Annotated in this window: 60 protein-coding genes, 1 tRNA gene and 1 pseudogene (1 of these 62 cut by a window edge); 13 read left to right on the top strand and 49 right to left on the bottom strand. The window is 41.1% G+C overall.

Annotated features, from left to right (window positions below; translation table 11 throughout):
* The 8 genes from vncR to HMPREF9184_RS03060 all read right to left on the bottom strand — a co-directional run.
* A protein-coding gene (vncR, locus tag HMPREF9184_RS03095) for a response regulator transcription factor VncR (protein ID WP_000697948.1) crosses the window boundary here: on the bottom strand, positions 1-643 show its 5' portion. The gene continues 14 nt to the left of window position 1, outside the view; the window shows 643 of its 657 coding nt (coding positions 1-643); the start codon lies at positions 641-643; its stop codon lies off the left edge, out of view.
* A gap of 141 nt (positions 644-784) precedes the next feature.
* Positions 785-2,164, bottom strand: coding sequence for an ABC transporter permease subunit Vex3 (vex3, locus tag HMPREF9184_RS03090; RefSeq protein WP_000903000.1), 1,380 nt, complete (start codon positions 2,162-2,164; stop codon positions 785-787).
* Between the two features lie 50 nt (positions 2,165-2,214).
* Positions 2,215-2,862, bottom strand: coding sequence for an ABC transporter ATP-binding subunit Vex2 (gene vex2, locus HMPREF9184_RS03085; RefSeq protein ID WP_000173740.1), 648 nt, complete (start codon positions 2,860-2,862; stop codon positions 2,215-2,217).
* 12 nt (positions 2,863-2,874) lie between these two features.
* A complete protein-coding gene (locus HMPREF9184_RS03080; RefSeq protein WP_001068278.1) occupies positions 2,875-4,152 on the bottom strand; it encodes an ABC transporter permease in 1,278 nt (425 codons plus the stop codon).
* Between the two features lie 269 nt (positions 4,153-4,421).
* Positions 4,422-4,507: transfer RNA gene (locus tag HMPREF9184_RS03075), tRNA-Leu, on the bottom strand.
* A gap of 80 nt (positions 4,508-4,587) precedes the next feature.
* Entirely contained in the window at positions 4,588-5,163 is a 576-nt protein-coding gene (locus HMPREF9184_RS03070) for a cysteine hydrolase family protein (protein ID WP_001029640.1), read from the bottom strand.
* The gene (gene codY / locus HMPREF9184_RS03065; protein ID WP_009755163.1) at positions 5,163-5,951 is read right to left on the bottom strand and encodes a GTP-sensing pleiotropic transcriptional regulator CodY; all 789 of its coding nucleotides are present in this window, start codon (positions 5,949-5,951) and stop codon (positions 5,163-5,165) included. The genes HMPREF9184_RS03070 and codY overlap by 1 nt, the downstream gene beginning before the upstream one ends.
* Before the next feature lie 281 nt (positions 5,952-6,232).
* Positions 6,233-7,807, bottom strand: a complete 1,575-nt coding sequence (locus HMPREF9184_RS03060; RefSeq protein ID WP_000671067.1) for a DEAD/DEAH box helicase — start codon at positions 7,805-7,807, stop codon at positions 6,233-6,235.
* A 350-nt stretch (positions 7,808-8,157) separates the two neighbouring features.
* Between HMPREF9184_RS03060 and HMPREF9184_RS03055 the strand changes: the two genes are divergently transcribed.
* The 5 genes from HMPREF9184_RS03055 to HMPREF9184_RS03035 all read left to right on the top strand — a co-directional run bounded on the left by HMPREF9184_RS03055 (position 8,158) and on the right by HMPREF9184_RS03035 (position 14,263).
* Positions 8,158-9,474 (top strand): FAD-containing oxidoreductase, encoded by a 1,317-nt coding sequence (locus tag HMPREF9184_RS03055; protein ID WP_000958919.1) that lies wholly within the window; start codon positions 8,158-8,160, stop codon positions 9,472-9,474.
* Between the two features lie 164 nt (positions 9,475-9,638).
* A complete protein-coding gene (locus tag HMPREF9184_RS03050) occupies positions 9,639-10,844 on the top strand; it encodes a hypothetical protein (protein WP_000517979.1) in 1,206 nt (401 codons plus the stop codon).
* Between the two features lie 83 nt (positions 10,845-10,927).
* Complete coding sequence (murT, locus tag HMPREF9184_RS03045; RefSeq protein WP_000770015.1) at positions 10,928-12,271, top strand: lipid II isoglutaminyl synthase subunit MurT; 1,344 nt, start codon at positions 10,928-10,930, stop codon at positions 12,269-12,271.
* Positions 12,271-13,053 (top strand): lipid II isoglutaminyl synthase subunit GatD, encoded by a 783-nt coding sequence (gene gatD, locus HMPREF9184_RS03040; RefSeq protein WP_000263184.1) that lies wholly within the window; start codon positions 12,271-12,273, stop codon positions 13,051-13,053. The genes murT and gatD overlap by 1 nt, the downstream gene beginning before the upstream one ends.
* Before the next feature lie 127 nt (positions 13,054-13,180).
* Entirely contained in the window at positions 13,181-14,263 is a 1,083-nt protein-coding gene (locus HMPREF9184_RS03035) for a M24 family metallopeptidase (RefSeq protein ID WP_000040942.1), read from the top strand.
* Positions 14,264-14,470: 207 nt separating this feature from the next.
* Here HMPREF9184_RS03035 and HMPREF9184_RS03025 read toward each other — a convergent pair whose 3' ends face one another.
* The 33 genes and pseudogenes from HMPREF9184_RS03025 to recJ form a co-directional block, all read right to left on the bottom strand.
* On the bottom strand, positions 14,471-14,932 hold the full coding sequence (locus HMPREF9184_RS03025; RefSeq protein WP_000814962.1) for an ECF transporter S component: 462 nt from the start codon (positions 14,930-14,932) through the stop codon (positions 14,471-14,473).
* Complete coding sequence (locus HMPREF9184_RS03020; RefSeq protein ID WP_000794793.1) at positions 14,910-15,683, bottom strand: bifunctional hydroxymethylpyrimidine kinase/phosphomethylpyrimidine kinase; 774 nt, start codon at positions 15,681-15,683, stop codon at positions 14,910-14,912. The genes HMPREF9184_RS03025 and HMPREF9184_RS03020 overlap by 23 nt, the downstream gene beginning before the upstream one ends.
* Positions 15,673-16,422, bottom strand: a complete 750-nt coding sequence (gene truA, locus HMPREF9184_RS03015; RefSeq protein WP_000199154.1) for a tRNA pseudouridine(38-40) synthase TruA — start codon at positions 16,420-16,422, stop codon at positions 15,673-15,675. The genes HMPREF9184_RS03020 and truA overlap by 11 nt, the downstream gene beginning before the upstream one ends.
* 99 nt (positions 16,423-16,521) lie before the next feature.
* Positions 16,522-17,673, bottom strand: coding sequence for an MFS transporter (locus HMPREF9184_RS03010; protein WP_000816264.1), 1,152 nt, complete (start codon positions 17,671-17,673; stop codon positions 16,522-16,524).
* A 112-nt stretch (positions 17,674-17,785) separates the two neighbouring features.
* On the bottom strand, positions 17,786-18,409 hold the full coding sequence (locus HMPREF9184_RS03005) for a Pr6Pr family membrane protein (RefSeq protein ID WP_000775202.1): 624 nt from the start codon (positions 18,407-18,409) through the stop codon (positions 17,786-17,788).
* Between the two features lie 2 nt (positions 18,410-18,411).
* Entirely contained in the window at positions 18,412-18,750 is a 339-nt protein-coding gene (locus HMPREF9184_RS03000; protein ID WP_001061602.1) for a zinc ribbon domain-containing protein YjdM, read from the bottom strand.
* A gap of 210 nt (positions 18,751-18,960) precedes the next feature.
* A complete protein-coding gene (locus tag HMPREF9184_RS02995) occupies positions 18,961-19,479 on the bottom strand; it encodes a Dps family protein (RefSeq protein ID WP_000229894.1) in 519 nt (172 codons plus the stop codon).
* Positions 19,480-19,628: 149 nt separating this feature from the next.
* Positions 19,629-21,410: an ABC transporter ATP-binding protein gene (locus HMPREF9184_RS02990; protein WP_000857073.1), complete on the bottom strand. Its 1,782-nt coding sequence runs from the start codon at positions 21,408-21,410 to the stop codon at positions 19,629-19,631.
* Between the two features lie 8 nt (positions 21,411-21,418).
* Positions 21,419-23,155: an ABC transporter ATP-binding protein gene (locus HMPREF9184_RS02985; RefSeq protein WP_000965824.1), complete on the bottom strand. Its 1,737-nt coding sequence runs from the start codon at positions 23,153-23,155 to the stop codon at positions 21,419-21,421.
* Between the two features lie 180 nt (positions 23,156-23,335).
* Positions 23,336-24,094, bottom strand: a complete 759-nt coding sequence (gene tpiA / locus HMPREF9184_RS02980) for a triose-phosphate isomerase (protein WP_000087891.1) — start codon at positions 24,092-24,094, stop codon at positions 23,336-23,338.
* A 96-nt stretch (positions 24,095-24,190) separates the two neighbouring features.
* Positions 24,191-24,868, bottom strand: coding sequence for a DnaD domain-containing protein (locus HMPREF9184_RS02975; RefSeq protein WP_000220741.1), 678 nt, complete (start codon positions 24,866-24,868; stop codon positions 24,191-24,193).
* A gap of 8 nt (positions 24,869-24,876) precedes the next feature.
* Complete coding sequence (gene metA / locus HMPREF9184_RS02970) at positions 24,877-25,821, bottom strand: homoserine O-acetyltransferase MetA (RefSeq protein ID WP_001122735.1); 945 nt, start codon at positions 25,819-25,821, stop codon at positions 24,877-24,879.
* 186 nt (positions 25,822-26,007) lie between these two features.
* Positions 26,008-26,520: an adenine phosphoribosyltransferase gene (locus tag HMPREF9184_RS02965; RefSeq protein WP_001049316.1), complete on the bottom strand. Its 513-nt coding sequence runs from the start codon at positions 26,518-26,520 to the stop codon at positions 26,008-26,010.
* A 119-nt stretch (positions 26,521-26,639) separates the two neighbouring features.
* Positions 26,640-27,077, bottom strand: coding sequence for a GNAT family N-acetyltransferase (locus tag HMPREF9184_RS02960; protein ID WP_000943032.1), 438 nt, complete (start codon positions 27,075-27,077; stop codon positions 26,640-26,642).
* A 73-nt stretch (positions 27,078-27,150) separates the two neighbouring features.
* Positions 27,151-27,840: a 50S ribosomal protein L1 gene (rplA, locus tag HMPREF9184_RS02955; protein ID WP_001085675.1), complete on the bottom strand. Its 690-nt coding sequence runs from the start codon at positions 27,838-27,840 to the stop codon at positions 27,151-27,153.
* A gap of 97 nt (positions 27,841-27,937) precedes the next feature.
* A complete protein-coding gene (gene rplK / locus HMPREF9184_RS02950) occupies positions 27,938-28,363 on the bottom strand; it encodes a 50S ribosomal protein L11 (RefSeq protein ID WP_001085808.1) in 426 nt (141 codons plus the stop codon).
* A 122-nt stretch (positions 28,364-28,485) separates the two neighbouring features.
* Positions 28,486-29,202: an LD-carboxypeptidase LdcB/DacB gene (gene ldcB, locus HMPREF9184_RS02945; protein ID WP_000747734.1), complete on the bottom strand. Its 717-nt coding sequence runs from the start codon at positions 29,200-29,202 to the stop codon at positions 28,486-28,488.
* A 14-nt stretch (positions 29,203-29,216) separates the two neighbouring features.
* Positions 29,217-29,678, bottom strand: a pseudogene (locus tag HMPREF9184_RS02940) (HIT family protein).
* A 1-nt stretch (position 29,679) separates the two neighbouring features.
* Positions 29,680-30,717, bottom strand: coding sequence for a M42 family metallopeptidase (locus HMPREF9184_RS02935; RefSeq protein WP_001076923.1), 1,038 nt, complete (start codon positions 30,715-30,717; stop codon positions 29,680-29,682).
* A gap of 101 nt (positions 30,718-30,818) precedes the next feature.
* Complete coding sequence (gene brnQ / locus HMPREF9184_RS02930) at positions 30,819-32,144, bottom strand: branched-chain amino acid transport system II carrier protein (RefSeq protein WP_001074592.1); 1,326 nt, start codon at positions 32,142-32,144, stop codon at positions 30,819-30,821.
* 184 nt (positions 32,145-32,328) lie between these two features.
* Positions 32,329-32,547 carry a rhodanese-like domain-containing protein gene (locus HMPREF9184_RS09435; protein WP_000659265.1) on the bottom strand — a complete coding sequence of 73 codons (219 nt, stop codon included), beginning with the start codon at positions 32,545-32,547 and terminating at the stop codon, positions 32,329-32,331.
* Positions 32,548-32,568: 21 nt separating this feature from the next.
* Positions 32,569-33,060 (bottom strand): prolyl-tRNA synthetase associated domain-containing protein, encoded by a 492-nt coding sequence (locus tag HMPREF9184_RS02920; protein ID WP_000340327.1) that lies wholly within the window; start codon positions 33,058-33,060, stop codon positions 32,569-32,571.
* Between the two features lie 12 nt (positions 33,061-33,072).
* The gene (locus HMPREF9184_RS02915; protein ID WP_000078106.1) at positions 33,073-33,657 is read right to left on the bottom strand and encodes a uracil-DNA glycosylase family protein; all 585 of its coding nucleotides are present in this window, start codon (positions 33,655-33,657) and stop codon (positions 33,073-33,075) included.
* Positions 33,658-33,710: 53 nt separating this feature from the next.
* Positions 33,711-35,111 carry a dipeptidase PepV gene (pepV, locus tag HMPREF9184_RS02910; RefSeq protein ID WP_000125073.1) on the bottom strand — a complete coding sequence of 467 codons (1,401 nt, stop codon included), beginning with the start codon at positions 35,109-35,111 and terminating at the stop codon, positions 33,711-33,713.
* Positions 35,112-35,123: 12 nt separating this feature from the next.
* Positions 35,124-35,729 carry a nitroreductase family protein gene (locus tag HMPREF9184_RS02905; protein WP_000670155.1) on the bottom strand — a complete coding sequence of 202 codons (606 nt, stop codon included), beginning with the start codon at positions 35,727-35,729 and terminating at the stop codon, positions 35,124-35,126.
* Between the two features lie 185 nt (positions 35,730-35,914).
* Positions 35,915-36,439 carry a hypothetical protein gene (locus HMPREF9184_RS02900; RefSeq protein ID WP_000720911.1) on the bottom strand — a complete coding sequence of 175 codons (525 nt, stop codon included), beginning with the start codon at positions 36,437-36,439 and terminating at the stop codon, positions 35,915-35,917.
* 152 nt (positions 36,440-36,591) lie between these two features.
* Positions 36,592-37,437 carry a metallophosphoesterase family protein gene (locus HMPREF9184_RS02895; RefSeq protein ID WP_001015758.1) on the bottom strand — a complete coding sequence of 282 codons (846 nt, stop codon included), beginning with the start codon at positions 37,435-37,437 and terminating at the stop codon, positions 36,592-36,594.
* The gene (locus HMPREF9184_RS02890) at positions 37,434-38,039 is read right to left on the bottom strand and encodes a hypothetical protein (protein WP_000618102.1); all 606 of its coding nucleotides are present in this window, start codon (positions 38,037-38,039) and stop codon (positions 37,434-37,436) included. Before HMPREF9184_RS02890 ends, HMPREF9184_RS02895 begins: the two co-directional genes overlap by 4 nt.
* Positions 38,040-38,063: 24 nt before the next feature.
* Positions 38,064-39,887, bottom strand: a complete 1,824-nt coding sequence (uvrC, locus tag HMPREF9184_RS02885) for an excinuclease ABC subunit UvrC (protein ID WP_001061123.1) — start codon at positions 39,885-39,887, stop codon at positions 38,064-38,066.
* Positions 39,888-39,988: 101 nt separating this feature from the next.
* Entirely contained in the window at positions 39,989-40,690 is a 702-nt protein-coding gene (locus tag HMPREF9184_RS02880) for a M57 family metalloprotease (protein ID WP_000498560.1), read from the bottom strand.
* Between the two features lie 104 nt (positions 40,691-40,794).
* Positions 40,795-41,574 carry an alpha/beta hydrolase gene (locus tag HMPREF9184_RS02875; protein ID WP_000290044.1) on the bottom strand — a complete coding sequence of 260 codons (780 nt, stop codon included), beginning with the start codon at positions 41,572-41,574 and terminating at the stop codon, positions 40,795-40,797.
* Positions 41,575-41,642: 68 nt separating this feature from the next.
* Positions 41,643-43,304 (bottom strand): ribonuclease J, encoded by a 1,662-nt coding sequence (locus HMPREF9184_RS02870; protein ID WP_000065619.1) that lies wholly within the window; start codon positions 43,302-43,304, stop codon positions 41,643-41,645.
* A 173-nt stretch (positions 43,305-43,477) separates the two neighbouring features.
* Complete coding sequence (gene recJ, locus HMPREF9184_RS02865) at positions 43,478-45,700, bottom strand: single-stranded-DNA-specific exonuclease RecJ (RefSeq protein WP_033585941.1); 2,223 nt, start codon at positions 45,698-45,700, stop codon at positions 43,478-43,480.
* Positions 45,701-45,876: 176 nt separating this feature from the next.
* On the opposite strand from recJ, the gene HMPREF9184_RS02860 reads away from it, so the two are divergent.
* From HMPREF9184_RS02860 to HMPREF9184_RS02845, 4 genes are read left to right on the top strand one after another with little or no spacing between them, the layout of a single operon-like run.
* Entirely contained in the window at positions 45,877-46,635 is a 759-nt protein-coding gene (locus tag HMPREF9184_RS02860) for an amino acid ABC transporter ATP-binding protein (RefSeq protein WP_001229580.1), read from the top strand.
* 11 nt (positions 46,636-46,646) lie between these two features.
* Positions 46,647-47,441 (top strand): transporter substrate-binding domain-containing protein, encoded by a 795-nt coding sequence (locus HMPREF9184_RS02855; protein WP_000727691.1) that lies wholly within the window; start codon positions 46,647-46,649, stop codon positions 47,439-47,441.
* Positions 47,442-47,453: 12 nt separating this feature from the next.
* Positions 47,454-48,131, top strand: a complete 678-nt coding sequence (locus HMPREF9184_RS02850) for an amino acid ABC transporter permease (RefSeq protein ID WP_000131115.1) — start codon at positions 47,454-47,456, stop codon at positions 48,129-48,131.
* 9 nt (positions 48,132-48,140) lie between these two features.
* Positions 48,141-48,800 (top strand): amino acid ABC transporter permease, encoded by a 660-nt coding sequence (locus HMPREF9184_RS02845; RefSeq protein WP_000443843.1) that lies wholly within the window; start codon positions 48,141-48,143, stop codon positions 48,798-48,800.
* A 117-nt stretch (positions 48,801-48,917) separates the two neighbouring features.
* Here the strand turns inward: HMPREF9184_RS02845 and HMPREF9184_RS02840 are convergent, their stop codons facing one another.
* The 8 genes from HMPREF9184_RS02840 to HMPREF9184_RS02805 form a co-directional block, all read right to left on the bottom strand.
* Complete coding sequence (locus HMPREF9184_RS02840) at positions 48,918-49,667, bottom strand: class I SAM-dependent methyltransferase (protein WP_000844522.1); 750 nt, start codon at positions 49,665-49,667, stop codon at positions 48,918-48,920.
* Positions 49,668-49,782: 115 nt separating this feature from the next.
* The gene (locus tag HMPREF9184_RS02835) at positions 49,783-50,565 is read right to left on the bottom strand and encodes an aminoglycoside N(3)-acetyltransferase (RefSeq protein ID WP_000849747.1); all 783 of its coding nucleotides are present in this window, start codon (positions 50,563-50,565) and stop codon (positions 49,783-49,785) included.
* Positions 50,566-50,604: 39 nt separating this feature from the next.
* Entirely contained in the window at positions 50,605-51,219 is a 615-nt protein-coding gene (locus tag HMPREF9184_RS02830) for an alpha/beta hydrolase (RefSeq protein WP_000425246.1), read from the bottom strand.
* Positions 51,220-51,227: 8 nt separating this feature from the next.
* On the bottom strand, positions 51,228-51,665 hold the full coding sequence (locus HMPREF9184_RS02825; RefSeq protein WP_000335063.1) for a hypothetical protein: 438 nt from the start codon (positions 51,663-51,665) through the stop codon (positions 51,228-51,230).
* A gap of 57 nt (positions 51,666-51,722) precedes the next feature.
* On the bottom strand, positions 51,723-52,205 hold the full coding sequence (locus tag HMPREF9184_RS02820) for a GNAT family N-acetyltransferase (protein WP_000902755.1): 483 nt from the start codon (positions 52,203-52,205) through the stop codon (positions 51,723-51,725).
* A 93-nt stretch (positions 52,206-52,298) separates the two neighbouring features.
* On the bottom strand, positions 52,299-52,925 hold the full coding sequence (locus HMPREF9184_RS02815) for an ABC-2 transporter permease (RefSeq protein ID WP_001239617.1): 627 nt from the start codon (positions 52,923-52,925) through the stop codon (positions 52,299-52,301).
* A gap of 22 nt (positions 52,926-52,947) precedes the next feature.
* Positions 52,948-53,682, bottom strand: coding sequence for an ABC transporter ATP-binding protein (locus tag HMPREF9184_RS02810; RefSeq protein WP_198002585.1), 735 nt, complete (start codon positions 53,680-53,682; stop codon positions 52,948-52,950).
* A 1-nt stretch (position 53,683) separates the two neighbouring features.
* A complete protein-coding gene (locus HMPREF9184_RS02805) occupies positions 53,684-53,896 on the bottom strand; it encodes an AbrB/MazE/SpoVT family DNA-binding domain-containing protein (RefSeq protein ID WP_000646903.1) in 213 nt (70 codons plus the stop codon).
* Positions 53,897-54,111: 215 nt separating this feature from the next.
* On the opposite strand from HMPREF9184_RS02805, the gene HMPREF9184_RS02800 reads away from it, so the two are divergent.
* From HMPREF9184_RS02800 to HMPREF9184_RS02785, 4 genes are all read left to right on the top strand, one after another.
* Entirely contained in the window at positions 54,112-55,095 is a 984-nt protein-coding gene (locus HMPREF9184_RS02800) for an ROK family protein (RefSeq protein WP_001062601.1), read from the top strand.
* Positions 55,096-55,108: 13 nt separating this feature from the next.
* A complete protein-coding gene (locus tag HMPREF9184_RS02795; RefSeq protein WP_000624503.1) occupies positions 55,109-56,257 on the top strand; it encodes an MFS transporter in 1,149 nt (382 codons plus the stop codon).
* A gap of 196 nt (positions 56,258-56,453) precedes the next feature.
* Positions 56,454-56,849, top strand: a complete 396-nt coding sequence (locus tag HMPREF9184_RS02790; protein WP_000155778.1) for a VOC family protein — start codon at positions 56,454-56,456, stop codon at positions 56,847-56,849.
* A gap of 20 nt (positions 56,850-56,869) precedes the next feature.
* Positions 56,870-57,652 carry a DUF4037 domain-containing protein gene (locus tag HMPREF9184_RS02785; protein WP_000613908.1) on the top strand — a complete coding sequence of 261 codons (783 nt, stop codon included), beginning with the start codon at positions 56,870-56,872 and terminating at the stop codon, positions 57,650-57,652.
* Positions 57,653-57,671 lie beyond the last annotated feature (19 nt).

Here is a 57,671-nt window from a genome sequence, read left to right as displayed (position 1 = left end):
ATTTATAACCAACATTGCGCACAGTGAGGATACAGTCCAAGTCTAGCTTTTTCCGCAGTTCCTTGATATAAACATCTATGACACGGTCAAAGGGAACCTCATCTGTCACCTTCCAGACAGCATCGATTATCTGAGACCGGGTCAAGGCCCGTCCTTCATTTTTTACCAGATAGTCCAGAATTTCCAACTCTTTAGCATTAATAGCCACTTCTTGACCTGCTAGGCTTGCACTGTAGCTCTCAAAGTCAACCTTGGTATCCTTATAGGAGAAGATTCGTCCCGTATCGTAGTAGCGCTTGAAAATTGCATCTACCCTCACTTTTAAGAGGGAGAGGGAAAAGGGTTTTTCCAGATAGCCATCTGCCAGAGAGGCAAAGGCACTCATCTTGTATTCTTCATCCTGAAAGGCAGTCAACATCAAGACAGGAACCTGACTGGTTTTACGAATCTCAGCTAGGACTTCTAGGCCATTAAGCTTGGGCATCTGGATATCCAGTAAAACTAGTGCTACTTCATAGCTGGAAAATTGTTCCAAGGCTTCCTCACCGTCCGCAGCCTGAATGGTTTCATAGCCGCAATCCGTCAAATAGTCACTGATCCCCTCACGGATCATCTCTTCATCTTCGACTATTAAAATTTTCATAGAAAAATCTTTCACATTCCTTTAAATTTCTTGTAATTCATCTCAGTTTCTTCCTGATAGGAAGAAGCCTTATCAAGATGAAATAGATAAAAATGCTACCTATATTATACCCCATTTAGGGGAGAATAGGTAGCAAGTTTTTTATTCGCTATCGAGCAAGAGCTCTTTTGGTTGTTTTCTAAGAAGATTGCTTGAAGCAAGCGCCATAACGAGAACGACTAGAACTAAAGCAAGAACAAAGACGATGATAAAGTCTGATGTCTGAATAGAAATGTCTAGGCTCGACAAGGTCTTGCTAAAGCCATCTACTTCTGCACCACCACCAAGGTTAGAGGCTTGAGCTGCCTTGCTGGCTTGCTTGGCAACACCTGAAGTGACATTGGCAAGAACAGTATTTCCGATTGCACGAGCTGTATAGTTGGCTAGGAAGTAAGCAGAAACGAGAGCAGGGATGGCAATCAAGATGGACTCTGTAATAAATTGACCCAAGATACTTGCCTGCTTGAGACCGATAGAGAGGAGAATTCCCACTTCCTTGCGACGGGCGTTGATCCAAAGGCTGAGCAAGAGGGCAAGGAGAAGAACTGAGAAGCTCAAGCTACCCCAGAAGAGAAGGTTGGCCATCTTGTACATACCAGAGATGGATTGCTCAAGAGCTGGGTAGTTAGAGGAGCTCTTAACGAGTGTGTAGCTCTTCCAGTTGATACCGCTGATACCGTTCAACTCTTTCATGACATCATCCAAGTTCTTGTCTGCTGTTACAAAGAAGGTTGCGTCCCCATAAATGGCTGTGTCTTCTGTGTATCCATAAAGTTTTGCAGCAGTGTGAATGTCTGTAATAGCTGTGTTTTCGTAAAGCTCTTGTGAGTAAGTTACTGCTGACTTATTGTGACCATCAAAGAGCCCCTTGATTGTCACTTCGACTGTTTCCTTGGCTCCTTTTTCGTTGTCTGCATCATAGACATTAGAGTCCAATTTGACCTTATCTCCAACTTTCCAGCCGTGTTTAGCTGCCAAGTCCTTGTGCAAGAGGATCTTGTCCTTATCGTCGTTGGTTAGGTGCTCACCTTCAACCAGCTTATATGAGCCAGAGACAAACTTATCTTCTTTTGAGGAGTCATTGACACCTGTAATCATCAAACTGCTGCCAAACCGTTTGGCACGGTCTGCAGTGAGATTTTTCTTGGTTTCTGGCGTTTCGATGAGGTCGTATCCAGTCAAATCTCCGATGGCGTTGATGCGTTTAACATAAGACTCGATGGCCTTATTTTCGGTGATTTTTTTGATATCCTCACCCTTGATATTCCCTGAACCACGTGGCGTTCCTTGGTTGACGCGACGATTGATTTGCATGGAGAAGCTATTGGTGATATTTTTAAAGGTCTCCTGAGAAGCCTTGGCAGTAGCTCCCTTGATCGACAAGCCGACCAAACTCAAGCTCGCCATGAGGAGAATAATCAGGAAGATAACAATCGATTTGAAAAACTTCCTTGTAACATAGGCAAATGCGTTGTGTAACATAGGTTCCCTTTCTAGATTTGATTTCATAATTCTATCAAAACAAGCTCATCTTATTTTGTAGTGTTGCGAGTTTCAGTCAGTTTCTTGTCCTTCAACTCAAGTGTAATATCTGACGCTTGTGCCACTTCTTTACTGTGGGTGACGACAATCACACATTTACCTGTTTTCTCGGCAAGTGATTTGAGTAGCTCGATAATATCTCCGGCAGTTTTAGGGTCCAGATTTCCTGTTGGCTCATCAGCTAGAATGACTGGAGCTTCTGAAACCAAACTGCGAGCAATAGCAACACGTTGCTGTTGACCACCTGATAACTGGAGAACATTCCGCTTGATCTGACTTTCATCCAAACCAAGCTCAAGAAGGGTATCCTTAGTCGCCTTTTTGTTGACCAAGCGGATATTTTCCAGTGGAGAAAGGTAATCAATCAAATTATAATTTTGAAAGACCAGAGAAATATGGTGCATGCGATGGTAAGAATATCCCTTGTTACGAATGTCCTCTCCTTGGAAAAGGATAGAACCTTCGACAGGACTATCTAGACCCGCAAGCAGGGACAAGAGAGTGGATTTTCCTGCTCCTGACTCACCAATGATACTATAAAATTTTCCGGGTTCAAAATTATACTTGATCTGATATAAAACTGCTTCAGCAGTGTTCTTATAACGGTAGGTAACATCTTGCAATTGTAATAAAGTCATGATTTCTCCTTCTTAACTAATAGATGATAAAATTTCCTTAGGTGATTTTCTAAATAGGAATAGGAAACAAAGGGCTACTGACAAGCAACTAATCAATAGCAGAAAGACATAGGATTCTGCAAAAGATAAGATGCTGGTTGATAGACTGCTTGCTTTGGCCAGCGTGTCCTGTAAGCTTGCCTGATCTCCACTGGCTAGTACAGTTTGGAGTAGATAGGATGTAATGGCCTTTCCAGCGATAAAGGATGGAAGCAAAGCTCCAAGAGATATCAAAACTACCTCTAAACAGAACTGTAGGAAGATCGAACTCTTGCCTTTTCCAAGTGCCAGAAGAATCCCCACTTCGTAGACCCTTTCTCTCAACCATAGAGACAAGACCAAAATTAAGGCTCCGGCTCCAGATATCAACATCCCATAAAGGAAGATGGTTAGGAAGGTTTGGAAGGTGGCAACTGAGTCTTTGATCTGTTCAAAGGCCTTGTTTTCCTTCTCAACTTGGTAGCCTTGACTTTCCAAGGCCAAGTTTTCCACCTGCTTCATGAGTCTGTCCATTTCCTTAGGATTTTCTACATAGAAGCGCGCTGCACTGACTTGAGATTCACTATTTCCCAAAAGGGTTTGGCTACTTTCATAGTCTGTAAAGACTTGGTTTTCACTGAAGTCAGAAGACAAGCCTGTGAACTTCTCTTGTTTTTTACCAGAAAAGATGCCGACAATTTCAAACTCTACTGTCTGTCCTTTGCCAGATTCTGACTGTCCAGCATCTAAGCGAATCTTGTCATGAAGCGAAAGACCGTTCTTCTTAGCCAACTCTTCGTGGATCAGGATTTTCTTAGCATCCCCTTTTTGAAGGTGTCGCCCTTCTTTTAAGTTGAAAGCCGAACTGGTAAAGGTGACATCCTTGGATGAATCCTCCAGAGCCGTTAAGTTAACTAAATTCTTGTCCGCAGCTGACATATCATCACGTTCCACGCTCTGCTCACCACTGACCGCTTCCTTGTCTTTTAGTTTTGCGACCGTCTCGAGTTCAGGAGAGACATTCTCCAGTCCCTGAATCTTACTAACGGATGCTAGGTCCGATAACTTAAATGTCTGACCGTTCTCTATCTTTTTGATAGAAAAAGAGGTATTGAGAGATTTGTAAAGATTCGTTTCTACTGTTTTGTTGGACTTCATCAGAGTCAAACAGGCTGAAATTCCGGCCAATAGGACCAATAAAATCAGAAATAAAATAAAACTTCTCAGTCGTTTTCTGCTGACATAAGCCCAAGCTCTTTGGATTGGATTCATTTGTCACCTCCATATTTGTAAGACTATTATAAAATCCAAATATGAAATGTTTATGAAATCGAAAAATTTTTTGATTTATGTTTTGAAAAAATGAAGAAAGCTAGCAAGCGCTAACTTTCCTCATATTAGAACACGTTTTGCCAATCAAAAATCAACTCCATTCCATAAATGATAGTTCTTGATGCCACTACCTTCCGATATCCAAAATGCCTCCTCTAGTTTTCTTTAGAAAAACAAAAAAGAGCTAGCCAAAGCTAACTCTTACCCTATGCGGAGAGAGGGACTTGAACCCTCACGACCTAAAGCGGTCACAGGATCCTTAGTCCTGCGCGTCTGCCAATTCCGCCATCCCCGCGTCGATTACCTTACTAGTATATCAACTTTCAAAATCTTTGTCAACACTTTTTTCAGATTTTTTTCATTTTTCCAAGGGAATCATTCTTTAATTTCAGACAGATTTTCATCCAATAATTTGGCTCCCAGAGTGTTCTTAAAATGTCCAAGAGCAAACTGATGATTTTCTGGCCAGATAGAGGCAACCGCAGGCTTGACAATCTCGATTTGATAACCTAGATTATAAGCATCAATAGCCGTATGCAGGACGCAAATATCCGTCAAAACACCAGTTAAAATAACGGTATCAACCCGACGTTCTCGCAAGCGAATATCGAGGTCCGTTCCTGAAAATGCTGAATAGTGACGCTTGTCCATCCAAAAGACACGACTATCCGCCCCATACTCAGCATAAAAGTCAGCTAGGGGACCATAGAGGTTCCGGCCACTAGTCCCAATGATATTGTGAGGTGGAAAAAGTTTACTCTCAGGATGAAAATCATCTCCTTCCTCATGAGCATCAATGGTGAAGAAAACATAGTCTCCACGATCAAAAGCCAGTCTGGTCACCTGAGCAATCGCCTCAGAAATAGCTTGAGCAGGTGCTCCAGCAGTTAGCTTTCCGTGGTCTGCTACGAAATCCTCTGTATAGTCAATCGAGATTAAAGCCTTTGCCATTAGTAGTCCCTCTTTTTCACTTCCTCAAAGATATCACCAATTAGAACTTTGAGATAGGTTCCCTTCATTCCTAGTGAACGGCTTTCAATAATTCCTGCCGACTCCAGCTTACGGAGAGCATTGACGATTACTGAGCGCGTGATACCGATACGATCTGCAATGACAGATGCAGTCAATTGTCCTTCATTTCCATCCAACTCAGCTAAAATAGCTGATACGGCACGAAGTTCTGAATAGGAGAGGGTATTGACCGCCATGGTAACAGCAGTACGGCGGCGAATATTTTTCTCATCTTCTTCACGTTGGAAGTTCAAGAGTTGAATCCCCACAACAGTGCTTGCAATCTCAACAAGAATCAAATCCTCATCTTCAAATTTCTTATCATTACGCCAAATGATCAAGGAACCTAGGCGAATCCCTGATACATGAATGGGAGCAATGGTTGTCAAACCATCTGGAAAATCCGCACGGCTCTCTACAGGAAAAATGGTCAAATCATGTTCAATAGGAAGATTGGCTTCCGTATCGTAGATCATGTTTGCCCCTTGTACATAGTCATCTGGGAACGTCTTGGTTTGGAAAAACTGCTCTACGCGATCTGTATTGGTTTTATAGCGCATAAAATAGCCCAAAAGTCGTCCCTTGCTATTGACAATACAGGCATTACAATCAATAATGTCTGCTAGTTGACGTGTAATGGCATTGTACGGAAGTTCATCCTGCATTTGCTCTTCTGAGCGTTTTAAAATTGATGTAATTTTTCTTGTCTTTTCTAATAAATGTGCCATTTTTTACCTCGCATTTAATCGCTATCATTATAACATAAAGAACCTGGAATTTCAATAATTATCTGAAAATTGCTTATTGAATTGCAATTTTTAAAAGCAAAAATATTTTAGAAAAAAAGCGATTTTTTATTGACATCCTATTTTATTTTTGGTATTATAATATTATAAGAAGATGAATTAAGGATCCCTTCCCATCTCACCTTTCCTTTACTATTATCCATCTTCTTTTCCCCTTGGTCTCCTTATATATAAAAGCGATTCACAATGTGAATCGCTTTTTCCTATTTATCACCTTTGTTACGAATAACAAAGCCTGTTTTCTTTTCGCTTGAAGTGTTGCGTGGTTTTTTATTATCCTTACGATAACGTTTTTCCTTATCAAAACGATCGTTTCCACGACTACCTTTTTTGAACTCATCACGACGACCATTGCCACGGCGATCACGATCTCGACGCTCGTCTCCACGACGGCCTACTCGACCTCCCTTAGCTTTGCCAGCGAAGCCATTACCTGATGGTTTAAATGGCAGTGGTTTTTCACGTGCAATCTCAACTTCCGGAAGGCTGTCAGGATCTTGGACAGTCAGACTCAAGATATACATAGCCAATTCTTCTGGACTAAATTCGGCAGCTAACTTACGAGCATCTTTAGCAAATTTCTCAAAGTTTCCACGAATGGTCTCGTCTGCGAAATCACGTTCAATTTTCTTGAGCGCCACTTGCTTTTTAGCTTGGAAGGCTTCCTCTGCACTTGCAGGTTTAAGACCTTTCATGCGTTTCTTGGTCAAGTTTTCGATGATTTGGAGATAGCCCATTTCGTTTGGAGCTACGAAAGTAATGGACTGACCTGACTTACCAGCACGACCTGTACGACCGATACGGTGAACATAGCTTTCAGGATCTTGTGGAATATCGTAGTTGTAGACATGGGTCACACCTGAAATATCCAACCCACGCGCTGCTACGTCCGTCGCAACCAAAACATCGAGATTGCCATTTTTAAAATCACGTAGGACACGAAGACGTTTGTTTTGGTCCAAATCACCATGAATTCCTTCTGCACGGAAGCCACGGATTTTAAGTCCACGAGTCAATTCATCCACACGACGTTTGGTACGACCAAATACGATAGCAAGTTCAGGCTGTTCCACATCCATGAGACGGGTCATCGTATCAAATTTTTCTTGTTCCTTAACTCGGATATAGTATTGGTCCACCAATTCTGTTGTCAATTCCTTAGCAGCAATTTTCACATGCTCAGGCTCTTTCATAAATTGAACACCTATACGTTTGATAGCATCTGGCATGGTTGCTGAAAAGAGTAAAGTTTGACGACTTTCAGGGACACGCGAGATAATAGCTTCGATGTCTTCAAGAAAACCCATGTTGAGCATTTCATCCGCTTCATCAAGGATAAGGGTTTCAATATCGTGCAATTTCAAAGCCTTGCGTTTGATCAAATCCAAGAGACGGCCTGGTGTTCCTACAACGATATGGGCACCCGATTTAAGGGCCTTGATTTGTTTTTCAATGCTTGAACCACCGTAAACTGAGCGAACTTTCACTCCCTTGCTACGACCAAAGCGGAAGAGTTCTTCTTGACTTTGAACAGCCAGTTCACGAGTTGGAGCGATGACCAAGGCTTGAATAGTTGCTTCTTCTGTACGGATTTTTTCAAGGGTTGGCAAGCCAAAGGCCGCGGTTTTCCCTGTACCAGTCTGGGCTTGACCGATAACGTCTTTTCCTTCAAGAGCCAATGGAATGGTCTGCTCTTGGATGGGACTTGCTTCTACAAATCCAGCTTTTTCAATCTCTGCTAGCAAATCAGCAGACAAGTTAAATTCATTAAATTTCACGTTTTTCTTCTTTCTAAAGATGGTGCGAAGCCATCCTATAGCGCTTAGTATATACTTTTCTTTTCATGATGTATCTTCATTTTAGTATGAGATACCGTGTTGCTTCTTTTCCACGAAAGAAAAGTACGAGTTTCTTTGCAACCTATCTAGTATAACACAAGAAAGGGGCAAAAGATAGTAGAATTCATTTATAAAATCATGTAAACGGTTTTCTAACAGTAAAGCAAGCTGAAACTTATTTATTAGAGGGTTTGAAGAGACCATTTCAAACTCACTTTGTTTCCCGTAGCAGAATTGTGCAAAAGTTTTTTTCTTATGCTAGAATGAAAAACGAATAGGAGGAATTCTAAATGTTAACTTATGATTTAATCGTTATTGGGTTTGGTAAGGCAGGGAAAACACTAGCTGGTAAATTGGCTTCAGCTGGCAAAAAAGTTGCCCTTGTTGAACGTAGTAAAGCTATGTACGGTGGAACTTGTATCAACATTGGTTGTATCCCAACTAAGACTTTGCTAGTTGCTGCTGAGAAAGACTTGTCTTTTGAAGAAATCATTGCTACCAAAAACATGATTACTGGTCGCCTCAACGGTAAAAACTACGCTACTGTTGCTGGTACAGGCGTGGATATCTTTGATGCGGAAGCTCACTTCCTTTCAAATAAAGTCATCGAAATCCAAGCGGGTGACGAAAAGCAAGAACTGACTGCTGAAACAATCGTCATCAACACTGGGGCAGTTTCTAACGTCTTACCTATCCCTGGACTTGCTACAAGCAAGAATGTCTTTGACTCAACAGGTATCCAAAACTTGGATAAATTGCCTGAAAAACTGGGAGTCCTTGGTGGCGGAAACATCGGTCTTGAATTTGCAGGACTCTACAACAAACTTGGTAGCAAGGTCACAGTGCTAGATGCCTTGGATACTTTCCTACCTCGTGCAGAACCTTCCATCGCAGCTCTTGCTAAACAATACATGGAAGAAGATGGTATTGAATTGCTTCAAAACATCCGTACTACTGAAATCAAAAACGACGGTGATCAAGTGCTTGTCGTAACTGAAAATGAAACCTACCGTTTCGATGCCCTTCTCTACGCAACTGGACGCAAACCGAATGTAGAACCACTTCAACTTGAAAATACGGATATTGAACTAACTGAGCGTGGTGCTATCAAGGTCGACAAACACTGTCAAACAAACGTTCCTGGTGTCTTTGCAGTTGGGGACGTCAACGGTGGACCTCAATTTACTTACATTTCACTTGATGACTTCCGTGTTGTTTACAGCTACCTTGCTGGAGATGGCAGCTACACACTTGAAGACCGTCTCAATGTGCCAAACACCATGTTCATCACACCAGCTCTTTCTCAAGTTGGTTTGACCGAAAGCCAAGCAGCTGATTTGAAACTTCCATACGCTGTGAAGGAAATCCCTGTTGCAGCAATGCCTCGTGGTCACGTAAACGGAGACCTTCGTGGAGCTTTCAAAGCTGTTGTTAATACTGAAACCAAAGAAATTCTTGGAGCAAGCATTTTCTCAGAAGGTTCTCAAGAAATCATCAACATCATCACTGTTGCTATGGACAACAAGATTCCTTACACTTACTTCACAAAACAGATCTTCACTCACCCAACCTTGGCTGAGAACTTGAATGACTTGTTTGCGATTTAAGATTTCAGATATTCTCCACAAGACAAGCATCCATTTTGGTGTTTGTCTTTTTCTATCCAGTCTATCGTTTCCTTGCAAGATTATTTGTGCTTTTAGCTGTAAAAGTTTATAATATAAGTGTAGGATGTTGTCTTCATTTTCTGTTCAAAAAGGAGGCTAGTCACATGGGAAAGCAAGTTAAACCACCAAAACACACTCCTTTTTCCTTTCTATCCAAAGGAAAAAGTACGGCTATAAAAACACTGGTTTTCTGTGTCAGTATAGTCTTCATTTTTCTCCTACTTTTCTGGATGCTTTTTCGCTTGATTTCACCTCAAAAACAGCGATTCACAGTCAATCAAGCGACTAATTTTTACCTTGTCAATTCGAAATCCATTCAAAGTTATCAGTTGCAAAACGATCAGTTTCAGCTCATGAAGACTGAGGATGTCTCCATTGCAGAAGATGTCAATTTCTGGTTTCCTCAGGGACGGTTTGACAATCGCTATCTCGTCTTTTCGTCTGGAAATACCAGAGGGAAGGCATCCACTCAGAACATTGTATCCCTTGACTTTCAGACAGGGGACATCCGGAAAACTTCAACTCCCTTCTATGCTTATTCGGGAGCTGGAGTATCAGATAAATTCTTCTACACAGGCCAAACTACAACTGAGGATGGAGTGCTCAGTATGTTTGACATATCAGGAAAGCTGATTACTCAGAAAACATTCTCCGAATCCACTTCCTTTCCAATCCAGTTTCATGGAAGAGGGAATCGCCTCTACCTTGGTCTGGGATTTCACGATGAGTCTCGTCAACGACCCACTTTAGTGTTTGATGGCTATTTAGTTGAATTGGACGAAAATGACCAACTAAAGGAATTGTCTCGCACACCTCTGACAAGCGAAGGAAAGATCGTTGAAATGTTGACTTCTTCTGAATTAATCGGTGACAATTATTACAGTAGCGTTGCTTATACTCGAAATACAGAAACTTTCTCCAAGGATCCAGACAATCGCATACTTGTCATGAACTTGTCTAGTAAGGAAAAGCACTTCATCAAGCTACCAGAGGACAACCCAAATCTTCTTTATAAAACACCGAAAGAAGACCGATTGATTGTAAAACATGAGGCGGATGGAAATGATCGCTGTGCCTTATCTATTGTCAATCTCTCTGATGAATCCAGCTATCTGATTAATGTCAGAAAAGATTTGCCTGACTCTACAGAAGAGATAATACACATCGATACAAGTTTGACAAACAAGATATTGGTCGTAACCAATCAACATTTGTTATTGTATTCATTAGAAAATGGTCAACTTCTAACCAAAACAAAACTGGAACTGAAGCAAAACGACTTTCCAATCGCAACTTGGTTTCAAAACTAATCACTCACAGCCCTCATCGGGCTGTTTTTGTTTCTGCGAAATCTCAGATCTGTCTTTTCTTTCTTTTATGATATAATAGAAACATGAAATTAAAAACTACTTTGGGCCTTCTTGCCGGGCGTTCTTCCCACTTCATCTTGAGCCGTCTTGGCCGAGGAAGTACGCTCCCAGGAAAACTCGCCCTTCAATTTGATAAAGATATTTTACAAAATCTAGCTAAGAACTACGAGATTGTCGTGGTCACTGGAACCAACGGGAAAACCCTGACAACTGCTCTCACTGTCGGCATTCTAAAAGAGGTCTACGGTCAGGTTCTAACCAATCCTAGTGGTGCCAACATGATCACAGGGATTACAACAACCTTCTTGACTGCCAAATCCTCTAAAACTGGAAAAAACATTGCCGTCCTCGAAATTGATGAGGCCAGCCTATCTCGCATCTGTGACTACATCCATCCTAGCCTTTTTGTCATCACTAACATTTTCCGTGACCAGATGGACCGCTATGGTGAGATTTACACAACTTATAACATGATTTTGGATGCCATCCGTAAGGTGCCTACGGCTACTGTTCTCCTCAATGGTGACAGTCCACTTTTCTACAAACCAGCTATTCCAAATCCTGTAGAGTATTTTGGTTTTGACTTGGAAAAAGGTCCAGCAAAGCTTGCTCACTACAATACCGAAGGGATTCTCTGCCCCGACTGTCAAGGCATCCTCAAATATGAGCACAATACCTATGCCAATTTGGGTGCCTATATTTGTGAAAATTGTGGTTGCAAACGACCTGACTTGGACTACCGTCTGACAGAATTGGTTGAGTTGACCAACAATCGCTCCCGCTTTATCATTGACGGACAAGAATACGGAATCCAAATCGGTGGACTCTACAACATCTACAATGCGCTAGCTGCGGTTGCCATTGCCCGTTTCCTCGGTGCAGATTCGCAACGAATCAAGCAAGGATTTGATAAGAGCCGTGCTGTCTTTGGTCGTCAGGAAACATTCCATATCGGCGACAAGGAATGTACTCTCGTCTTGATTAAGAATCCAGTCGGTGCAACTCAAGCCATCGAGATGATTAAACTAGCTCCTTATCCATTTAGCCTATCTGTCCTTCTCAACGCCAACTATGCAGATGGGATTGATACTAGTTGGATTTGGGATGCTGACTTTGAACAGATCACTGACATGGACATTCCTGAAATCAATGCTGGCGGTGTCCGTCATTCTGAAATCGCACGTCGTCTTCGTGTGACTGGCTACCCTGCTGATAAAATCACTGAGACAAGCAATCTGGAGCAAGTTCTCAAGACCATTGAGAACCAGGACTGCAAACATGCCTATATCCTGGCTACTTATACTGCTATGCTGGAATTCCGCGAACTGCTGGCTAGTCGTCAGATTGTTAGAAAGGAGATGAACTGATGGTTTATACTTCACTTTCCTCAAAAGCTAGCAACTACCCTTATCAGCTCAACATCGCCCACCTCTACGGAAACCTCATGAATACCTATGGGGATAATGGAAACATCCTCATGCTCAAGTATGTGGCTGAAAAACTGGGTGCTCATGTGACGGTTGACATCGTTTCTCTCCATGATGACTTTGACGAAAATCACTACGATATAGCGTTTTTCGGTGGGGGGCAAGACTTTGAACAAAGTATCATCGCAGGCGACCTTCCTGCTAAAAAAGAGAGCATTGACAACTACATCCAAAACAACGGTGTTGTTCTAGCTATCTGCGGTGGTTTCCAATTATTGGGGCAATATTATGTTGAAGCTTCAGGCAAGCGCATCGAAGGTCTAGGGGTCATGGGCCACTATACGCTCAACCAGACCAATAACCGCTTTATCGGCGACATCAAGATTCACAATGACGAATTCGATGAGACCTACTATGGCTTTGAAAATCACCAGGGACGTACCTTCCTTTCTGATGACCAAAAACCACTGGGTCAGGTTGTCTATGGAAATGGAAATAACGAAGAAAAGATCGGCGAAGGGGTTCATTATAAGAATGTCTTTGGTTCCTACTTCCACGGACCTATCCTCTCTCGTAATGCCAATCTAGCTTATCGTCTAGTCACTACTGCCCTCCGAAAAAAATACGGTCAGGACATCAAACTCCCTGCCTATGACGACATTCTCAGTCAAGAAATCGCTGAAGAATACCGTGACGTGAAAAGCAAGGCTGACTTTTCTTAAACTAAGGAAAACTAGACCAAAGAACTCCCCTATCTTGTCGGAGTTCTTTTTGCCTGCTCTTTTACCCTTCTCTCTTGCATTTTCTCTCTTTTTTTGCCAAAATAGAGGGGTAGAAAGAAGGTAGCATATGTCTAAATTACAACAAATCGTAACATATCTTGAATCAGAAAAACTAGACGTCGCTGTCGTATCTGACCCCGTCACTATTAATTACCTCACTGGTTTTTACAGTGACCCTCATGAACGCCAAATGTTCCTCTTTGTCCTAGCGGACCGGGAACCTCTCCTTTTTGTCCCAGCCCTTGAAGTGAAGCGTGCAACCAGCACTGTTTCCTTCCCAGTAGTGGGCTATGTGGACTCTGAAAATCCATGGCAAAAAATCAAAAATGCTTTGCCTCAGCACGACTTCAAACGTGTTGCTGTTGAGTTTGACAATCTCATCTTGACCAAATACCATGGCTTGAAAACAGTCTTTGAAACTGCTGAGTTTGAAAACCTCACTCCTCGCATCCAACGCATGCGCCTCATCAAATCAGCTGACGAAGTGCAAAAAATGATGGTTGCAGGTCTCTATGCTGATAAAGCTGTAAAAGTTGGTTTTGACAATATCTCTCTTGATAAAACAGAGACAGATATCATTGCACAAATCGACTTTGCCTTAAAACGTGAAGGCTATGAAATGAGTTTTGATACCATGGTCTTGACTGGCGATAACGCTGCAAATCCACACGGAATTCCTGGTGCAAACAAGGTCGAAAAAGATGCCCTTCTCCTCTTTGATCTGGGTGTTATGGTCAATGGCTACGCATCAGATATGACTCGTACAGTCGCTGTCGGAAAACCAGACCAATTCAAGAAAGATATTTACAACTTGACCCTTGAAGCCCAACAAGCTGCTCTTGACTTTATCAAACCTGGTGTGACTGCTCATGAAGTAGACCGCACTGCCCGTGAAGTCATCGAAAAAGCTGGTTACGGTGAGTACTTCAACCACCGTCTCGGTCACGGTATCGGTATGGATGTCCACGAATTCCCATCTATCATGGAAGGAAATGACATGGTCATCGAAGAAGGCATGTGCTTCTCTGTTGAACCAGGTATCTATATCCCTGGTAAAGTCGGCGTTCGTATCGAAGACTGTGGTGTTGTTACCAAGGATGGCTTTGACCTCTTTACAAGCACCAGCAAAGACTTGCTTTATTTTGATTAATATTCATCTAATACTCAATGAAAATCAAAGAACAAACTAGGAAACTAGCCGCAGGCTGTACTTGAGTACGGCAAGGCGACGTTGACGCGGTTTGAATTTGATTTTCGAAGAGTATAAAATCTTCCCACAATAAAACGCATAGTATCAAGGTTTTTCAACACTTGATATTATGCGTTTTCTGATTTTTAGAACTTTTCTCCAGCCGCTTTACTTAATTTTCTTAATACTTTGACTAAGCACAAACCCTACAACCATTCCCACGATATTTTGCAGGAAGTTTGGTAGGATTTCTGGTAGGGCTGCTGCCCATCCATTCATCAAAGTTGAACCCAAGGCGTAGCCTCCTATCATCGCAATAGTAGCTAAGATAAGGCCTAGCCATTGCCATTTTCCTTTAAATCCTGCGAAAAATCCCTGCAAGCCATGGTTGATCAAGCTAAAGAACATCCACTGTGGATAGCCTGATAAGAGGTCAATCAAGAAACCTGCTAGTCCTCCAACGACAGCCCCTTCTTTACTGCCAAAGTAGAAGGCTGCAAAGAAGATACCCGCATCTAAGAGAGTTAGAATACCTGTTGGTGTTGGAATTTTTAAGAAATAACCTAGAACCACAGAAAGGGCGGTTAAGAGGGATACAAGGGCGATTTTAGTTGTTTTGGTTTGCTTCATATTGTCTTACTCCATATTGATCTGCTTGTGCAATAGCACGGTAAACGAAAGCTTTAGAACTTTCTACTGCTGGTAAAAGTTCATCACCTTTAACCAAGTGACTGGCAATGCTTGAGGCAAAGGTACAACCTGCGCCAGCATTTTGGCCTTGGATAACAGGATTTTCTAGAACTGTAAAGGTTTGTCCATCATAAAAGATATCTGCAGCCTTGTCCTGACTAAGGCGATTGCCTCCCTTGATAATGACTGCTGGCGCTCCTAAATCATGCAATTTCTGCGCTGCAGCTTTCATCTCTTCCAAGGTTTTGATCTCTTGGCCCGCTAACAATTCTGCTTCAGGAAGATTTGGCGTAATCACACTGACATGAGGGAAAAAGCGAATCAACTCTTGACAGAGTTGGCTGACTGCCACATCGTGCGTTTCCTTGCAAACCAAGACGGGGTCCAGTACCACAGGCACTCCAGGGCGTTGCTTAATAAAGTCCAATGCTTTCTCAGCTACACTGACAGTAGGGAGAAGGCCAATCTTAATCCCCGCAAACTCGACATCACGCAAGCTATTCAACTCATGTTGAAAAATAACGTCGTCAGTTGGAAAGACTTCAAAGCCCTTTTCTGTCAAGGCTGTCAAACAAGTCACTGCTACAAAGCCATGCAAGCCGTTCAAGGTATAGGTAGCAAGATCGGCTGACAAACCACCACCACTAAAAATATCATTTCCAGAAAGTGCCAAAATACGATTATTCTTCATAACGAATCTCCTTTAAATACAAGCCATTTGGTGCCGCAGTGGGACCCGCAAGTTGCCTGTCCTTCTTCTCCAAGATCAGGTCAATCTGCTCAACTGGCATACGATTATTTCCGATTTTGAGCAGCGTCCCCACCATATTGCGAATCTGCTTATACAAGAAACCATTTCCTGAAAAGGTAAAGGTCAAAAACTGGCCTGTCTCATCGACTGTTAAACTCGCTTCTGTAATGGTCCGAACCTTGTCCTCTACACTGGTTCCAGATGCTGTAAAACCGGTGAAATCATGGGTTCCCTCTAGCTTTTTGATTGCCATCTGCATCCGCTCCACATCAAGCGGATAGGGAAAGTGAGTAGCATAGTGACGGCGCATCGGATTTTTGGGGCGCTCTCTATCCACGATAAACTCATAGGTCTTGCTATGTTTTGCATAACGGCAATGAAAATCATCCGCCACAAGCTCAATTGAAATCACATCGATATCTTCAGGAGACTGGGTATCCAGAGCAAAACGGAGTTTTTCCTCATCCATCTGATAGGGCAGATCAAAATGAATGACCTGACCAAGAGCATGAACCCCACTATCCGTCCTACCAGCACCGTGAATAGTGACGGCTTGCCCCTTATTTAATCTGGTTAACGTTTTTTCGATTTCCTCTTGAACGCTCCGCGCATGAGGCTGGCGCTGAAAACCAGCAAAGGCATAGCCGTCATAGGAAATAATTGCTTTATATCTTGTCATAACTTCTATTTTATCAAGAAATAAAAGTGTAAACAAGTTTAAAAACCATTAATTGTCTGGGTACAAAATTCCCAGAAAGAAAAACTTAGGAAACCATTCCTAAGCTCTCTTTTGAAGTGCGTACATAACAAAGATAGAAGTGACAATCAACCAGCAGCCTAGAATGGTGAAGACCAACATACCGTTTTGAGCTACCAAGCCAATCGCTCCAAGAATGAAAGGTGTCGTGAAGGCTCCAAAGCTACATCCTAGCACTGCAAAAGATGTTGCCTGATTAAGGAGCTTGGCTGGGATTCTTTCAGAAAGAAGCTGAAAGACAGTGGTCAAGGCCACACTGTAGGAAAAACCTGCCACAATACTTCCAACTACCATCACACCCAATGACGGAGACAAGGCAATCACAATCTGCCCCAATCCAAAGGTGATACCTGACCAAAGGAGCAACCTTTCTTTAAACAGAGAGATAAAGAAAGAAAAACTCACACCTGCCACAATCCCAATCAACTGCATGATACTTAAAACCAAGCTCGATAACTGGGCATCCCCTAGACCTCTTTCCACCATCAGACTAGGAATACGAATGGTGATAGCTGTATTGGTACAGACAACAACTGCTGCTTCGATAGCCAATAGAAAAATTAAGCCTTTCATCTGTCCTGTCAAACGAGTCGTTTCGGTCTCTTTTTTCCTTGTTTCTTTCTTTTCTTTCCCATAAGGAACAAAGAGCAGATAAAGAATCAACACTAAGAATCCCGCACTGTAGGTCAAGAAGGTCACTGTCCATCCCAAGGATAAGAGTTGACCTACCACTAGAGTCAAAATCGACGCCCCGACAACTTCTGCTGATCCGCGGAGGCCCAACATCTGAATCCGTGTCTTTCCATGATAGCGTTCGCTAATGATGGAAATGGCCTTGGCATTGATCATCCCAACACCCAAGCCAAATAAAATCCGCATCGCAAAGACAAAGTTGTAATCCTGATACCAGAAAGGGGCTGTTCCCCCGATAGAGAGGATGAGGAGCCCTAGACTAATCTGAAGACGCTCAGGAAACAAACGCTCCAAAACACCATTTAAGACCAGCATGATCATAATTCCAAAAGAAGGAAGACTGACCAGAAGCTCAATTTGTTCTTTGGGATAGCCTTGATAGTAGTCAAACATAGCTGGCAGAGCACTTGATATGGAAAAGGAGGTAATCAAAACGAGGGAGAGGGCCAAGATACTAGCCCGTTCTAAATATTGTTTCATGAATTTTCTTTCTATATTTTTCTCACTGTTGACCTTTTTAAAAGGAAGATGGCAAGAAAAGAAGGAGCCCGATTGAACTAGAGACTCCGTCCTAACTTTCCTAATAGGAAGACTATTTTCGCTTGATTTGCTTGATCAAGTAAAAGATAAAGCCCGCAACCATATAAGCTGCAAAAATGATCAAACACCATTTTATGACCACGTCCCAACCCTTGTTCACATTTAAAAAGAAATAAGGGAAGGGATTGTCCTTGGAATTCGGAATATTGAGTTTTAAGACCAGGCCGTTAAACAAGGCAAAAATCATATAAACCAAGGGCAAGATGGTCCACAAGACTGGATCCCAGATCTTGTATTGACCCTGTTTGTCAAAGAAGAGGGTATCGGCTAAAAACCAGAGTGGAACGATATAGTGACAAAGGAAATTCTCCACACGGTAAAAGTCTGTCGCAATCGGAGCAAGCATAAAATGATAAATCACACAAGTAATCATGATACTCATGGTAACGCCACCTTTGAGACGAAGTAGGGTTGGACTTTGCCAATTTTCACCTGAACGGCTCATCACACGGAGTAGATAGCCAGTGAAAATCGTTACCAAAAGATTGGACAATACTGTGTAGTAAAGGAGCATTCCAAAGCCACCGTGCTTGGTAATCTCTAAATAAACTCCTGTAAATGCCGCTAAGAACAAGAGCACACGACTATAAAAGATAAATTTGTAATTCAATTTCATGGCTAGATTTTCTTAACAAATTCTGATTTGAGTTTCATAGCTCCAAAACCATCAATTTTACAGTCAATGTTGTGGTCACCTTCTACGATACGGATATTTTTAACACGAGTTCCTTGTTTCAAATCCTTAGGTGCACCTTTTACTTTCAAGTCCTTAAGCAAGGTTACAGTATCACCGTCAACCAATTTATTTCCGTTGGCATCGATAGCAACAACACCTTCTTCTACTTCTGCAACTTCTGCAGGGTTCCACTCATAGGCACACTCTGGGCAGACCAAGAGACTTCCGTCTTCGTAGACGTATTCTGAATTGCATTTTGGGCAATTTGGTAAGTTGTTCATAAGTCCTCCTTAAAATATCAATTATTCTTTGAAATTCATATATTATTGAACAGCAACTATTATACCGTAAAATCCTACTTTTGACAATGTGTCCTAAGTCCAGCAGACAAAAAAAGTCATGCACCTTTTTACAGTTACATGACTTCTAAAAGATGATTGGTCATGGGCACTTATCAAGCACCTCATGATAAAAGGGGTAGCAACTATATCTTACAAACCAGGAGCTTGTCCAAGTTCTGCTGTAAGCATCCAAACTGTTTTCTCAAGTTCAGCCTTAGCCCCAACAAAGATATCGTTTGTAACATCATCGCCTTCTTCATCAGTTACATCCAAAGCTTTTTGGAAAAGAGTGATGAGGTAGCGATAAATAGCTAGAACACGTTCCAAGCTTTCTTCAACGTTACGGAATTCTCCTTCTTCTTCTTCGATTTCACTGTGTTGAAGGAACTCTGTCAAAGTTGAGTAAGGTTTTCCACCAAGAGTAATCAAACGTTCACTGATTTCATCAAGATAGCCATCAAGACTGTCCATGTATTCATCCATTTTTGGATGCCATACCAGGAAGCCACGGCCACGCATATACCAATGAACTTGGTGAAGGGCAATGTGAGCCACATACAAGTCCGCCACTGCTTGGTTCAATACTTCCTTTGTTTTAGCCAATGCTACTGGCGCTGTTTTAGATAATGTTGTTACGTCTTTTACTGCTTCTTTTTTCAATTCAACCATATTTCTTACCTCTTTTTATTTTTTATAACCTTCTTATTAGTGGTTATAGTATAAGTATACTACTACCAGAAAATGATAGCAAGGAAAGTGTACTATCTGAGAAAAGTTGCAATAGACTGATAATTTAAGAATAGTCTAGACCGTTTTGATTAGCTTGATTGCCCAGACTTACTTGAAAACTGGCTTTGGTACAAGTCATAATAAAAGCCTTTTGCTTGGAGCAAGCTTTCATGATTTCCTTGCTCAATAATCTGACCATCCTTAAGAACGAGAATCTTATCTGCTTCTTGAATGGTAGAGAGACGGTGAGCGATGACAAAGCTGGTTCTTCCTTTCATCAGGCGTTTCATAGCTTTTTGAATCAAGAGTTCCAAACGGGTATCAACAGAGGAAGTCGCTTCATCCAGAATAAGAATTTTAGGATTGGCCAGGAGAGCACGCGCGATGGTCAAGAGTTGTTTTTGCCCAAGGGAAATATTACTTGACTCTTGGTTCATCTCCATGTTGTAACCGCCAGGAAGAGTTCGGATAAAGTGGTCTACATTTGCTGCTTTGGCAGCTTCTATTATTTCCTCGTCACTGGCGTCAAGATTTCCAAAACGTAGGTTTTCTTTGATCGTACCTTCATAAAGCCAAGCATCCTGCAAGACCATCCCAAACTGACGGCGGTAGTCTTGACGTGACAACTGGCGAATATCCTGCCCGTCAACCAAGATTGCGCCTGCTGTGACATCGTAAAAGCGCATAAGCAGATTGATCAAGGTCGTCTTACCAGCTCCAGTAGGACCAACAATCGCCACCATCTCTCCCGGTTGAACTTCCAGATTAAAGTCTCGAATCAATGGCTTGTTTTCAACATACTGGAAGTCAACATGTTGGAAGGTCACCTGACCTGTTAAGGGTTCAAGGATTTCGAGTTCTTCTCCCTTGAATTCCTCTGTCTCATCTAAGATGTCGAAGATACGGTCTAACGAAGACTTGGCACTTTGCATTTGACCCGCAAGTTGTGTGATGTTTTGGATCGGCTGGCTGACCTGCCAAACGTACTGAACAAAGGCCTGCATATTCCCCACTGTCAAACGCCCCGCAATCACTTGCAAACCACCAAGAACTGCAACAATCAGATAGGTCAAGTCCGATACAGCATGAAGGGCTGGCATCATGAGTCCAGAGATAAAGCTGGCTTTAAAACCAACACGTTGGAGATCGTCTGTAATCTTAGAAAATTCTTTATGAGAAGTTTCCTCACGACCATAGAGCTTCAAGACATTAAAACCTGTGAGATTTTCCTGCACATAACCATTCATCCGTCCTAAAATAGCCGCCTGCTCTTTAAAATAAGGCTGAGAACGTTTCAGGATGCTTCTGGCACCAAAATAGGTCACTGGAATGGATAGAATCACCACTATAGCCAGTTGGAAGTTCAAGTATAAAACCATTCCCATGACGAGAACAATCGTCAGAACGGCATTGACAATTTGGAGGAAAGACTGCTGAAGAGCGTTTGACACTGTCTCAACATCACTGGTAAAGCGCCCCAATAAATCACCAAACTGGTGTTTGTCAAAGAAGGATACAGGGATACGATTGATTTTTTCAGTCATTTCATTTCGCAGATCCTGAGTCATGGACTGGACCGCATTAGTCATGAAATAGTTGGAATAATAAGACCCAAGTTCATACAAGAGACCTCTAAAGAGGTAAATGATTAAAACAGTTCCAATGTAGCCAGTATTGATACGAGCGCCTGCAAGACCATTAGCCATATCTAAGAGATTCTTTGTCAACTCCGTAATGGCTAATCCCAATACAAAAGGCTCCAAGACACTCATGACTACGCTTAAAACTTTTAGAAAGGCTGCAAAGAAGACAGAAAAACGGTAGGCTTTCAAATAGCTCCACAAACGAGCCAAACTAGATTGTGTTTTCATATTTCCTCCTATTCCTCTGTTAGAGATGCATTTTTCAACTGCGACTCAGCAATCTCACGATAGATGTCATTGGTTTCCATCAATTCCTCATGTCGACCACGACCCACGATTTCTCCCTTATCAAGAACGATAATCTGGTCCGCATCCATGATGGTTCCGACACGTTGAGCGACAATCAAAACTGTAGCATTTTGTGTGACTTCCTTGAGACGACGGCGTAAAATGGCATCCGTACGATAATCCAAGGCTGAGAAGGAATCGTCAAAAATATAGATATCAGGATTCTTTATAACCGCTCGGGCAATTGATAGACGTTGCTTCTGTCCTCCAGAAAGATTGCTTCCGCCTTCAGCTAGATGGGTCGCAAATCCTTCGTCTCGACTATCGATAAAATCTTTGGCTTGCGCCACATCTGCCGCCTGATTTAAGTCTGCAGAACTAGCGTCTTCTTTCCCATAGCGAATATTCTCAGCGATGGTTCCTGTAAAGAGTAAAGCCTTCTGTGGGATAAATCCAATCTTTTGACGAAGAGACTTAAGTCGATAATCCCTCACATCGACACCATCTACTTTGATTTTCCCAAGGGTAACATCGTAAAAACGAGGAATCAATTGCACAAGAGAAGACTTGCCAGATCCGGTCGAACCGATAAAGGCAATGGTTTCACCTGGTTTAGCACAGAACGAAATGTTGTGCAAAACAGGATTTTCCGTCTCACCAGGATAAGCAAAAGTGACATTTTCAAATTCCAAATAGCCGTGAGTTTCAGTCTCTCTGACGCCTCCTTCATTTGGATCAATAGAAATCGGCATATCCATGACTTCTTTCAAGCGTTCACTCGAAACAGCTGTACGAGGGTACATGGTGAAGAGACTAGATAAGAAAAGGAAGGACAAGAGGGCGTGGAAACTATATTCGATAAAGGCTACCAGATCCCCAATTTGAAGAGAACCTTGTTTGATAGGATCCAGAGCAAACCAGACAATAGCCACAATCATGGCAATAATAATCTGAACAAACAAGGGTTCTGTCAAGCCAGTTAATTTAAACAGACGATTGGAATTAGCTGCATAAACCGCATTTTGCCCTGCAAAGCGTTCCTCTTGAAACTCCTCACGAGCAAAGGCACGAATGACACGGAGTCCCATCAGATTTTCTCTAGCGTATTGATTGATCTTGTCTAAGGTAGCCTGCTGTTTCTCTGACAAAGGGCGAGTCTTGACATCCACATAAATAACCACCACAGCCAAGAAAGGTACTGCAAAAGCTACTATCCAAGCCAATGACGGGCTGGTCAAAAAGATCATTAAAATACTAGACAACATCATCATGGGAGTAATGACACCCAGTTTTAAGGTCTGTTCTGCAAACTGCATGAGAACAAAGGCATCACTGGTGATACGAGTAACCAGTGAAGATACTCCTATCTTTTCATATTCATGATGAGAATACTCTTGTAATTTGGCATAGAGATCATCCCTCATATCCTTGACCATATTGGTCGTCAGCTTACTAGCAGCATAAGCTAAGACTATACGCCCCAAGGTTCCACATAGGATAATCACCAACATGATAGCAGCCCAAACATACAATTGATGTTCATTCCCTTTATTCACACCTTCATCAATCATCCGAGCCAGAACAGTTGGCAGTCCAAGATTGACGATAACAAAGAAAACCGCTCCAAAGAAATCCAAGAATAACCACTTGGGATATTTTTTCAAATAAGACCAAATATAGAGCATAACTCCTCCTTTCATAACTTTTTGATACAGAAAAGAGCGCGCATCTGCACGCCTTTCTTTCCCTAAGGAACTTTCCTAGACTAGAAAAAATTCCTCTTTCACAAGAATGCTCCAAGTAAAAACAAGACAGGCAGTCAAAGTCACCTGGTACTTTTGACTGTCTGTCTGGAATAACCTAGATTATTTCACAAAGTCAAGCAATGCCAAGAAGCTTTCAGCTTCAAGTGACGCACCACCAACAAGGGCACCGTCAACGTCTGGGCAAGCCATGTATGAAGCAACGTTTTCAGGTTTAACTGAACCACCGTATTGAACACGAACTTTGTCAGCAACTTCTTGACCAAAGTCAGCTGCTACAACGTCACGGACAACTTTACACATTTTTTGTGCATCATCTTGTGAAGCAGATTTACCAGTACCGATAGCCCAGATTGGCTCATAAGCGATAACTGATGCAGCAACTTGTTCAGCTGTCAATCCAGCCAATGCAGCAGATACTTGAGCACCTACGAATTCAGCTGCTTTACCAGCTTCGTAAGTTTCAAGTGACTCACCACAACAGATGATTGGAAGCATACCGTTTGCAAAGATTGCTTTTGCTTTTTTGTTGATATCTTCGTCAGTTTCATGGAAGTAGTCACGGCGTTCTGAGTGACCGATAACAACGTAGTCTGTACCGATTTCTTTCAAAACCTGTGGGCTAGTTTCACCAGTGAAAGCACCTGCATTTTCAAAGTAGCAGTTTTGAGCAGCAACTTTAAGGTTTGAACCTTTAGCAGCAGCAAGAACAGCTGTCAAATCAAGAGCTGGAGCTGCGATACCTGCTTCAACAAGGTCTGATGAAGGAAGTTTTGAGGCAACGGCTTCAACGAATGCTTTTGCTTCTTCTGGATTTTTGTTCATTTTCCAGTTACCAGCGATAAATGGTTTACGTGACATTTCACATACCTCTTTTTTCATTTTATTTTCTATTATTTTATCATATTTATAAGGAGCTTGCAAACCTTACTCTAATTTTCAATATTTTTCAAGTGATTAATCTTGCCACAAATTCATGGCATCGAGAAAATCAGCTGAAGCTTGAACTTGTTTAGGATTGTTTGCTTCTCTCTCAGCTCGTTTAGCCTCCACCTGAGCCACAGACTGGATGCCTTCATGACGCCAATTACGGAGGATTGCCTGAATATATTTCCAGTTTGGTTTGCCATTTAGAACGGCCTCTCGGAGAGCTTCTGTAATCAAATCCGCCTTGATCCCGTCTTCTTTGACAGTCTTGGAAAGATCTTCGATTTCAAACGGCGTTAGCAAGCGTCCCAATTCCTGCTGAAAAGTCTCAACTAAATCCTTCAATTGATTTTGCGGGTTTGGGGTAGTTGTAGCTGGAGTTTGGCTATCCAACAAGCTATCCAAGCGTTCAAAAGCTAAACTAGCATCAAAAATAAGCTCAATCTCCCCATTTAGTTCAATCGTTCGATATTGTAGCAAACCATTTTCAGTCAAATTTGAAATGGATTGGTTGACATCTGCAAGTTCTTTTCCAATAGTTTCTGCGATTTGGCTTGGTGACAGCTCATCCAAAGCAGATGTATTTTGTAGATAGAAAAATTGCCAGACGAGAAAATCATCACTGGAAGGAAAGAGTTCCTTAAAATGCAAGAGCAGGGCACTTGGCAAAACCAAGTTCCCTGATTTAAAAGCGTCAAAATATGTCATAATTCCTCTTATAAATATCCAAATGAAGCCGCATCGTCCTCTACCTTTTTCCAGTCAAAGGGAGTTTCCTGATAAACAGCATAGTTAACCCAATTACTGAAAAAGAGAGCAGCTGAAGAAGACCAACAAAGACACGGCGTCTCATTCACATCATCATTTTTGAAGTAATTTTCCGGAATGTGAGGATTAAGTCCTGCCTCACAATCACGAAAATACTCTTTTGCCAGAGTATCACGGTCATATTCTAAATGACCAAAACTATAAATCTCACGAAGATCCCGACTGGCTAAAATTGAAACGCCGACTTTTTCTCCCTCGGAGAGGATTTCCAGATTGGTTTTTCCTAATATCTCTTCCTTATAGATTTCTGTATGACGAGAATGAGGAGCTACATAGCGATCATCAAAACCACGAAAGAGAAGATGGCCCTCTTTCAAGGTATCCTGTGGGTAAATGCCTGACAGTTTCTGATCCATCTGGTGTTTTTCAACGCCATAGCGAGCATAAAGACCTGCTTGGGCACCCCAACAGATATGCAGGGTAGAAAAAACATGCGTCTTGGACCATTCAATGACTTGTTTAAACTCCTCCCAGTAGTCCACCTCCTCAAAAGGCAAGTGTTCCACTGGTGCTCCTGTGATAATCATTCCATCAAAAAAGTCATCCTTGACCTCTGGAAATGTCTTATAGAAGGTTTCCATATGTTCGGCACGGGTCGTCTTTGAACGATGCGTTTCCATATACAAGAAATCAATATCTAACTGTAAAGGTGTATTAGCCAAATGCCGTAAGAGTTGCGTTTCTGTCACAATTTTTTGGGGCATCAGATTTAGAATCAAAATCTTCAAGGGGCGAATATCCTGATGAGCAGCTCGTTGGTCGTCCATGACAAAGATATTTTCTGTCCTTAAAATCTCAACAGCTGGTAATTTTTTTTCAATCCGAATCGGCATAATACCCTCCTAACAGTCATCTATCTCGGGAATGGCTTTATCTGCTTGAAAGCACAATCTTTCAAACTTCTCTTCCTTTTATTATACTGTATGAAGATATAGTTTTCAATTATAGTTTTTCTCTAACTAGCTATAGTTTGTTTATATAGCAGATGAAGAGAAAACAGCCCCAAGGACTGTTTTTCATTAATAATGCATAAGCACCTTGTAATCGTAATCTCCGATTTTTTCACGGCCTTTAAGCTCATCAAGTTCAATCAAGAAAGCACAACCTGCTACAACTCCACCAAGTCTTTCGATCATTTCAATGGTTGCCTTGACAGTTCCACCTGTCGCCAAGAGGTCATCTACGATGAGAACACGTTGGCCTGGCTTAATCGCATCCGCGTGCATGGTCAAGGTATCAATACCGTACTCTTTCTCATAGTCAGCAGAAATCACTTCACGTGGTAATTTCCCTGGTTTACGTACAGGAGCAAATCCAATGCCCAACTCAAAGGCAACGGGACAGCCGACGATAAAACCACGGGCTTCTGGTCCCACGATCATGTCGATCTTCTTGTCTGTTGCATACTGAACGATTTCACGAACAGCATAGCTATAGGCATTGCCATCTGCCATCAGTGGGCTGATATCACGGAAGGTGATACCTTCCTTGGGATAATTTTCAATCGTTGCGATATAATCTTTTAAATTCATCATTTTCTTTCTTTCAAAGTTTTTTACTCTCTATTATACCATATTTTCTGTGAAAGAAGAAATAGAAGATTTTTATTTGCTAATCCATGATTTTGTTCTGACTATTTAAGATTCAAGCTTTAATCCAACCATTGAATATAGGCTGTTTTATCTTCACTATTATAACCAACTCCTTTATAAAAATTCTGAGTACTTGCACTTTTAGACCCTGTCAGGAGCATCATTTTATAACAATTTTCCTCCTTAGCTATCTTTTTAGCATATTCAAGGCAGGCGCTTGCATAGCCTTTCCCTCTATCTTCTTCTTGAGTCACCACATTTTCGATCAAAGCATAAGGTCTCACGCCTCTTGTCAAATTAGGAATAATGACACAAATACAGGAGGAGACTATTCTTTCTCCCACATCCTTCACGATAACATGATGGCGCTGGTCAGAAATCATCTCACTCCACACTTGCTGCAAATGAAGGCTATCTTCTGGGATCTCTTTCTCATGTAAGGACAGGTAGAGATTTAATAACTCAAATAAATCCTCCTGTACAGCTTCTCTCAACAATTTTATTTCCTCCATTCCTTTGTTAATAGATTTGAATAAAAAAACTCTGACCGAAGCCAGAGATTCTAGTTGATTAAAGTGAGTTCACGTCAACCTTGATACCAACACCTTGAGTAGTTGTGATCGTCAAGTTTGTTACGTAAGTTCCTTTAGCTGTAGCTGGTTTTGCTTTTTGGATTGTTTCGTTGAAAGCTTTGAAGTTTTCAACCAATTTTTCAGCTTCAAATGATACTTTACCGATGATGGCTTGAACGTTACCTGCACGGTCAGCACGGTAAGTGATTTTACCACCTTTAGACTCTTCAACTGCTTTTGCAACATCCATTGTTACAGTACCAGTTTTAGGGTTTGGCATCAAGTTACGTGGTCCAAGGACACGTCCAAGACGTCCAACAAGAGCCATCATATCAGGTGTAGCAATAACTACGTCGAAGTCCAACCAACCATCGTTGATTTTCGCAACAAGGTCATCTTCACCAACAAAGTCTGCACCAGCAGCTTTTGCTTCTTCAGCTTTTGCACCACGTGCGAAAACAAGAACGCGTGAAGTTTTACCAGTACCGTTTGGCAATACCATTGCTCCACGGATTTGTTGGTCAGCTTTTTTAACGTCGATGTTCAAGTTGTATGCAACTTCTACAGTTGCGTCGAATTTTGCAAAGTTAGTTTCTTTTGCAAGTGCTACAGCTTCTTCTACGCTGTATGCTTTTGTGCTGTCGATTTTCTCAAGTGCAGCACGAAGTTGTTTGCTTTTTTTAGCCATTTTCTATTCTCCTTGTAAGTGGTTCAATCGATTTTCATCTCCCACGTCACTTCTCGAAATGATGAAGTCTTGCGGGTTATATTGGGGGTGTTATTGATTAGTCAACAACAGTGAATCCCATAGAACGAGCAGTACCTTCGATCATACGCATTGCAGACTCAATGTTTGCTGCGTTCAAATCTGGCATCTTAGTTTCTGCAATTTCTTGTACTTGTGCACGAGTAACTGTAGCAACTTTAGTTTTGTTAGGTGTACCTGATCCTTTTTCAACACCTGCAGCTTTTTTCAAAAGAACAGCAGCTGGTGGTGTTTTTGTAACGAAAGTAAATGATTTGTCTTCGTACACTGAGATAACAACTGGAATGATCATACCAGCTTGGTCAGCTGTACGAGCGTTGAACTCTTTTGTGAATCCCATGATGTTGATACCAGCTTGACCAAGAGCAGGTCCAACCGGTGGAGCTGGTGTAGCTTTACCAGCAGGGATTTGCAATTTTACAAGTTTTTCGACTTTTTTAGCCATTTTTAAATCCTCCTTTGTGGTTTTGGCGGTAATTAAAGATTTTTACCTCCCACAAGTATGCTTTACACATACCTTTCAATTATACACTATTTATCTAAAAATGCAAGAGAAAACTTTCATTTTTAATCGACATAATCTCCGCCTTCAAAGCCATAGTATTCTTCCAAACTAAGGCCACTTGCAGCAATTTCTTTGGCTTCTTTTCCAACGTAGCGAAGATGCCATTCTTCTGCCATGTAGCCAGTCTCTTTTTCCTTGCCTTTGAGATAGCGAACAACAAAGCCATAGTCAGCTGCATGATCCAAGAGCCACTGAGCAGCCTTCTCCTCTGTAACCAATTCTCCGTTAGTCCCGATCAAATCAAAAGCCAGACCTGTCTGGTGTTCACTGTAACCAGGGCGAGCTGAGTAGCGATCTGCAGCTTCCTTACCGTCTTGATTCACATAGTCTTGATAAAGTTTGGTTTGTGTTTCATAACTTCTAAAGCCACTGTAGTGATCGCTAATCGGATAGCCAGCTGCTTGCATTGCTGCAATGAGTTTGAGCAACTCTGCCTTAGCTGTTGGATTTTCTCCTGGATTATAGTCTTTTGACAAAGGATAGTGCTTATTAGCTACGACGATTTCATCGTATTTTCCTTGTATACTATAGTGGTCTCCCTTATTAACAACCTCCGCCTTCTTCTGACTAGAGGCTTGGGATTTGCTCCCTACAGTTCCTTCAGGTTGACTAGTTTGTTCCGTTTTTTGAGTATCTTCTTCATTTTTAGGTTTTTCTTGAGAACATGCTGCTAGGGTTACTGCCAGCAAACCAGATAAAACGATGTATCTTTTTTTCATTTTTTCTTCCTCTCTTAGGCCAAGTGCTTCTCTAATTCATGAGATAAGGCTTTAATCATTTGTTCCAACTCATGGGATTGCACCTGGCAATCTTCTGCCACCATTTCTTCCCAGGGTACCCACCAGACTGGACCACGACCATTAAGTCCGTAACCTTTCATATCACCTGCTCTTCGCGGAAAAAGATGCCAATGAGCGTGGGCATCTCCATTTCCTAGGAGTTCAATATTCATCTTTTAAGCATCAAATGCTTTGGCGACTGCTTCTTGGACCAAACTCATTTCCTCTAAAAAGCGAAGTTTTACAGGATTCTCCATATGATGGAGTTCTGTGACATGCTCTTTTGCTAAAAATAAGGTATAGCCCTTAAAGTATTGGTGGTCTCCAATAACCACATAGCCTGTTTCTAGTTCTTTTACAAAGTAGGGATTTTCCCCTGCCTTAATCCATTCAATTCGTTGACAAATCAAGCACATATTAGTCTACCAATGTGCTCTTGAGATAGGCATCGACCATACGCTCAGTCGCCACTACTGAATCAATGTGGGTACGCTCATAAGAGTGACTGGACTCGATCCCCGCACCAAGGAGGGCATGCTTGACCTCTGCACCTGCTGACATAGCTGCTGAAGCGTCCGATCCATAAAATGGATAGATATCGAGCTTAAATGGAATATCTTTCTCCTTTGCCAAAGCTACTAAGTGTTGACGGAAGTCATAGTGATAAGGACCGGAAGCATCCTTGACACAGATAGATACTGTGTACTCATCTGTCTGTTGGTCATCTCCCATTGCACCCATATCGACAGCCAGATATTCTACTACCTGAGCTGGAATATTGGAGTTAGCACCATGACCCACTTCTTCAAATACTGAAAAGGCAAAATGTGTCGTCATCGGCAAGTCGATTCCTTCTTCTTTATAAACTCGAAGGAGATTGAGCAAAATGGCTGCGCTGACCTTGTCATCCAAGTGGCGAGACTTGATAAAACCAGTCTCTGTCACGACAGTTCGCGGATCGAAACTAATAAAGTCTCCAACCTCAATACCCAAGGCGCGGGTTTCTTTTTCATTGGTCACTTTTTCGTCCAAACGCACTTCCATATTGTCCTGTGTGCGTTCTGCAGTTCCTGCATCTTTGTAGACGTGGCATGAAGTCTGGTGGATGAGGATGGTTCCAGATACCGTTTTACCTGTGCTAGCCACATGAACAGTACAGTTTTCTCCCTCAATCATGTTCCAAGGAAAACCACCGATCCGGTCCAATTTGAGACGACCGTCAGGTTTAACAGCACGTACAATGGCTCCGAGTGTGTCCACATGGGCAGTTACATAGCGATGTTGTTCGTCGTTTTGACCTTTAATCGTTACATTGACACCTCCCTTTGCTGTACGAATAGGCTTGTAACCAAGCTCTTCTAAAGTATGGACTAGGTAATCTGAAATATCACGAGTAAATCCCGTTGGAGATGCAATAGCGGTTAATTCTTTGATATAGTTTATAGTTTGATTCATTTCTTCACCTCTTTTGCTACCTATTATAGCACATTTCAGTAGAGAGGAAAAAAAGAAAAATCACTCCTGTAGAGTTGACTTACAAAAGTGATTTCTATTTTTTATTCCATTTCAAAAACATCGCTTTCTTGCTTGTTTGGTAAAACCAATGAAAGTAAGATTCCGATAATTACTGGCACTAACCATGGTAGAGAGGCAGCTGCAAAAGGTAGAGCATTCACAAGGTTTGCTAGAAACTCAATTTTAAAGGAACTTCCAAGAACACTTGCAACAGCGATTGCTGTAACGACTCCTATTGTTAACTGCATACCTGGTTTTGATAGGGGTACAAACTTATTAACAATCACGATCATCACAATGGCGATGGTAATTGGGTACAAGATTACCAATACTGGAACTGAGTACTTGATAATCGCATCAAGACCGAGGTTTGCAATGGCAAATCCAATCAAGGTAAAGGCTGTCGCATAGAGCTTGTAGCTGATTTGTGGGAAACGTCCGTTAAAGAACTCAGCTGTTGACACAATCAAACCAACCGTTGTTGTGAAGCAGGTTACGGTAACCATAGCTGCAAGGAAGAGTTGAGCCGTTGAACCAAAGATTTCTTGAGTAGCTTGTGACAAGATGTAAACACCTGGTGTTCCACCCTTCATAGCCTCAGCTGGAACTGGGAAGTGATTTCCAAGGAAACCTAAACCGATATAAAGAGCGCTGAAGGCAAGGGCTACAACGATCCCAACCACCCAAATAGTTGAAATGTACTCTCTCTTACTTGAGAATCCAAGTTGTTTCAAGGTTTGGACAGCGATTACACTGAAGGCCACTGAGGCTAAAGCATCCAAGGTGTTATACCCTTCTAGGAAACCTGTCCCGAATGCAGATGCTTGATAGGCTTCTGAAGCTACTTGAGGACTTGTTCCGCCATATTTAAAGGCACCTAGTACAACTAAGATAACGATAAGCAAAGCAAAGACTGGTGTCAAGATTCGTCCGATTCGATCCAAAATCTTTGAAGGATTGAGTGAGATCAGATAGGCTGCTGCAAAATACAGCACAGTAAAGATAATTAATCCTAGCCCTTTATTTGCTTCAGACAAGAGGGGGCTGATACCGACCTCGTAAGCTGTTGTTGCTGTACGCGGAATGGCAAAGAAGGGGCCAATCGATAGATAGAGGACTGCAAGATAAAGCGTCGCAAACCAAGGTGAGATTTTCTTAGAAATCTCGTGAATGTAACCTTTAGGGTTTAGCGTTCCGATGATGAGCGTTAGGACAGCAATCCCGACACCCGAAAATACAAAACCTGCGATGGCAGGAAGAAACTGTTCTCCAGATAGGGCACCTAGAGAAGGCGGAAAAATCAAGTTCCCCGCACCAAAAAATATTCCAAACAGGAGCAAGCCTGTTAGAGCACCTTTTTTAGCCATAAAAATCTCCTTCATATTTCTAAAATACTGACCTAGTATACCATGATTAAGACTTTGAAAAAAGCATCCAAAATTAATCATTGAATGTTTTCAATATTTTTAAAAATAAGAATTATCTAAAAACAAAATTCCTCACTCGGTTGGAACCGAGCAAGGGAAGACTGGAATCTATCGTCATATAGGTTTAAAGATTTTCAAAGGCCGTCATTCCACCTTGAACATTGATAACGTCATAACCCTGTTCAGCTAGAAATTGACAAGCACGAGCTGATCTCATCCCTGCTTTACAAATGACATAATGCAACTGCTCATTGTCCAACTCTTCTACTTCTCTCGCATCTAATACATAAAGGGACTCTTTCTGGTAAAGTTGGTAGAATTTGTCAAAAACAATTTCTTTCATCATTTCTTCTTTTTGATGCCTTTAATGCAAAGTTAAAAACTTATAGGTAAATCCAATCGACTCTAAAAATCGGAACAAGTCTTTGCTTTTGATAAAGATGGTCTTTTCATTAGTGTTGGGATGGAAAGTCATGATATCCTCCGATACAATGTCCTTATCAAAATAAACTAGAATGTCTTTTTCTTCATTATTTAACAAACCAAAAGGTGATACCGTTCCTGCTGGTAGGGTCATTTTCTCAGCCAAGGAGTCCAATGAGGCCATTCGAATCCGATCGGCTCCCACTTGAACTTTAAAGTCATACATATCCAATCGTTTCTTGTCATCCATTATAAGCAGATAGTACTGAGTTTTCTTCCTATTGGTCAAAAACATGGACTTAGTCCGGACTCCTTCCATTCCTTCAATACAACTATCTGCCTGCTCTGTCGTAAATACAGGTGGGTGCTCCACCACATCAAAGGTGATTCCCAACTCTTGCAAGGTATTAGCTACTTGTTGATAGGCGTCCATAGTTTTTCTCCTTTATTGATGAATAATCTTTTGTACCAATGCTTGCAATTCTGGCACCACTTCTGACTCAAACCAAGTATTCTTAGCCATCCAGATTTGATTACGAGGAGAAGGGTGAACTAGAGGAAAATATTCTGGCAAATAGTCTTTGTAGTGTTTTACCCGCTCTGTTACCTTGCCACTAATTTTCTCATGTAAATAGTAGGCTTGGGCATACTGGCCAATCAAAAGGGTCAATTCAATATTGGGACACTCCTTGAGGAGTTGTGGATGCCATTTTTCTGCAAAACCTGAGCGTGGCGGTAAATCACCTGATTTTCCATGTCCTGGAAAATAGAAATCCATGGGCAGAACTGCGAAATAACCTGAATTGTAAAAAGTATCTTCATCAACACCTAGCCACTCACGCAGACGATCACCACTCTTATCCTTCCAATAAATTCCAGCTTCTTGCGTTTTAAAGCCCGGAGCTTGACCGACAATATTGATACGAGCAGTTGTTGGCGCTGCAAAGAGAGGTTCGATTCCGCGTTCTGTATAGCTTTTATTTTGTGAATCTGCCATAATGGCTTGTTTGATCTTTTCGATTTGAGACATCTAGTTTCCCTCCAAAAAGAAGTCCAAGCATAAAATCTCAGACTTCTATCATTTTATTTGATTAATTCATAGATAGCTTCTGCATAGATTGCTGCTGCTCGGAAGAGATCGTCCAAGGCGATAAATTCATTGGCTTGGTGCATGGTATCGATAGAGTCTGGGAACATAGCACCGTAGGCAACACCACGTTCTAGCAGACGACCAAAGGTTCCACCACCGATGACCTGCTCATGACCTTGAAGTCCAGTTTGTTTTTCATAGACACTTAACAAGGTTTGGACAAGTGGATCTTCCATCGGTACATAATGAGGCGTATGACCATGTTCTGACAAGCTAACAGAAGCAACTGGCAAGTTTTCAAGGATTGACTTGATGTGCTCTGGGCTTGTTCCTTTTGGATAACGGAAGTTGAGGGCAATGGTATTGTCAGCACTTGTTTCGTCAAAGCGGAAAACACCTGCATTCATAGAAAGGGCACCCATCTTTTCATCCACATGAGCCACCTTGAGATTTTCACCTTCATGGTCGTTCAAGAGAATCTTACCAGCAATCTCAAGGTAGTCTTTTGCTGGACCAGCAAAGTCAAACTGGCTGAGGAAGAGAGCTAGGTAAGTCGCACCATTGACACCCGATGCAGGCATGGCACCGTGGGCTGATTTACCAATGATGGTAACCTTGTACTGACCGTTTTCTTCTTGGATTTCTCCTCTGAGTTTGTGTTCTGTAACAAAGGCATCTAGTTTCTCTTGCAAGTCAGCTAAATCACCTGAAACAACTGCTGTTGCTGATTCAGGCACCATGTTTTCACGCAAACCACCTGTAAAGCTGTGAAGACGGGCAGCACCTGTATTTTCACCTGCAAAGTGGAGATATTCTGTGATATTTCCTTTTTCACCGTTGATGATAGGGAATTCAGCATCTGGAGAGAAACCGAAGTCTGGTTTTGCTAGTCCTACGTGCTCGAAGTAGTAGTCCATGTCTGCCCAGCCTGATTCTTCATCAGTTCCGACGATAAAACGAACTTTCTTAGAAGTTGGAAGGCCCAATTCTTTGATGATTTTTAAGCCATAGTAACAAGCTGTTGTAGGCCCCTTGTCATCTGAAGCCCCACGCGCATAAAGGCGACCATCTTTGATAGTTGGTGTGTAAGGATCTGTGTCCCAACCGCTACCAGCAGGCACTACGTCCATGTGGGCAAAGATTCCGAGAACTTCTTCTCCATCACCAAACTCGAAATGTCCTGCATAGTTATCAACATTTTTAGTTAGATAACCATCACGGTCTGCGATTTCAAGGAATTTCTCCAAGGCTTTTACTGGGCCAGGTCCAAATGGATGTTCAGAATCTGCCTTGCTGTCGTCACGTTCTGAGTTGATTTCCAAAAGGCTAAACAAGTCAGCCAAGAGGTCTTCTTGGCGTTTTTCTACTTCTGCTGTAAAATCAATTGCTGTCATTTTTTCTTCTTTCTATCTTTTCTCAATGATTTCATCTACTGGCAAGCGGTAGCTTGGTTCCAATTTTTCGTCAGTGTAACCTACCGTAATCAAGAGTTCTGGGCGGAAACGGTCTTCAATTTCCAAAACCTCATTGACTTTTGATTTGTCAAATCCAAGAATCAGATTTGATCCGATTCCTTGGTCTGTCAAAGCCAAAACCAAGTTCATAGCAACCAAACCTGCATTGAGGGCTAGGTAGTCGCTGACTTGTTGTTCACTGTAACGTGCAAACTCAGCAGGCAAATTTTTCATAAAGTATTGAAGTTGCTCTTCTGAGAAATTCTTTGCACCACCGACACGAGCAATCTTGCGGGCACGTTTGGCAAGGTCTGTATCAGTAAACAAGGCAATGGTCACCGGCGCTGACGAAACCTGCTCAAAGTTAGAACCATAAGCCAACTTTGCCAGTTCAGCATTTTTCTCACGGACCACCACAAACTTCCATGGCTGGCTATTGTGGGCACTTGGAGCCAAAGTTGCGATTTCGATAGCCGTGCGTACATCTTTGGGATCCACCGGCTTATCAGTGAAATGCTTGGTCGCATGACGTTTTTTATTTAATTCAAGAAATTTCATAATCGATTTCCTTTTCTAATTCTACTGCTTCCATTCTACCATATTTTGAAAGAGCTTGCAGAGATTTTTCATAGAGTTAGTACTTCTTTCAAACCCTCTGCTATTTATTTGAAGCTCTTTAAGTAGGTATCGCTTTAGATTTGAAGCAATCAAAAAGCAGGCGATAGAACACCTACTTTCTTATATTATTGACCAGATGTGTATGGAGCAATTGCTTTATAAGCCGCCTCCAGCGCTTTCTTCATTGTGTCACGTCCAGTTTTCAACTGTTGAACAAATAGAGTACGAGTTTGTTCTGGCACTACTGTATCATCAGAACCAATACTTGAAAGGCTTTCGTTAAATGACTCTCTTACAGTCTCCATAGACTTAAGCGCTGGTTCAACTTGGGCGTTATATGCTTCTTTTCCACTCTCTGGAATTTTCTCCCCAATTTCAACTGCATGCTTTTTATAATTGTCGACTAATTTGCCAAATACTTTCTTCACATCTCCAACAGTTTTAGCATTATCAATTTCTTCATCGGTGATCAAAACAACCTCATTATTTTCTGTCTTTGAACTAGACGTTGTTGATGAGGTCTCTGAAGAAGAAGTTTGTTCTACAGAGCTTGAAGTCTTAGTTGAAGAATCAGACGTTTTTTTCCCTGAACATGCTGCTAAGACAACAACAGATAAAAGAGCCATACTAGCTGTAATAATTTTCTTCATAATGTTCTCCTTTTTATTAAGAATTAAGTCCATTCTATAACAAAATAATTTCAATGTCAAACTTTAGCTAAGCCATCTTTTCTTCCTTACTGTCTGACTCTTTTCTAAGCAATTCGACTGCAAATCTCACTTCAAAATAAGAACAAGTCGCTTTATTTCTCACTTTGCAAAAAATCAAAATAATTCTTCACATCCTCTACATACCCATGCTTTTCAATTAAACTAGCTAAGAGTTCCAAATTGTGCCCCTGATAGTTGTCTTCTCGTCGTAGCTCTTCATACATTTCGATAAAGGGAAGCCCCTTGGACTTGGCCAATTCTAACTCCGCTTCATAGTCATAAGAAACTTTTCGGAATAGAATGTTTACCAATTCCCCATCTTCTACTTCTATCACGGCATACTGGGCACGGTGATTTTTTAACGCCTCCCAGTCAAAATAGGGCATGCCAATCGTACCTGGATTGATGATTTGTTGCCCTTGACTTCCATAACGAAGCAACTGCTTGTGAACATGACCATAGACTGCCACGTCCGTTTCCGCATCTAGCAATTGGTCAAATTTTTCTGTATCATTCCCGACCAACAAGTCACCTCCATAATTTTTGTCAGGTAAATTATGAGAGAGAGAAAAGCGCAGTCCATCAACTTCTTTCTTTTCTAGCATAGGTAAGTTTCGTAGCCAGACAATCGTTGCAGGATCCATTCGCTCCATCAAATACTGTGTCATACGCAAGAGCTGAACTTCCTGTGGGTCTTCTAAGCCATATTCCCCATCCAAGGCCTCCAGGACACAATCATCCCAATTGCCTCGAACACTTGCCGTGATAGGAAGATCCTTTAGCAGGGTGACCAAGTCATGAGCACCTGGACCAGGTAGAAAAATATCTCCCAGAAGCCAATATTCACTGACTCCCTGAACTTTAGCATCTGCAATCACTGCTTCTAAGGCCGTCGCATTGCCATGAATATCTGATAAAATTGCGATTTTATGGTTCATGATGGTTTTCCTTTTTCTATTTCATCTAGCCAATTGTGAAACTCCCAACGAAGAGGAGCTTCCTTGCCTATTCTTTGCCTCAAATGTTCTTGATATTGAAGATAAAAGGCGTAATCTCCCCAACTACTCCACGATTGAGAAGGTATTGAGATTTTTAACTGTTTTTTAGCCCTCTTTAACACGATGTTATCTATCGGTACGTGTAAAAAAGGAAAAACCGAGTCTAGGGGTACAACCTCAAGCATATAGAGATACTTGAAAGTCATATTAATCCACTTTTGAGCATGACCATAAGTGAATCGAATCCCATTTGAGCGATAGCAGTCTATAACAGTATCACAAGTCCTATGATGCCAACTATCAAAATCAGTTTGACATAACTTATCCCGATCCAATAGATTTAAAATTGCTTCTTTGATACACTTTGAAGCCTGCTTTCTCATCTCCAAGCGCTGTTCATCTGGCATGCCATGAAAGCGCAAGGTTCGATTGAAATCCAGATAGGTTCGAGTAGTTGCAGCTAAAAATAAATCTTTTGAATTCCCAAAGTAAGCATATCGTAAAAAAAGAAGTACATCTCTGTCAATCTCAATCCTAATCATATCTTCTACTTTCTATCAAGCTACTTATTCTAATTCTTTTATTGGTTCCGCCACTTGAGCCAATTCCACTGATTCTTGCGGGTTCAACTTCCTCTGCACAGCTTCTGCGACTACTCTTGGAACTCCAACTTCGACAATCTCATCCACACTGGCTTCCTTGATTTTAGTCAAAGACTTGAAATGCTTCATGAGATTCTGCTTGCGTTTAGGTCCTAGACCGTCAATCCCATCCAGTTGTGATGAAAAGGAATTTTTTGAGCGCAGTTGGCGGTGGAAAGTGATAGCAAAGCGGTGGACCTCATCTTGGATGCGTTGAAGGAGGAAAAATTCCTGAGAATTGCGAGACAACTCCACCACTTCCAGCGGATCTCCAAAGAGCAGTTCATGGGTTTGGTGCTTATCATTTTTTTGAAGCCCAGCAATAGGAATGTCCAATCCTAGCTCTTCTTGAATAACTTGCTTAGCGATATTGACTTGACCTTGCCCCCCATCAATGACAATCAAATCTGGCGGGGTTAAACCTTCTCGTTGAACTCGACCATAACGTCTGCGAATGACTTCACGCATACTGGCATAATCGTCTGGTCCAACAACCGTTTTTATCTTGTACTTTCGGTAGTCTTTTTTACTCGGTTTGCCATTGACAAAGACCACCATGGCTGAAACAGGACTGGTTCCCATGATATTAGAATTATCGAAGGATTCGATACGTACTGGGGTCGGAATTTGAAGCAAGCTTCCCAGATTTTCAATAGCTCCTTGGGTCTTTTCAACAGATTTTTCTAACAGATTGAACTTTTGCTCCAGACTAACACGGGCATTTTTTATAGCTAGATTGACCAGTTGTTTTTTCTCTCCACGCTGGGGTTTGAGAATCTTGGTATCCACTAAGGCCTTAATGGCTTCTTCATCGATATCCTGCGGAATCAGCACTTCATTGGGAACCAGGTGAGATTTTTCTTGATAAAATTGTCCCACATAGGTCAAAAAGTCCTCGTCCGGATCATTGTAGTAGGGGAAGAGATTGACATCCCGCTCGATGAGTTTTCCTTGACGGACAAAGAAAACCTGAACACACATCCAGCCCTTATCCACATAGTAACCAAAGACATCCCGATTTTGGAGATCCTTTGCCATAACCCGTTGCTTGGTCCGAAGTGTTCCAATAGCCTGAATCAGGTCACGGTATTCCGCCGCACGTTCAAACTCCATACTTTGAGCTGCCTTTGCCATCTTACCCTTAAGGTCATCGATGATTTTGTCATCCTGCCCTTTTAGGAAATCAGAAACCTCCTGAGCCATGGACTTGAAATAGGCCTCATCTTTTTTACAGATGGTGTGGGCCATACACTGGCCGATATGGTAGTAAAAACAGACCTTAGAGGGCGGGTTGGTACATTTCCGAAAAGGGAAAATTCGATCCAGTAGTCGCTTGATTTCATTGGCTGCCCCCACATCTGGATAAGGACCAAAATAAAGACCACCGTCCTTCTTGACCTGACGGGTGATAATCAAACGAGGATAACGCTCATTGGTGATTTTGATGAAGGGATAGGACTTATCATCCTTGAGCATGATATTGTACTTGGGCTTATTTTCCTTGATAAGGTTGATTTCTAGGAGAAGTGCCTCAATATTGGACTCAGTGACGATAAATTCAAAATCCACAATTTCAGACACCAGAGCCTCTGTCTTGGTATCATGACTTCCACGGAAATAGGACCGCACGCGGTTGCGCAGATTTTTAGCCTTTCCTACATAAATAATGGTGCCATTTTTATCCTTGTGAATGTAACAACCAGGGCTGGTCGGCAAAAGCTCTAGTTTTGATTTGATCAAGTTATTCATAGTTCCATTATAGCAAAAAGGCCGTAACAGGACGAACAAAAAGCCCCACCAATCACTTGTTGGAGGAGCTTTGATTTCTTTTAAGATTGCACCGACTTCATCTAGTCGCTACTGGTATAGAGTTCTTGAACAGCTGTCACATCCTGGGGCTGAATTCCATAGTAGGAACCTGCTGGCTGCATGACAGAAGTTTCGTTGGTATGATCCAAACCGATGGCATGCCCCAGCTCGTGCTCCGCCGTGTGCACGATCCGTTCATAAGAATAACCATAACTTGGATTGGATAGATAATAATGATTCAGACGAACCGTTACAGATATAAATTGATTGGTCAACAGATTGGTTTGGCTCTCGGCTTGACCAGCTACGGCTGTCGATCCATCGTCCATTTCACTTGCCACAATATCTGCTTGGCTAGAATCCGCTACCACTTCAAAGGTAAAGGCTCCCGTTTGATTCCAGTTTTTAATAGCTTCTGCATAGGCGCCTTGGAAGGTCTCATCCATTTGAGGCTCAATATAGATGCGAGCTGAAGCCTGAGTCCACTTGCCTTCAGCATGTTGGTGACTGTCTGTCTGAGACAAGACTTCCAGCGTTCCCGTTTCCTGCCATTGATTCCAGCCACCTTGACCAATCTGGCTCATTTTTTTAACCTGATTGACTGCAGAATGAAAATCACCTGTCAGATACCATAGCACTCCAAAAGCAATGAGCAGTAGAATGACCACAGTCCAAACCAGACGCCAGAAGAAACGCCAAATTCCCAACAAAAATCGGAACAATAATCGAATAATCCAGAACATGACGTCCCACCTTTCATAAAAATAAGAACCTATCTTGAAATCACATTCTCCTTGATCAAGATAGATTCTCTATTTTACTGAAGAAAGCTGAAAGAAACCTAAAACTAAGATAAACGTTCTTCCAAGACAAAGTCAATTGGTAGAGTAGCTAAAAAACGTTCCAATTGTTTTTCCCAGTAGTACCACTCGTGCTTACCTGGACTGTGACTATAGGTCACCTCAAAACCAAGCTTTTTGAGGTTTTTCACTGCGAGATTATTGGCAGAGTAGAGATAGTCTTGCTCCCCACACCAAGCCCATAGTTTGGTCTTTTTATCGGATTTTGCGGCCATGTTTTCAAGCGAATGAGGACTAGCTGTCCAATCTTTGATTTCTCCAAAGACTCCTCGCCAGTAGGCAAGAGAGCCCAAATCCTGACTTTCAGGAGAAAATTCTTGGAAACTGAGTGCACCAGAAAAACTAGCCGCATGAGAAAAACGATTGGTTGCGAGAGCCAGCTTGAAGGAACCGTAGCCACCCATGGAGAGACCTGCTATGAAGGTCTTTTCTCGCTTGCTGGTCATATTGGGGAAGAAACGTTTCATGACTTGGGGGAGTTCTTCTGCTAGAGCAGTAAAGTAGTCAAAACCATACTGGGTATCTGTGTACCAGCCATTGCTAGTATTGGGCATGATAACAATGAGATTGGTGCCTCGCAACAATCGCTCGACATTGGTCCGCTTGAGCCAGCTATTCTGATTTCCGGACATTCCGTGCAAAAGATAAAGGACAGGAATATCTTTACAATCTGGTTCAGTTACCCGACTGGCATCTGGATAGAGTACGGTAACGCCCCACTCCATATCCAAAACTTCAGAGTAATACTCAATATTCATAACTGCCATGGTTGTCTCCTTTTACTATTCTATAAGAAAAAGCCGAATTTCGACTTTTTCTGTAGGTATACTGCTTATTATTTGGCTTCCATCACGACTGGCAAGATTGCTGGGCGACGCTTGGTTTGATCAAAGAGGTACTTGGTCAGATTATCACGAACCTTGCCTTTGAGATCTGCCCAGTCAAAATCATCACCTTGAAGATATTCTTCTACCGTTTGGTTAATCAATTCTGAGCTTTCACGGAGAATATCACGGCTCTTCTTGAGATAAACAAATCCACGCGTATGGACACGAGCCTTAGCCACAATTTTCTTCTCACGACGGTTGACAGTGATAGCCACGATAAAGATTCCATCCTCTGACAAGACTTTACGGTCACGAAGGACAACATTTCCAACATCTCCGATAGCATTTCCATCAATCAAGACATCACCTGCAGAAACTGCTCCAGCTGGAACAAAATCCCCTTGTTCGTAGGACATGGTTGTTCCCTTTTTAGGGATAAAAATACGCTCTGGCAACATCCCAACTGCCATGGCAGCCTTGGCATGAGCATCCAATTCACGGTACTCCCCTTGGATTGGGAAGAGATACTTGGGTTGCAAGAGATTAATCATTAACTGCAAATCACGCGCATTCCCGTGCCCAGATACTCGCAAGCTTTGGGTAATGAGTTTTACCACACCACCAGCTTGATAGATCATATTTTCCACACGCGCCATGACGGCTTCTTTAGCGATAGATGGAGTCGTTACGATATAAACCAAGTCCCCATCCTTGATTTCCACATAACGGTGACGACCGATGGACATCTTGCGAAGTCCATTGATAGGCTCACCCATACGACCTGTCTCAAGAATAATCAACTCATGGTCTTCAAAACGAGACATTTCTTTGGGTTTGATCAAGAGACTTTCGTTGGCTAGAGACAATTTTTTAAGACGAATCGCTGTGCGGACGATATTTTCAACATCAAATCCCGTCAAAACAACTCGACGACCTGTATCCGCAGCAGCATCAAAAACCTGCTGGATACGAGAAAGGTTGCTGGCAACTGCTGCAACGATAATACGACCTTCCCAGTCCGCAATGGTCTGGGTAATTTCATCCCCAACTTCACTCTCACTCGCTACCTGGATATTGCTGTCTGCATTCGCAGAATCACTGAGGAGCGCCAAGACACCATCACGACCAATTTCTGCCAAACGGCCAAAATCCGTCGCATAGGATTTACTAGCCGTCTGATCAAACTTGAAGTCACCTGTGTAAACGATGCTACCTTTTGGAGTTTTCAAGACGACTCCCAAACTTTCTGGGATGGAGTGAGTTGTACGGAAGAAGGAAACCTCAGTTCCTCCAAAGTCAATCTCCGTATTCTCATCAATCACATGGAAGTCATTGAATTTCTTAACAGCATCATTTCCTTTGACAAAGAGTTTTGCCAACTCGATGGTCAACTCAGAGCCAAACACAGGCACCTTAGCTTCTGCCAAAAGGTAAGGCAGAGCTCCAATGGCATCCGCATGTCCGTGGGTCAAGAAGACCCCAGCGATACGATCACTATTTTCAAAAAGGTATTCCATATTTGGAATGACGACGTCAACCCCAAGTTGTTCATTTTCAGGGTATTTAAGTCCCGCATCCAAAACAAAAATAGATCCATCGATTTCAGCAATGTACATATTTTTCCCGTTTTCACGCACACCACCTAGTGTTGTTAAACTGATATTACTCATTTTTCCTCCGAAACTTAATTTATCTTGATTATAGGGTGGATTTACCCTCTTATTCTAAAAGTTCTAAAACTTTCAGCCGAATCTTTTCCTACCATTATACCATTTTTTTGATGATTTTCAAAATGAAGATTTGTTTTCAAAAAAGAGCTGGTTGCCCAACTCTTTCCTATCTTCTAGTTTTCTGCCATTAAGAAATCATACATTTCCTGCACCGTACCCAGCGCCATGATTTCTTGGTCTTTAACGGTTTGTTTGAGATTTTGGTAAATCTGACTTTCTCCGATCTCCCGCTTCGGCGCTTCTTTATTCACCGTCATAACACCATCTTTGATCGTTACAAAGCCCAGTTCCTCAAAGACTTGAATCATCTTGACCAGCAAGATTTGTTGGATATTGAGATAAGCCGCCAAATCCTTCAGCTTATAGCGAATATCAAACTCTGGGAACTGATAAATGGTCTTGTACAATTTGGCAAACTGTTCCCTTGTCCCGTAACCTGTTAGATAGTAGGCCTTGTCAATATCATTTTTGAAATAGACAGCTGAGAAATGTTGCTCCTGAAAAATGGTCTTCAGCAAGGTAATATCCTCAGGAATGGTTTTCACAACCACAGCATCACTGGTCGCTAATTCTGGCAATTCTCCAGAAAAGTCCAAGACTGGAACACCTTCTGGCAAGGCTGCATTCTTCCCACGAATGTTAAAGAGTTGAACACCTTCCACACGCGCATCCACCATCATCAACTGGAGGGCAGTTTGGCCATTCCATTGATTGACAGACAAGGTGACTGCCAACTCTAGATTCTTGGTTTGAGCAAACTCCGTCGCCCATCTACCTTGTCCGAAAGCCACCACTTCAAAACTCGCTTCACCCTTTGAAATTTTTAACTTGAGGTGGGCATTGCCTGCTCCCATACTGCGAGCGCTCTCGACATTGAAATCCCTGATATAAAAAACAGGCTTCTGATTGTCCATTCCAAAAGGAGCCAAACGTTCAAAGTTTTTGACCGTTTCTAAGCTAAGTGTCTCCAAATCCAACTCTTCATCTAGATTTAACTTGTTCTTACCACTAGCATCTGCGCCTTTTTCACGGACATAGTCTTCCAAGACCTGAGATAAATCTGAGAGTTTCTCCATTTCTAGCGTCATACCCGCCGCTCCAGCATGGCCTCCAAAGGCGATGAAGAGGTCCCGATGGGGATCCAAGGCTTCAAAAATATCGACCGCTTCCACACTACGAGCACTACCCTTGGCACGACCGTCTTCTATATTAAGAACGATGACTGTCTGCCCCAGTTCTTCCAACAAACGACCAGCCACGATTCCTAGAACCCCAGGATTCCAGCCTTCCTTGGCCAAGACCTGGACCTTCCTCGCAGGATCCACCATGGTCTTGGCTTCTTCATAGATTGACTGGACGATTTCCTTGCGCTCTTCGTTTTTCTGGTGAATCATAAGAGCAATCTCGTGAGCTTCCTCATCATCAAATCCAGTCAGCAAATCAATGGCAGGGTTGGGATCATCCAAGCGGCCTAAGGCATTTAAACGAGGGGCAAGCTGGAAACCAACCGTTTCTTCTGTCACTTCATTAGCAGCAATCCCAGCCATATCCAGCATTTCTTGCAGACCGATGCGCTGAGTATGCCCCAACATTTCCAGACCATATTGAAGCAAGATACGGTTCTCATCCGTCAAGCTCACCATATCGGCAATAGTTCCGATAGCAACCAAATCCAGTAGTTCCACTTGCACTTCTTCTAAAAGGGCGCAAGCCAGCTTGAAAGCCACTCCGCAACCAGCTAGATATTTGAAAGGATAGTCCGCATCCGGATGCTCAGGATGGACAATCGCATAAGCATCTGGCAGGGTTTCAGGCATGGAATGATGGTCGGTCACAATGACATCCACTCCCATAGACTGAGCCAGTTCTATAGCTTCGTGACCAGCAACCCCATTGTCCACCGTCACAATCAAGGAAATCCCCTCTTGCTCGATAAAGTATTTATAAACACTGGCATTGGGACCATAGCCATCGGTAAAACGATTTGGAAGATAAACACGACACTCGGCACCAAGTTGTTCCAAACTTTCCTTAATAATCGAAGCCGAAGTCATACCATCCGCATCATAATCACCATAAACGAGGATATTCTCCCCTTCTTCAATGGCCTGGCGAATCCGTTCCACTGCCTTATCCATATCATGGAGCAAGTAGGGGTCATGCAAGTCCTCCAAGGAAGGTTCTAAAAACTTCTTCAGACTTTTCTCATCCTGAATCCCTCTTTCAAATAATAACCGAGCCACCTCGGGACCCAGTCCAGCCTTCTTGGCTATCTTTGTAAAATCCGCATCTTCAACCTGCGGCGCAAACTGCCATTCATAAGTAGGAGTTATCAAAAAAACATCCACTCTTTCTAAGAATTCTATCGTTTCATTATAACATGATTTAGTCATTTTCTCTATCCAGATTGCTTTTTTATAACATTTTAGTGAATTTTTTCAGATATGATTTGACAAGAACATTCTTTTGTTGTAAAATCATGTTATAAAATCTAACACAAAGGAGATTCCTTATGGCTTTAGTCGAATTTAAACACGTCGAAAAATATTACGGAGACTACCACGCACTCCGCGACATCAATCTCCGTTTTGAAAAAGGGCAAGTCGTTGTCCTGCTTGGACCTTCAGGCTCTGGTAAGTCTACTCTCATTCGTACTATCAATGGTTTAGAAGCTGTCGACCAAGGCAGTCTCTTGGTCAATGGACACCAAGTAGCAGGTGCCAGCCAGAAAGATTTAGTGCCTCTTCGCAAGGAAGTCGGCATGGTTTTCCAGCATTTTAACCTTTATCCACATAAAACAGTGTTAGAAAATGTAACACTAGCGCCCATAAAAGTTCTAGGAATTGATAAAAAAGAAGCTGAAAAAACAGCCCAAAAATATCTGGAATTTGTAAATATGTGGGACAAAAAAGATTCTTACCCAGCCATGCTATCTGGTGGACAAAAACAACGGATTGCCATCGCTCGTGGTCTTGCCATGCATCCCGAACTCCTCCTCTTTGATGAACCAACATCTGCCCTCGACCCTGAAACCATCGGTGATGTTCTAGCAGTTATGCAAAAACTGGCTCATGACGGAATGAACATGATCATCGTTACCCACGAAATGGGCTTTGCTCGAGAGGTTGCGGACCGCATTATCTTTATGGCCGACGGAGAGGTTTTAGTAGATACGACAGATGTCGATGACTTTTTTGACAATCCAAGCGAACCTCGTGCCCAACAATTCCTCAGCAAAATTATCAACCACGAAAGTGACAAAGTCAAATAAGGAGGTCGCCTATGAAAAAGAAACTCTTTTTATCAGCATTATTGATTAGCCTTTTCAGCCTTACCCTAGCTAAGCCAGTTCAAGCAGACACCAGTGTCGCAGATATTCAGAAGAGAGGCGAACTAGTTGTCGGTGTGAAACAAGACGTTCCCAATTTCGGTTACAAGGATCCCAAGACAGGGACTTATTCTGGTATCGAAACGGACCTTGCCAAGATGATCGCGGATGAGCTCAAGGTCAAGGTTCGCTATGTGCCTGTTACAGCACAAACTCGCGGCCCCCTTCTTGACAATGAACAAGTCGATTTGGATATCGCGACCTTTACCATCACAGAAGAACGTAAAAAACTCTACAACTTCACCAGTCCCTACTACACGGATGCTTCTGGCTTTTTGGTCAATAAATCTGCCAACATCAAAAGCATTGAAGACCTAAATGGCAAAACCATCGGAGTTGCTCAAGGCTCTATCACCCAACGTTTGATTACCGAACTAGGTAAAAAGAAAGGTCTGACATTTAAGTTTGTAGAACTTGGTTCCTACCCAGAATTGATTACTTCCCTTCACGCTCACCGTATTGATGCCTTTTCCGTGGATCGCTCTATTCTGTCTGGCTACACCAGTAAACGAACAGAACTGCTAGATGATAGTTTTAAGCCATCAGACTACGGTATTGTTACCAAAAAATCAAACACTGAACTCAACGACTATCTTGATAACTTGGTCACCAAATGGAGCAAGGATGGTAGTTTGCAGAAACTTTATGACCATTACAAGCTCAAACCATCTAGCCATACTGCAGATTAAGGAGGACACCCCATGACAGATTTATCATCTTGGACAGCCTATTTTCAGGATTTTGGACAATTTTTCAATGGTTTCCTCTTCACTATTGCCCTAGCAATTGGATCCTTTATCCTCGCCATGGTTTTGGGCATCTTCTTTGGGGCCATGTCAACTAGTAAACGCCCATTCTTGCGTATTTTGGCTCGTATCTTTGTCGAATTTTACCAAAACACTCCCCTCCTGGTGCAGTTTGTTATCGTTTTTTATGGTCTACCTCTTATCAGTGACCATACCATCATGATTCCGATTTATTGGACAGCTGTTCTCTGCGTCGGACTCTATCACGGTGCTTATATCGCTGAGGTTATTCGCTCAGGTATTCAGTCTATTCCTAGCGGTCAGATGGAGGCCGCCTTGTCGCAAGGTTTCACCTATATCAGTGCCATGCGCTTGATTATTTTGCCTCAGGCCATCCGTATCATCCTTCCTCCTTTGACCAACCAAATCGTTAACCTTATCAAGAATACTTCAACTGTTGCTATCATCTCTGGAGTGGACTTGATGTTCGTGACCAAGTCTTGGTCAGCTCTCAACGGAAACTACATCCCAGCCTTTCTAGGTGCTGCTCTACTCTACTTTGCCCTTTGCTTCCCTGTCGCCCAATTTGGTCGCAAGATGGAGCAAGCCAACAAAAAAGCCTATTCACTTTAGGAGGTTACTATGGAATCTATTTTAGAAGTTTTGATCCCAGATAACCTAGTCTTTATCTTTAAAGGATTCGGCTTGACCCTCTACATTTCTCTGATTGCCATCGTCCTCTCTACCCTTATCGGGACTGTACTTGCTGTCATGAGAAATGGAAAGAATCCTATCTTGCGAATCATCTCCAGCATTTACATCGAATTTGTGCGTAATGTTCCCAACCTTCTTTGGATTTTCACTATCTTTTTGGTTTTCAAGATGAAGTCGACACCAGCTGGCATTACCGCCTTCACCCTCTTTACATCAGCAGCCTTGGCTGAGATTATCCGAGGTGGCCTCAATGCTGTAGAAAAGGGACAATACGAAGCAGGAATGTCTCAAGGATTTACCTCTGCGCAAATCCTCTACCATATCATTCTTCCACAAGCTATTCGTAAAATGTTGCCAGCTATCATTTCTCAGTTTGTGACCGTGATTAAGGATACCAGTCTTCTCTACTCTGTTATCGCCCTACAAGAACTCTTTGGAGCCAGCCAAATCCTCATGGGCCGCTATTTCGAACCAGAGCAGGTCTTCAGCCTTTATATCCTGATCGCTCTCATCTACTTCAGCTTTAACCTAGCAATTTCAAGTCTATCCCGTATGCTTGCCAAACGCTGGCAACAAGCCGCAGAATAAAAAAAGAAATGTGAACAAAAAGAAACGTTCACATTTTTTTATGTTTAGAGATACTTTCTTGTGTGTACTGGTCAATCTTGACTCATTTTCGATCAATTTTACTATAATCTAACTCTATCATTTAACTGACTTTGTTGCAATATATGTTTTAATATTCAGTTCATGCAGTCTACCAAAACCATTTGTATCTTCATACATGTCAAGCAGAGTGAACCCTGCCTTTAACTGTCCACCTATTTGCTCTGTCATATTGTGAGAGAATTGCATGCCAGCATTTTCTTTTATCATAAAATCTTTGGCTGCTTTATCTTTTAATGGATTAAAAGGCATTTTCCAAATAATTTCTTTTTCTTCATTATCTACAATGTAATTTATCTCGTTGTTTAATCCTGCCAGAAAAATTCCATCCTTTTTCAGAACTCTATATGCTTCATTAAAAACATGTTGCACATCTTCAACATAACAGTTGGAAACCGGATGAAATACTATATCAAAACTTTCATTTTCAAAAGGCAAAGTTTTTGTCATATCGCCTTCAATAGCGTTAATATTATAACTTTCTCTTTCAGCAATTAAAAATTCGCTTTCTATTTGCTTTGAAGAATAATCAAGAACAGTACAGTCTGCCCCTAACGCATTAAATATAGGCATTTGCTGTCCACCGCCTGATGCTAAACCTAAGATTTTCTTTCCTTTTATATCTCCAAGCCACTCATGTGGAACTGAAACAGTCGGAGTAAGAAAAACTTTCCATTCTCCATTTTTTGCACTGATATATTCATCATGCGAAGTTGGTTTCCCCCATTCCCAACCTTCTTCAACCCATCTATCAATAGTTTCTTTATTTATATCTTGATACGATTTCATTAGTTATTTCCTTTTAAAAATCCTAAGTTCATCTGATAAACTGGGAATTATCAACCTATTTCTACTAAAGTTTAGCTAGTATCTATTGATTTCTTTACAATAGTTAAAATTCAGCTCATCTACGATATTTTTCAATCCAAGAGACAGCAAAATCTACTAGTTCACGTTGTTGCATCAATCTAGAATCGGCATTGCCAATTTTTCCTATCTTTGCAAGACCATTGTCCTCAAAGGCGCTTCCTATGTCCTCAAAATCTTCTCCATCAACGAATAAGGTCTGATAAGCTTTCCATATACGAACACCATCTTCAAGTATGGCACTGTGTTCAATACAGTCATGTTTCCCAGGATACTCTGCACGGACATCCGCTAAGTGTATGGAGGTGTTTTTATCATATCCAACCCCTAACAACAGTACTTTTGCGTCAAGTTCATAGAGTTTTGCGATAGGTGAACCCTCTCCAAATATATTTGAAAGGGTATGTTCCGCTGTAATATATTCAGCATGTTTTCCCCATGCACAAATTGATCTTGCTGGATGATCTGTTCTGATGCTCCCTGGCCATTGACGGAACATTTCTGCAACAGCTCCCATCGTATTTGTTGGCGTTATCTGTTTATTATATGCTGGCCAATTCTCTCTAATTTTATCCCAGTCTGACTCCTCTGCATTCCAGTGCACACCTGTTTCCGGATCTAGATTTTTCCATGACTGTGTTGGCATCACAATGGTACCTTCAGAAGTAACGACTTCGATTAGAGCCTCTATCACAGTCTGTGCTCCTCCACATACATATCCAATACTTTTTAAGGATGTATGGACAATGACAACATCCCCTTGTTTTAGGCCAAGTTCTGTTAAACCCTGTACGATATCTTCTTTATATATTGTTTTCATAATTTTTACCTCTTGTCATCAAAAATTAAGACGAATTTATTAAGTTGATTTTTTAACCCATGTGTCTAAAAAATTTAATTGCTCATCTGTATGAAACCAATGCTCTCCATTCTCCATGATTGTAAGAGTTGCTCCAATTTGTTCTGCAAACTTAGTTATGGTTTCTTTTGAAGTTAGATTGTCTTTTTCTCCGTATAAAATAGAAGTGGGAACACTCCACCTAATGGGATGATTTTTCACATAAGATAAATACTCCCAAGATAATGTTTCACCAAATTCTGTTTCAACCTCTTTCTTACTTTTTAACTCATCTTCTGTAATATTTAACCACTTCATCATATCCATTATCAGTTTCTCCATATCTACAATAGGGGAAATAAATAAGGCCTGAGAAATATTCTTTTCAGCCAAAGATAGCATTGTAAAATAAGCACCGATGCTATTTGCAATTAAAATAACAGAATCATACGATTTAGCATACCTATCATATAGTATTGGAAATTCTATCTCCGCTTCCCAAGGAGTTTGTGATTTATAGTCAAAACCGATAACGTCACTTTCTCTAAAAATAGATTGATAATGATTTGTCTCCTCTATGTTTCCACCCTTACCATGTATATAGATAACTAAGGTTTTCCACCGAATCATTTCCATAATCTTTTTTATCTTTCTGACATATATTTTTGTACTTCACCAGAGGTCAATCTTCTTACCTGTGTATTAGGAAATTCCTGATATTCTTCAACTGAAAAAACAGACGCCATTTTTTCACAAGTTTTTCCTTTATTCTTTTTTAGATATAATTTCAAATCTTCGTTACTTGCAAAAATTTTGTATGAAATTCTACCATTTTCACTTTTCAATTCATAAATACCACATGGCCTTTTTTCTGTGTAATCGGCAGTTCTCAAATATAGCTTTGCAATTTCTAATGACTTAAACGGAAAATTCCACCGTTGTAATCCACGATTTGGATCGTATTCGATACAAATACACCGACCACAAGTTCCGCAAATATATTGTGTATGATTTTTTAAGCATTCCAAGGGGTTTAAAAGTGGCGTCATTCTACTTTGGTCAACATAACATTCTTTGCACATTTTAATCTCACTTACTCTCCAAATTTTAATCTATAATTTATCAATTATTAAAATATCTCAGAGCTCCAGTATTGCAATAATCTCATTTCCTTCCATATCTCCAGTTTCAGCAAAACCAAATGAATGATATAATTTACAAGCTACTTTATTTTCAGGTTCATATGATAGCCAGCAATACTTTGCTTTACCACAGGGAAAAGATTTAATAAAATTCAAGCCAAGAGCAATGGCTTCCCTCCCAAAACCTTTTTTCTGATACTTTTGATCAATCATTAAACGCCAAAGATTATAGTTTCCTCTTGCTATATCAGGCGGATTGTCCCAATAATCGTCAACATCATAGCCAATCATAATAAATCCAACAGGAATTTCACCATCATAGATGCCAAATGGAAACGCAAATCCATTTGCCGTAATGGTGGTGTATGCTTCAATGATACTTACATCATTTGCTGCAACAAAGCCTTTTTGTGACTCTGATACCCGCAATTTAGTTATTTCCCATATATTTTTTCCATTTACTTTTTCCAAGTGAAGCACCGTCTTAATACCTCCTCAATTTTTAATTCTCTATCAGCAGCATTCCCTATTGGATTTCCGCCGATGAAAGACGAACAATTAATGTATTCAATTTCATAAATCAAGTCTTTCGAAATCCTTGATAGCTTTTTGATAAGAAAACCAAGTACATAACTTGAACATAACAATACCAATCAGCAATATCACAACCTGCGATATGCTTAAATTTGCAGGATCATTTAGGCTTTCTAAGCCGGGAATGTGATGTAAAACTTCTCCCATTAGTATTATGATAGTTCCGACTACGCAGAATAAGATAAAAGGCTTCCCAATCTTATAAGCTGTTTTAAAAAAACCTGCGAGAAAAATACTGTTAAAGGTCGCAAATACAAGCATTATATATCCAAGATAAGCCGCATTTGCATTCATCAATTGATTTGTCACATACGGTGCGGCATTCCCCAAAGTTTTCATCCTAATAATCGTTAGCAATGCGCATAAGACAAATGCCACTAATTCGATGAGCAGTACAAATAGATACTTAGCTGTCACCACATCCTGTTTCCTAACTGGCAACATGACCGTGTAGGTAATATCATCGCATTCCCGAACCTGCTGATAGGTATAAAATATACCCAGACAGATAAAAAAGGAACCTACAAGAATAGGATACCTTGGAATCATGGTCATAGCTGAAAAAGTTATAAACCAATAACTCAAAGGATTTGCTGACAATCTCATTTCTTTATAAAGAAGTTTTTCATCACAGATTTACCTCTTCTCTTTCAATATACACCATAATGTCTTCAAGTGTAGATTTCTGCCCTATTTCTTTCGTGTAATGACTGATAAAATCCTCTTTTCTCTCAGATAAAAGCAATTCACCATTTTTTATATAGGTAATAGTATCTGCACACTTCTCCAAATCACTAGTAATATGAGTAGAAAACAAGATTGCCACACCTTTTTGAGCGAGTTTTCGGAAAATCTCATTAATCTCATCTCTAGACACCGGATCAAGGCCGCTTGTTGGCTCATCCAAAATCAAAAGTCTAGCCTGATGAGAAAGAGCTAAAGTAAGATAGAATTTTACTTTCATTCCCTCAGACAGTTCCATAATTTTCTTATTTTCATCAAGTTTAAATGCATTAAGATAATGACGATACGATTCATCATCCCAGTTATCATAAAAAATACGAGTAATGGCAACAATATCCTTTAATTTTTTTCTTTTATAATAATTGGTCCCCCCCACCACATAACCAATTTGTTGTTTAATTTCATCTTCATTATCCGGATAATCCATTCCAAGAATACGGACATTCCCTGCATCAGGGTGAACAAGATTGAGGATAGATTTAATCGCTGTAGTCTTACCCGCTCCATTCCTACCGATAAAGCCCATAACTTCACCTGGTTTAATATGAAAACTTATAGGCTTCAATTCAAATGCTGAATATTTTTTTGTCAGATTATTTATCTCCAGAACACATCCCATATCATTCATCCTCTTTCTCTTCAAAAGCAATTTCCATCAAGTGAGCAAAGGCTCCCTTCGGCGGTATGGCAATTCCACGCTTTTCATCACCAAGAAGCAGAATCGTATCGCCCGGTTTGATATTAAAAACATCGCGCGCCTGTTTTGGTATTACTATCTGACCTTTTTCTCCAACTGTAGCTGTCCAAGCATATTTACCTTTTGGTGCTTTCACAACTACCACCTCCTTTGAGTATGATTTGTATAACTAATTATACCACTTGTCCTAAATAATACAAGTGTAGACTACGTCCAGTTGCCATCATAATAAAATGCTCGTAAAAATCTGTACCACTCGTCCCAAAAATAAGATTTTTAAAAATATCTTATTGCAAACAAAAATATAATGTGCTACAATACTTTTGACAAAACGTGTCGAAAGGTAGAGAATTGGCAAAGATAATTGATTTAAAGCAAGAAAATATTCATAAAGTACGATCCTGTTTTTACCAAGGAGGAACATGGACCAAGAATCAGTTATCCAGTCGAACAGGAATTTCTCTGGCGGGAACTACCAATATCTTACAAATATTAGAGAATAGTGAAGAGATTGAATTTGTAGGGAATGCCTGTTCAACTGGTGGTAGAAAGTCAAAATTGTATCAATTGAGAGAAGATCATATCCACATTGGAACGATTATTCTTAGTCATATCTTTTCTCAATACAGAATACGTGCAAACTCATTTAATCTGGGAGGCCATTCAGTTTATGAACAAATTTTAGTAAGTCCTACAGGGACATTAGATGAAATCCACAATGTAGTAAAAAAACTAATTACTAGTGATCCACTGATTCAGGTATTAGTACTTAGTTTTCCTGGTATTATTGGAGAACAAGGAGAAATTATCTATTCTGATTTTGAACATATCAATCAAAATAATCTTCTAAGGTCACTTTCATCCCTTACAACGATACCCATTGTTTTAGAGAATGATGTTAATGTTGCTTCTCTTGGTTATTGTAGTATTCACCCAGAATTTAGAACACTGGCCCTTCTCTATCAGCCAGATACAGATTTTGCCGGTTCTGGTATCATCATCAATAAAAGATTGCATCGTGGAAGAAATGGTTTTGCAGGGGAAGTTGGGTATCTCATGAATGGATATAAACCTGCAAATCGCCAATCACGTTCAAATGACTTCACATTTCTTTTGTTAAATCAGATAACAGCATTAACATCAGTCATTGCTCCGGATGCTATTGCATATTATTGTCCATCTTTACAAGAAAATATAGAAATTTCTGACACCAATCTTCCTAAAGAATTCCACCCAACCCTTGAAAGATTGACTGAGATAGACCCGTTCATACTGAACGGAGTTCAATCAATTGGAAAAAACAAGATTCTAGAAATCAAAAGAAGAACAATCTAACAAGGAGAACTAAATGATTTCGTTGTTGTTAGCGGTTATCTACCTGGCCTTTATTAGTTTAGGCTTACCTGATGCTATTTTAGGAAGCGCTTGGCCAAATATGTATCGTAGCTTAAATTCAACTATTACCGGGGCAGGCTCCATTTTTCTGATTATTTCTGTTTGTACAATAATTTCTTCTTTAAATGCAGATAGAGTAATTCATAAATTTTCTACAGCTAGAGTGACAACAGTTTCGGTAGGGCTAACTGCTCTATCCTTATTTGGTTTTTCTTTTTGCCAAGAATATTGGCAGCTGTGCCTATGGGCTATCCCCTATGGTCTTGGTGCAGGAGCAGTTGATAGCGCGCTGAATAACTATGTAGCATTGCATTTTTCTTCTAAGCATCTATCTTGGCTACACTGTATGTGGGGGGTAGGAGCTTCTATCGGTCCTTATATCATGGGAATGATTTTGTCAAGTGGTTACGACTGGCCTGTCGGTTACAGAATCATTGGAATCATACAGGTTATATTAACAACTATTATATTTATTTCTTTACCTTTATGGACTGCAAAAGAGCAAGGGATGAAGTTAGAATATAATAGGGATATTCTTTCAATTTCCCAAGCATTAAAACTTCAAGGTGCCCCTCAAATTTTGCTTTGTTTTTTTGGATACTGCGCTCTTGAACAGACGACCGGACTTTGGGCAGCTAGTTGGTTGAATGTGGTTAAAGATATTCCAGCAGAAACGGCAACATCCTTCGCTTCAATATTTTACATAGGAATTACTGGTGGCAGGGCAATTTCTGGTTTCATTGCAGAAAAACTTGAAGATAAAAATATGATTCGCTTAGGGTTCATTGTAATTTTCATAGGTCTGATTCTCCTTACCTTTAGCTTTCATTATACAATTGCTTTAATAGGACTTGCTACTGTTGGTCTTGGTTGTGCACCGATTTATCCAAGTATTATCCATTCTACTCCAGAGCGTTTTGGAAGGGAAAATAGTCAGAGTTTAATCGGCATTCAGATGGCTTCAGCCTATATCGGTTCCGCCTTTATGCCGAAGCTTTTTGGAATCCTAAGTGATGTCACCAATATTTCAGTTTATCCGTTCTATCTTTTGTTTTTTCTATTCCTGATGTTTATCATGCATGAGTGGGCTGAAAATAATTAATAGTGTAGAAAAATATAAAATATTTGTGCTTCAATAGGTATTCCACCTATAAAAAGTGCTTCTGACTATTTTCAATTCTTAATGCATCTATAGTTTCATATTCTGTTGTATTGACTTCACTCTTTATTCTCCATTTTATCTTATCGTTTGATATTTTATCAAAGATAACTATAACTTAACAAGAAAGGATAACACAATGACAATCTCTATTGAACACGTAGGTGTTTGGGTAAATGACTTAGAAAAAATGAAATCTTTTTATGAGAAATACTTTAATGCCGTTGCAACAAAAAAATATTATAATCCTAAAACGGAATTCTCATCTTACTTTTTGAATTTTGAAAATGGTGCACGTTTAGAACTTTGTCATCGCCCAGATATTGTAGAAAAGAATAAAAATGGTTTTGGATTTTACCATTTAGCTATTGCTGTAGGAGACAAAGTGGATGTTGATACATTTGCAAAACGCTTTGAAGAAGATGGTTTTCCTATTCAATCTGGTCCAATAACAACTGGTGATGGGTACTATGAAGCAGTTGTATCTGATCCCGAAGGTAATTTACTGGAATTAACAACACATTTAAAATCGTAAAATAAAAAAGGAGAAAAACAATGATCCAAGAACTTTGCAAAGAATTCTCTCAACTGGAACAAGTAGAAGCCATCGCTCTTGGTGGTTCACGTGCAGGACAAGACTACGATCAAAATTCTGACTATGATGTCTATGTCTATCTTAACTCACCTATTGACGAGAAAACTCGTCAAATCATTCTTAGCAACTATTGCTCCTATATGGAAATTGGAAACCAGTTTTGGGAGTTAGAGGACGACTGTATACTAAACAACGGTATCCAAATCGAGTTGATTTATCGTTCGCTGGAGTCGTTTGAACAAGAATTGAACACAACCGTTTTTCAGCATCAAGCCCAAAACGCTTATACAACCTGTATGTGGCACAATCTACTCCATAGCAAGATTCTATACGACCCGAATGGGCGCTATGCTTCTCTTCAAAAAGCCTATCAGGTTCCCTATCCTCAAAAACTCAAAAAAAATATTATTGAAAAGCAACTCCTTTTGCTGGATCAGGCCATGCCTGCCTTCTCTGTCCAAATAGAAAAAGCTATCAAACGTCAAGATCTTCTCAGTATGAATCATCGTACGAGTGAATTTTTTGCTTCCTACTTTGACTTGTTATTTGCGCTCAATGAGCAAACCCATCCTGGTGAAAAACGAATGCTGGAGTACGCAAAGGCCCATTGTACTTTCCTTCCTAAGCAATTTGAAGAAACCATTCGCGACTATTTCCAACTACTCTACCAACCTCAACAAGAAAATCAAGCGGTTCTAGCCTTGCAAACAATCCTGAAACAACTAAAAGCCATTTTGCCATAGACCAAAAAAAAAAAAAAAA

The sequence above is a fragment of the Streptococcus sp. oral taxon 058 str. F0407 genome (assembly GCF_000235485.1).
Classification (GTDB): Bacteria; Bacillota; Bacilli; order Lactobacillales; family Streptococcaceae; genus Streptococcus.
The sequence above is the reverse complement of the archived record's forward strand: the minus strand, read 5'-3'. Positions and strand labels throughout refer to the sequence as shown.

Bases quoted from the DNA above. Each gene is read 5' to 3' on its own strand.
- vex3 (WP_000903000.1), bottom strand. From the start codon at position 2,164: ATGTTACACAACGCATTTGCCTATGTTACAAGGAAGTTTTTCAAATCG.
- vex2 (WP_000173740.1), bottom strand. From the start codon at position 2,862: ATGACTTTATTACAATTGCAAGATGTTACCTACCGTTATAAGAACACT.
- HMPREF9184_RS03080 (WP_001068278.1), bottom strand. From the start codon at position 4,152: ATGAATCCAATCCAAAGAGCTTGGGCTTATGTCAGCAGAAAACGACTG.
- HMPREF9184_RS03070 (WP_001029640.1), bottom strand. From the start codon at position 5,163: ATGGCAAAGGCTTTAATCTCGATTGACTATACAGAGGATTTCGTAGCA.
- codY (WP_009755163.1), bottom strand. From the start codon at position 5,951: ATGGCACATTTATTAGAAAAGACAAGAAAAATTACATCAATTTTAAAA.
- HMPREF9184_RS03055 (WP_000958919.1), top strand. From the start codon at position 8,158: ATGTTAACTTATGATTTAATCGTTATTGGGTTTGGTAAGGCAGGGAAA.
- HMPREF9184_RS03050 (WP_000517979.1), top strand. From the start codon at position 9,639: ATGGGAAAGCAAGTTAAACCACCAAAACACACTCCTTTTTCCTTTCTA.
- murT (WP_000770015.1), top strand. From the start codon at position 10,928: ATGAAATTAAAAACTACTTTGGGCCTTCTTGCCGGGCGTTCTTCCCAC.
- gatD (WP_000263184.1), top strand. From the start codon at position 12,271: ATGGTTTATACTTCACTTTCCTCAAAAGCTAGCAACTACCCTTATCAG.
- HMPREF9184_RS03035 (WP_000040942.1), top strand. From the start codon at position 13,181: ATGTCTAAATTACAACAAATCGTAACATATCTTGAATCAGAAAAACTA.
- HMPREF9184_RS03025 (WP_000814962.1), bottom strand. From the start codon at position 14,932: ATGAAGCAAACCAAAACAACTAAAATCGCCCTTGTATCCCTCTTAACC.
- HMPREF9184_RS03020 (WP_000794793.1), bottom strand. From the start codon at position 15,683: ATGAAGAATAATCGTATTTTGGCACTTTCTGGAAATGATATTTTTAGT.
- truA (WP_000199154.1), bottom strand. From the start codon at position 16,422: ATGACAAGATATAAAGCAATTATTTCCTATGACGGCTATGCCTTTGCT.
- HMPREF9184_RS03010 (WP_000816264.1), bottom strand. From the start codon at position 17,673: ATGAAACAATATTTAGAACGGGCTAGTATCTTGGCCCTCTCCCTCGTT.
- HMPREF9184_RS03005 (WP_000775202.1), bottom strand. From the start codon at position 18,409: ATGAAATTGAATTACAAATTTATCTTTTATAGTCGTGTGCTCTTGTTC.
- HMPREF9184_RS03000 (WP_001061602.1), bottom strand. From the start codon at position 18,750: ATGAACAACTTACCAAATTGCCCAAAATGCAATTCAGAATACGTCTAC.
- HMPREF9184_RS02995 (WP_000229894.1), bottom strand. From the start codon at position 19,479: ATGGTTGAATTGAAAAAAGAAGCAGTAAAAGACGTAACAACATTATCT.
- HMPREF9184_RS02990 (WP_000857073.1), bottom strand. From the start codon at position 21,410: ATGAAAACACAATCTAGTTTGGCTCGTTTGTGGAGCTATTTGAAAGCC.
- HMPREF9184_RS02985 (WP_000965824.1), bottom strand. From the start codon at position 23,155: ATGCTCTATATTTGGTCTTATTTGAAAAAATATCCCAAGTGGTTATTC.
- tpiA (WP_000087891.1), bottom strand. From the start codon at position 24,094: ATGTCACGTAAACCATTTATCGCTGGTAACTGGAAAATGAACAAAAAT.
- HMPREF9184_RS02975 (WP_000220741.1), bottom strand. From the start codon at position 24,868: ATGACATATTTTGACGCTTTTAAATCAGGGAACTTGGTTTTGCCAAGT.
- metA (WP_001122735.1), bottom strand. From the start codon at position 25,821: ATGCCGATTCGGATTGAAAAAAAATTACCAGCTGTTGAGATTTTAAGG.
- HMPREF9184_RS02965 (WP_001049316.1), bottom strand. From the start codon at position 26,520: ATGAATTTAAAAGATTATATCGCAACGATTGAAAATTATCCCAAGGAA.
- rplA (WP_001085675.1), bottom strand. From the start codon at position 27,840: ATGGCTAAAAAAAGCAAACAACTTCGTGCTGCACTTGAGAAAATCGAC.
- rplK (WP_001085808.1), bottom strand. From the start codon at position 28,363: ATGGCTAAAAAAGTCGAAAAACTTGTAAAATTGCAAATCCCTGCTGGT.
- ldcB (WP_000747734.1), bottom strand. From the start codon at position 29,202: ATGAAAAAAAGATACATCGTTTTATCTGGTTTGCTGGCAGTAACCCTA.
- HMPREF9184_RS02935 (WP_001076923.1), bottom strand. From the start codon at position 30,717: ATGAATCAAACTATAAACTATATCAAAGAATTAACCGCTATTGCATCT.
- brnQ (WP_001074592.1), bottom strand. From the start codon at position 32,144: ATGGCTAAAAAAGGTGCTCTAACAGGCTTGCTCCTGTTTGGAATATTT.
- HMPREF9184_RS09435 (WP_000659265.1), bottom strand. From the start codon at position 32,547: ATGAAAGAAATTGTTTTTGACAAATTCTACCAACTTTACCAGAAAGAG.
- HMPREF9184_RS02920 (WP_000340327.1), bottom strand. From the start codon at position 33,060: ATGGACGCCTATCAACAAGTAGCTAATACCTTGCAAGAGTTGGGAATC.
- HMPREF9184_RS02915 (WP_000078106.1), bottom strand. From the start codon at position 33,657: ATGTCTCAAATCGAAAAGATCAAACAAGCCATTATGGCAGATTCACAA.
- pepV (WP_000125073.1), bottom strand. From the start codon at position 35,111: ATGACAGCAATTGATTTTACAGCAGAAGTAGAAAAACGCCAAGAAGAC.
- HMPREF9184_RS02905 (WP_000670155.1), bottom strand. From the start codon at position 35,729: ATGAAATTTCTTGAATTAAATAAAAAACGTCATGCGACCAAGCATTTC.
- HMPREF9184_RS02900 (WP_000720911.1), bottom strand. From the start codon at position 36,439: ATGAAGAAAATTATTACAGCTAGTATGGCTCTTTTATCTGTTGTTGTC.
- HMPREF9184_RS02895 (WP_001015758.1), bottom strand. From the start codon at position 37,437: ATGAACCATAAAATCGCAATTTTATCAGATATTCATGGCAATGCGACG.
- HMPREF9184_RS02890 (WP_000618102.1), bottom strand. From the start codon at position 38,039: ATGATTAGGATTGAGATTGACAGAGATGTACTTCTTTTTTTACGATAT.
- uvrC (WP_001061123.1), bottom strand. From the start codon at position 39,887: ATGAATAACTTGATCAAATCAAAACTAGAGCTTTTGCCGACCAGCCCT.
- HMPREF9184_RS02880 (WP_000498560.1), bottom strand. From the start codon at position 40,690: ATGTTCTGGATTATTCGATTATTGTTCCGATTTTTGTTGGGAATTTGG.
- HMPREF9184_RS02875 (WP_000290044.1), bottom strand. From the start codon at position 41,574: ATGGCAGTTATGAATATTGAGTATTACTCTGAAGTTTTGGATATGGAG.
- HMPREF9184_RS02870 (WP_000065619.1), bottom strand. From the start codon at position 43,304: ATGAGTAATATCAGTTTAACAACACTAGGTGGTGTGCGTGAAAACGGG.
- HMPREF9184_RS02860 (WP_001229580.1), top strand. From the start codon at position 45,877: ATGGCTTTAGTCGAATTTAAACACGTCGAAAAATATTACGGAGACTAC.
- HMPREF9184_RS02855 (WP_000727691.1), top strand. From the start codon at position 46,647: ATGAAAAAGAAACTCTTTTTATCAGCATTATTGATTAGCCTTTTCAGC.
- HMPREF9184_RS02850 (WP_000131115.1), top strand. From the start codon at position 47,454: ATGACAGATTTATCATCTTGGACAGCCTATTTTCAGGATTTTGGACAA.
- HMPREF9184_RS02845 (WP_000443843.1), top strand. From the start codon at position 48,141: ATGGAATCTATTTTAGAAGTTTTGATCCCAGATAACCTAGTCTTTATC.
- HMPREF9184_RS02840 (WP_000844522.1), bottom strand. From the start codon at position 49,667: ATGAAATCGTATCAAGATATAAATAAAGAAACTATTGATAGATGGGTT.
- HMPREF9184_RS02835 (WP_000849747.1), bottom strand. From the start codon at position 50,565: ATGAAAACAATATATAAAGAAGATATCGTACAGGGTTTAACAGAACTT.
- HMPREF9184_RS02830 (WP_000425246.1), bottom strand. From the start codon at position 51,219: ATGGAAATGATTCGGTGGAAAACCTTAGTTATCTATATACATGGTAAG.
- HMPREF9184_RS02825 (WP_000335063.1), bottom strand. From the start codon at position 51,665: ATGTGCAAAGAATGTTATGTTGACCAAAGTAGAATGACGCCACTTTTA.
- HMPREF9184_RS02815 (WP_001239617.1), bottom strand. From the start codon at position 52,925: ATGAGATTGTCAGCAAATCCTTTGAGTTATTGGTTTATAACTTTTTCA.
- HMPREF9184_RS02810 (WP_198002585.1), bottom strand. From the start codon at position 53,682: ATGGGATGTGTTCTGGAGATAAATAATCTGACAAAAAAATATTCAGCA.
- HMPREF9184_RS02795 (WP_000624503.1), top strand. From the start codon at position 55,109: ATGATTTCGTTGTTGTTAGCGGTTATCTACCTGGCCTTTATTAGTTTA.
- HMPREF9184_RS02790 (WP_000155778.1), top strand. From the start codon at position 56,454: ATGACAATCTCTATTGAACACGTAGGTGTTTGGGTAAATGACTTAGAA.
- HMPREF9184_RS02785 (WP_000613908.1), top strand. From the start codon at position 56,870: ATGATCCAAGAACTTTGCAAAGAATTCTCTCAACTGGAACAAGTAGAA.